Origin of the sequence: Hyphomicrobium sp. (assembly GCF_047600905.1) — a bacterium.
GTDB lineage: Bacteria > Pseudomonadota > Alphaproteobacteria > Rhizobiales > Hyphomicrobiaceae > Hyphomicrobium_B.
On sequence record NZ_JASGKD010000001.1, the window covers coordinates 3,557,590 to 3,615,002 of the forward strand.

Annotated in this window: 49 protein-coding genes and 1 tRNA gene (1 of these 50 running past the window's edge); 23 read left to right on the forward strand and 27 right to left on the reverse strand. The window is 61.5% G+C overall.

Translation table 11 applies throughout. The features are described from left to right. The first annotated feature begins 7 nt into the window (after positions 1 to 7). The 3 genes from QM780_RS17065 (at position 8) to QM780_RS17075 (ending at position 4,967) form a co-directional block, all read left to right on the forward strand. Positions 8 to 2,665: a TIGR02302 family protein gene (locus QM780_RS17065; protein ID WP_415071629.1), complete on the forward strand. Its 2,658-nt coding sequence runs from the start codon at positions 8 to 10 to the stop codon at positions 2,663 to 2,665. A gap of 167 nt (positions 2,666 to 2,832) precedes the next feature. After that, positions 2,833 to 3,930 (forward strand): poly(3-hydroxybutyrate) depolymerase, encoded by a 1,098-nt coding sequence (locus tag QM780_RS17070; RefSeq protein ID WP_415071630.1) that lies wholly within the window; start codon positions 2,833 to 2,835, stop codon positions 3,928 to 3,930. Positions 3,931 to 4,013: 83 nt separating this feature from the next. Beyond that, complete coding sequence (locus tag QM780_RS17075) at positions 4,014 to 4,967, forward strand: hypothetical protein (protein WP_415071631.1); 954 nt, start codon at positions 4,014 to 4,016, stop codon at positions 4,965 to 4,967. On the opposite strand, the gene gcvA is transcribed toward QM780_RS17075, so the two are convergent. Next, entirely contained in the window at positions 4,964 to 5,944 is a 981-nt protein-coding gene (gene gcvA / locus QM780_RS17080; RefSeq protein WP_415071632.1) for a transcriptional regulator GcvA, read from the reverse strand. The genes QM780_RS17075 and gcvA overlap by 4 nt on opposite strands. Between gcvA and QM780_RS17085 the strand changes: the two genes are divergently transcribed. Further along, positions 5,943 to 6,134 (forward strand): hypothetical protein, encoded by a 192-nt coding sequence (locus QM780_RS17085; RefSeq protein ID WP_415071633.1) that lies wholly within the window; start codon positions 5,943 to 5,945, stop codon positions 6,132 to 6,134. The genes gcvA and QM780_RS17085 overlap by 2 nt on opposite strands. A 9-nt stretch (positions 6,135 to 6,143) precedes the next feature. Here QM780_RS17085 and pbpC read toward each other — a convergent pair whose 3' ends face one another. The 8 genes from pbpC to QM780_RS17125 form a co-directional block, all read right to left on the reverse strand. Next, positions 6,144 to 8,330: a penicillin-binding protein 1C gene (gene pbpC, locus QM780_RS17090; RefSeq protein WP_415071634.1), complete on the reverse strand. Its 2,187-nt coding sequence runs from the start codon at positions 8,328 to 8,330 to the stop codon at positions 6,144 to 6,146. Between the two features lie 83 nt (positions 8,331 to 8,413). Continuing rightward, a complete protein-coding gene (locus QM780_RS17095; RefSeq protein ID WP_415071635.1) occupies positions 8,414 to 13,744 on the reverse strand; it encodes an alpha-2-macroglobulin family protein in 5,331 nt (1,776 codons plus the stop codon). 67 nt (positions 13,745 to 13,811) lie between these two features. Continuing rightward, the gene (locus QM780_RS17100) at positions 13,812 to 14,045 is read right to left on the reverse strand and encodes a hypothetical protein (RefSeq protein WP_415071636.1); all 234 of its coding nucleotides are present in this window, start codon (positions 14,043 to 14,045) and stop codon (positions 13,812 to 13,814) included. A gap of 200 nt (positions 14,046 to 14,245) precedes the next feature. Then, complete coding sequence (locus QM780_RS17105) at positions 14,246 to 14,788, reverse strand: hypothetical protein (RefSeq protein WP_415071637.1); 543 nt, start codon at positions 14,786 to 14,788, stop codon at positions 14,246 to 14,248. 194 nt (positions 14,789 to 14,982) lie between these two features. After that, positions 14,983 to 17,397 carry a hypothetical protein gene (locus QM780_RS17110; RefSeq protein ID WP_415071638.1) on the reverse strand — a complete coding sequence of 805 codons (2,415 nt, stop codon included), beginning with the start codon at positions 17,395 to 17,397 and terminating at the stop codon, positions 14,983 to 14,985. A gap of 171 nt (positions 17,398 to 17,568) precedes the next feature. Beyond that, positions 17,569 to 20,025 (reverse strand): transglycosylase domain-containing protein, encoded by a 2,457-nt coding sequence (locus QM780_RS17115; RefSeq protein WP_415071639.1) that lies wholly within the window; start codon positions 20,023 to 20,025, stop codon positions 17,569 to 17,571. A 746-nt stretch (positions 20,026 to 20,771) separates the two neighbouring features. Next, the gene (locus tag QM780_RS17120) at positions 20,772 to 24,110 is read right to left on the reverse strand and encodes a helicase HerA-like domain-containing protein (RefSeq protein WP_415071640.1); all 3,339 of its coding nucleotides are present in this window, start codon (positions 24,108 to 24,110) and stop codon (positions 20,772 to 20,774) included. A gap of 17 nt (positions 24,111 to 24,127) precedes the next feature. Further along, on the reverse strand, positions 24,128 to 25,288 hold the full coding sequence (locus QM780_RS17125) for a hypothetical protein (RefSeq protein WP_415071641.1): 1,161 nt from the start codon (positions 25,286 to 25,288) through the stop codon (positions 24,128 to 24,130). A 317-nt stretch (positions 25,289 to 25,605) separates the two neighbouring features. On the opposite strand from QM780_RS17125, the gene QM780_RS17130 reads away from it, so the two are divergent. Further along, a complete protein-coding gene (locus QM780_RS17130) occupies positions 25,606 to 26,310 on the forward strand; it encodes a CAP domain-containing protein (protein ID WP_415071642.1) in 705 nt (234 codons plus the stop codon). A gap of 47 nt (positions 26,311 to 26,357) precedes the next feature. Here QM780_RS17130 and QM780_RS17135 read toward each other — a convergent pair whose 3' ends face one another. Next, positions 26,358 to 26,594: a hypothetical protein gene (locus QM780_RS17135; protein ID WP_415071643.1), complete on the reverse strand. Its 237-nt coding sequence runs from the start codon at positions 26,592 to 26,594 to the stop codon at positions 26,358 to 26,360. Between the two features lie 169 nt (positions 26,595 to 26,763). On the opposite strand from QM780_RS17135, the gene QM780_RS17140 reads away from it, so the two are divergent. Next, positions 26,764 to 27,105: a hypothetical protein gene (locus tag QM780_RS17140; RefSeq protein ID WP_415071644.1), complete on the forward strand. Its 342-nt coding sequence runs from the start codon at positions 26,764 to 26,766 to the stop codon at positions 27,103 to 27,105. Positions 27,106 to 27,137: 32 nt separating this feature from the next. On the opposite strand, the gene QM780_RS17145 is transcribed toward QM780_RS17140, so the two are convergent. The 6 genes from QM780_RS17145 to QM780_RS17170 all read right to left on the reverse strand — a co-directional run bounded on the left by QM780_RS17145 (position 27,138) and on the right by QM780_RS17170 (position 31,359). After that, a complete protein-coding gene (locus QM780_RS17145) occupies positions 27,138 to 28,235 on the reverse strand; it encodes a D-alanyl-D-alanine carboxypeptidase family protein (RefSeq protein WP_415071645.1) in 1,098 nt (365 codons plus the stop codon). Positions 28,236 to 28,557: 322 nt separating this feature from the next. Further along, positions 28,558 to 29,433 (reverse strand): aldo/keto reductase, encoded by an 876-nt coding sequence (locus QM780_RS17150; RefSeq protein WP_415071646.1) that lies wholly within the window; start codon positions 29,431 to 29,433, stop codon positions 28,558 to 28,560. 147 nt (positions 29,434 to 29,580) lie between these two features. Then, positions 29,581 to 29,889, reverse strand: coding sequence for a hypothetical protein (locus QM780_RS17155; protein WP_415071647.1), 309 nt, complete (start codon positions 29,887 to 29,889; stop codon positions 29,581 to 29,583). Positions 29,890 to 29,975: 86 nt separating this feature from the next. Beyond that, on the reverse strand, positions 29,976 to 30,338 hold the full coding sequence (locus tag QM780_RS17160; RefSeq protein WP_415071648.1) for a lysozyme inhibitor LprI family protein: 363 nt from the start codon (positions 30,336 to 30,338) through the stop codon (positions 29,976 to 29,978). A gap of 21 nt (positions 30,339 to 30,359) precedes the next feature. Next, positions 30,360 to 30,629, reverse strand: a complete 270-nt coding sequence (locus QM780_RS17165; protein WP_415071649.1) for a hypothetical protein — start codon at positions 30,627 to 30,629, stop codon at positions 30,360 to 30,362. A gap of 4 nt (positions 30,630 to 30,633) precedes the next feature. Then, positions 30,634 to 31,359 (reverse strand): peptidoglycan-binding domain-containing protein, encoded by a 726-nt coding sequence (locus QM780_RS17170; protein ID WP_415071650.1) that lies wholly within the window; start codon positions 31,357 to 31,359, stop codon positions 30,634 to 30,636. 443 nt (positions 31,360 to 31,802) lie between these two features. Here QM780_RS17170 and fabF point away from each other — a divergent pair, with 443 nt between their 5' ends. Then, positions 31,803 to 33,086, forward strand: a complete 1,284-nt coding sequence (gene fabF / locus QM780_RS17175; RefSeq protein WP_415071651.1) for a beta-ketoacyl-ACP synthase II — start codon at positions 31,803 to 31,805, stop codon at positions 33,084 to 33,086. 9 nt (positions 33,087 to 33,095) lie between these two features. On the opposite strand, the gene QM780_RS17180 is transcribed toward fabF, so the two are convergent. Next, the gene (locus tag QM780_RS17180) at positions 33,096 to 33,938 is read right to left on the reverse strand and encodes a lytic murein transglycosylase (RefSeq protein WP_415071652.1); all 843 of its coding nucleotides are present in this window, start codon (positions 33,936 to 33,938) and stop codon (positions 33,096 to 33,098) included. Between the two features lie 231 nt (positions 33,939 to 34,169). On the opposite strand from QM780_RS17180, the gene QM780_RS17185 reads away from it, so the two are divergent. Further along, positions 34,170 to 34,349 (forward strand): hypothetical protein, encoded by a 180-nt coding sequence (locus QM780_RS17185; RefSeq protein ID WP_415071653.1) that lies wholly within the window; start codon positions 34,170 to 34,172, stop codon positions 34,347 to 34,349. Positions 34,350 to 34,431: 82 nt separating this feature from the next. Here the strand turns inward: QM780_RS17185 and QM780_RS17190 are convergent, their stop codons facing one another. Further along, positions 34,432 to 34,731 (reverse strand): hypothetical protein, encoded by a 300-nt coding sequence (locus QM780_RS17190; protein WP_415071654.1) that lies wholly within the window; start codon positions 34,729 to 34,731, stop codon positions 34,432 to 34,434. A gap of 382 nt (positions 34,732 to 35,113) precedes the next feature. Here QM780_RS17190 and QM780_RS17195 point away from each other — a divergent pair, with 382 nt between their 5' ends. Then, positions 35,114 to 35,770, forward strand: coding sequence for a phosphatase PAP2 family protein (locus tag QM780_RS17195; protein ID WP_415071655.1), 657 nt, complete (start codon positions 35,114 to 35,116; stop codon positions 35,768 to 35,770). Between the two features lie 56 nt (positions 35,771 to 35,826). On the opposite strand, the gene QM780_RS17200 is transcribed toward QM780_RS17195, so the two are convergent. Beyond that, a complete protein-coding gene (locus QM780_RS17200; RefSeq protein ID WP_415071656.1) occupies positions 35,827 to 36,294 on the reverse strand; it encodes a hypothetical protein in 468 nt (155 codons plus the stop codon). 267 nt (positions 36,295 to 36,561) lie between these two features. Here QM780_RS17200 and QM780_RS17205 point away from each other — a divergent pair, with 267 nt between their 5' ends. The 7 genes from QM780_RS17205 to QM780_RS17235 all read left to right on the forward strand — a co-directional run bounded on the left by QM780_RS17205 (position 36,562) and on the right by QM780_RS17235 (position 42,727). After that, positions 36,562 to 37,227: a Crp/Fnr family transcriptional regulator gene (locus QM780_RS17205; RefSeq protein ID WP_415071657.1), complete on the forward strand. Its 666-nt coding sequence runs from the start codon at positions 36,562 to 36,564 to the stop codon at positions 37,225 to 37,227. Between the two features lie 84 nt (positions 37,228 to 37,311). Further along, positions 37,312 to 37,524, forward strand: a complete 213-nt coding sequence (locus QM780_RS17210; RefSeq protein ID WP_415071658.1) for a DUF2892 domain-containing protein — start codon at positions 37,312 to 37,314, stop codon at positions 37,522 to 37,524. Between the two features lie 34 nt (positions 37,525 to 37,558). Beyond that, positions 37,559 to 38,452: an MBL fold metallo-hydrolase gene (locus QM780_RS17215; protein WP_415071659.1), complete on the forward strand. Its 894-nt coding sequence runs from the start codon at positions 37,559 to 37,561 to the stop codon at positions 38,450 to 38,452. 38 nt (positions 38,453 to 38,490) lie between these two features. Continuing rightward, the gene (locus tag QM780_RS17220) at positions 38,491 to 40,158 is read left to right on the forward strand and encodes a TIGR01244 family sulfur transferase (RefSeq protein ID WP_415071660.1); all 1,668 of its coding nucleotides are present in this window, start codon (positions 38,491 to 38,493) and stop codon (positions 40,156 to 40,158) included. Next, positions 40,158 to 40,946 (forward strand): sulfite exporter TauE/SafE family protein, encoded by a 789-nt coding sequence (locus QM780_RS17225; protein ID WP_415072073.1) that lies wholly within the window; start codon positions 40,158 to 40,160, stop codon positions 40,944 to 40,946. Before QM780_RS17220 ends, QM780_RS17225 begins: the two co-directional genes overlap by 1 nt. Before the next feature lie 109 nt (positions 40,947 to 41,055). After that, a complete protein-coding gene (locus QM780_RS17230; RefSeq protein ID WP_415071661.1) occupies positions 41,056 to 42,354 on the forward strand; it encodes a glycosyltransferase in 1,299 nt (432 codons plus the stop codon). A gap of 28 nt (positions 42,355 to 42,382) precedes the next feature. After that, positions 42,383 to 42,727, forward strand: a complete 345-nt coding sequence (locus QM780_RS17235) for a cupin domain-containing protein (RefSeq protein ID WP_415071662.1) — start codon at positions 42,383 to 42,385, stop codon at positions 42,725 to 42,727. A 4-nt stretch (positions 42,728 to 42,731) separates the two neighbouring features. On the opposite strand, the gene QM780_RS17240 is transcribed toward QM780_RS17235, so the two are convergent. Continuing rightward, positions 42,732 to 44,000 (reverse strand): cation:proton antiporter, encoded by a 1,269-nt coding sequence (locus QM780_RS17240; RefSeq protein WP_415071663.1) that lies wholly within the window; start codon positions 43,998 to 44,000, stop codon positions 42,732 to 42,734. Positions 44,001 to 44,222: 222 nt separating this feature from the next. On the opposite strand from QM780_RS17240, the gene QM780_RS17245 reads away from it, so the two are divergent. The 3 genes from QM780_RS17245 (at position 44,223) to QM780_RS17255 (ending at position 47,954) form a co-directional block, all read left to right on the forward strand. Beyond that, a complete protein-coding gene (locus QM780_RS17245) occupies positions 44,223 to 45,527 on the forward strand; it encodes an MFS transporter (protein WP_415071664.1) in 1,305 nt (434 codons plus the stop codon). A gap of 306 nt (positions 45,528 to 45,833) precedes the next feature. Then, the gene (locus tag QM780_RS17250) at positions 45,834 to 46,745 is read left to right on the forward strand and encodes an alanine racemase (RefSeq protein WP_415071665.1); all 912 of its coding nucleotides are present in this window, start codon (positions 45,834 to 45,836) and stop codon (positions 46,743 to 46,745) included. 27 nt (positions 46,746 to 46,772) lie between these two features. After that, positions 46,773 to 47,954, forward strand: coding sequence for a hypothetical protein (locus tag QM780_RS17255; RefSeq protein WP_415071666.1), 1,182 nt, complete (start codon positions 46,773 to 46,775; stop codon positions 47,952 to 47,954). A 95-nt stretch (positions 47,955 to 48,049) separates the two neighbouring features. On the opposite strand, the gene QM780_RS17260 is transcribed toward QM780_RS17255, so the two are convergent. The 6 genes from QM780_RS17260 to QM780_RS17285 all read right to left on the reverse strand — a co-directional run bounded on the left by QM780_RS17260 (position 48,050) and on the right by QM780_RS17285 (position 51,772). Continuing rightward, positions 48,050 to 48,135: transfer RNA gene (locus tag QM780_RS17260), tRNA-Leu, on the reverse strand. A gap of 70 nt (positions 48,136 to 48,205) precedes the next feature. Continuing rightward, entirely contained in the window at positions 48,206 to 48,550 is a 345-nt protein-coding gene (locus QM780_RS17265; protein WP_415071667.1) for a hypothetical protein, read from the reverse strand. Further along, positions 48,551 to 48,925 (reverse strand): hypothetical protein, encoded by a 375-nt coding sequence (locus QM780_RS17270; RefSeq protein ID WP_415071668.1) that lies wholly within the window; start codon positions 48,923 to 48,925, stop codon positions 48,551 to 48,553. A 10-nt stretch (positions 48,926 to 48,935) separates the two neighbouring features. Continuing rightward, positions 48,936 to 49,238: a hypothetical protein gene (locus tag QM780_RS17275; protein WP_415071669.1), complete on the reverse strand. Its 303-nt coding sequence runs from the start codon at positions 49,236 to 49,238 to the stop codon at positions 48,936 to 48,938. 53 nt (positions 49,239 to 49,291) lie between these two features. Continuing rightward, positions 49,292 to 51,268 (reverse strand): methylmalonyl-CoA mutase family protein, encoded by a 1,977-nt coding sequence (locus QM780_RS17280; RefSeq protein ID WP_415071670.1) that lies wholly within the window; start codon positions 51,266 to 51,268, stop codon positions 49,292 to 49,294. Between the two features lie 141 nt (positions 51,269 to 51,409). Next, positions 51,410 to 51,772 (reverse strand): hypothetical protein, encoded by a 363-nt coding sequence (locus QM780_RS17285; protein WP_415071671.1) that lies wholly within the window; start codon positions 51,770 to 51,772, stop codon positions 51,410 to 51,412. Positions 51,773 to 51,997: 225 nt separating this feature from the next. Between QM780_RS17285 and ccrA the strand changes: the two genes are divergently transcribed. After that, positions 51,998 to 53,314, forward strand: coding sequence for a crotonyl-CoA carboxylase/reductase (ccrA, locus tag QM780_RS17290; protein ID WP_415071672.1), 1,317 nt, complete (start codon positions 51,998 to 52,000; stop codon positions 53,312 to 53,314). Positions 53,315 to 53,384: 70 nt separating this feature from the next. Here ccrA and QM780_RS17295 read toward each other — a convergent pair whose 3' ends face one another. Then, entirely contained in the window at positions 53,385 to 54,290 is a 906-nt protein-coding gene (locus QM780_RS17295) for a YihY/virulence factor BrkB family protein (RefSeq protein ID WP_415071673.1), read from the reverse strand. Positions 54,291 to 54,631: 341 nt separating this feature from the next. On the opposite strand from QM780_RS17295, the gene QM780_RS17300 reads away from it, so the two are divergent. The 3 genes from QM780_RS17300 to QM780_RS17310 all read left to right on the forward strand — a co-directional run. Next, positions 54,632 to 56,311 (forward strand): acyl-CoA dehydrogenase family protein, encoded by a 1,680-nt coding sequence (locus QM780_RS17300; protein ID WP_415071674.1) that lies wholly within the window; start codon positions 54,632 to 54,634, stop codon positions 56,309 to 56,311. A 27-nt stretch (positions 56,312 to 56,338) separates the two neighbouring features. Further along, positions 56,339 to 56,734, forward strand: coding sequence for an META domain-containing protein (locus tag QM780_RS17305; protein WP_415071675.1), 396 nt, complete (start codon positions 56,339 to 56,341; stop codon positions 56,732 to 56,734). Between the two features lie 133 nt (positions 56,735 to 56,867). Further along, positions 56,868 to 57,413: the 5' portion of an SDR family NAD(P)-dependent oxidoreductase gene (locus QM780_RS17310; RefSeq protein WP_415071676.1), read on the forward strand. Its footprint extends 279 nt past the window's final position; the window shows 546 of its 825 coding nt (coding positions 1-546); its start codon is at positions 56,868 to 56,870; its stop codon lies off the right edge, out of view.

Here is a 57,413-nt window from a genome sequence, read left to right on the forward strand (position 1 = left end):
TCCCGAGATGACACGCGCGTTTGCGCGGAAAGTCCGTCTCAGCACGCTTGCGCTGTTCTTCGAACGCCTTTGGCCGCGGCTGTGGCTGGTTTTCGGCGTGGCGATCGTGTTCGCGATGCTGTCGTTCGTCGGGCTTTGGCCGAACCTCGAACCGCTGCCGCACCAGATTTTGCTCGGCGCGTTTGCTGCCGCGGCACTCGCCGCCATCGTCTATGCGGTCCGTATTCCCTGGCCGACGCGCGATGAAGCAATCCGGCGCATCGAGCGGCGCTCGGGCGTCCCGCACCGGCCGGCGACGTCTTATGAAGATACACTCACTTCGGGGGCGTCGAACGTAGAGACCTCGGCGCTGTGGCAAGCGCACCGGGAGCGGCTGGCGAAGGCGATCCAGCGGCTGAAGGTCGGAAGTCCGGCGCCGCGCACGGATCGTTTCGATCCCTGGGCCGTGCGTGGGCTTTTGCTGCTGCTGCTGATCCCGGTCGCACTGATGGCGACGGGCAACCTCGGCGACAGGCTGGCTGCCGCGTTTCGGTTCGGCAGTGCCGAGCAGGGGCCGCCTGCGCGCGTCGATGCCTGGGTGACGCCGCCGCCGTACACGGCGCTACCGCCGATCCTGCTGGCCGATGGTGCGAAGCAGAGTGCGGACACATCGCCCGAGCAGGGCAAGCTCTACGAGGTGCCTGATCACAGTCTGCTGACGCTGCGCGGAGCGGGCTTTGCGGCAAACGGCGTTTCGCTCGAAGTTCTGGCCGACGGTGCGAGCGAGCCGCAGTCGATCACGCCTGAAAAGCCCAAGGCGGGCGATACCGGCAACGTGTCCGAGGTTCGCTACGAAATCCGCAAATCGGCGCGCGTCAGGGCGCTTGCGGGCTCACGCGAACTCGGGCTGTGGACATTCGATGTCATCGTCGACAATCCGCCGACCATCGAGATGACGAAAGATATCAGCGGGACGCCGCGCGGCTCGATGCGCGTCACGTACAAGGCCGAGGACGACTACGGAATCCAGAGCGCGGAAGTTAAGCTGCGCAAGCTTCCGCCCAAGCCCGTCGATCCGGCGAAGGCCTGGGCGCAGCCGCCGGCGTTGCAGGGGCCGCGCTTGCCGCTCGAACGGCCCCCGGTCTTGAGCCTCAAAATTCCGCGTCCCGGCGCGAAGAAAGTCGATACATCGACGTTGCTTGACGTCGGCGAAAACCCGCTCGCTGGACAGCGCGTCGAATTGTGGCTCGAGGCAACCGACGTCGGCGGTCAGGTCGGACGGAGCAAGGCGATCGAGATCGTGCTGCCGTCACGACAATTCAAAAATCCGCTGGCGCGAGCCGTCGTCGAGCAGCGCCGGAAACTTGCCGAGGATTCCCGTAACCGGACGTCAGTGGTGCGGGCGCTCGATGCGCTGACGATGGAACCGGAAGGCTTCATCACCGACGATGGCGTCTTCCTGGGTCTGAGGTCGGTCTATCACCGGCTCGATCGTCTCGGCACACGTGAGGCGATCAACAATTCGATCGCCGAGCTTTGGCAGATCGCACTGAAGATCGAAGACGGTGACCTGTCGCAAGCGGAGCGGGCGTTGAAGGATGCGCAGGACCGGCTCTCGGATGCGATCCAAAAAGGCGACGACAAGGAAATCCAGGACGCGATGGCCGAGCTGAAGCAGCGGCTCAACGACTATCTCAATCAGATGCAGAAGAACGCGGAGAAGGACAATCCGTCTCCGAACGATCAGCAGAATGATCAGAGCCAGCAGCAGCTCGGGCAGCAAGATCTCGATCAGATGATGAAGGATCTTGAGAAGAGCGCGCGCGAAGGGTCGCGCGAAGATGCCGAGCGGATGCTGTCGGAATTGCGCGAGCTGATGGACCGCTTGCAAGCGGCCAATTCGCCCGAAGCCCGGGCGCAGCAGCAGCGCGCCGAACAGATGATGAAGAAGCTCAACGAGCTCAGCGATCTGACCGGCAAGCAGCAGCAGCTGATGGACGATACGTACGGCGAGCGGCGCCGGCAGGAAGGCGAAGGCGGCTCACAGGAAGATCAGCAGGCGGATGGTCAAAATCAGCCACGCGCCGGCAGCAAGGGCCGTCAAGGTCAAGGCCAGCAGCGCAGCGGCGGAAACGACATGCAGGCCGACCAGCAGGGTGGCGGCGAGCAGGGCGAAGGTCAGCAGGGCCAAGAGGGCAAATCCGGCGGCCAGCAGCGGCGCGGAAAAGGCAGCCTGCAAGACCGGCAGGCGCAGCTGCGCGAACAGCTCGACCAGCTGAAGAAAGATCTGCAGCAGATGGGTGCGGGCGACCCCGACAAGCTCGGCAACGCGCAGGATTCGATGGGCCGCGCGGAAGACGCGCTGAAGCAGGGCGATCTCGACGAGGCGGCCAATCAGCAGGGCGAAGCGCTGGAGCAGATGCGTCAAAGCGCTCAGCAGATGGCGCAGCAGATGCAGCAGAACGCGCAGCAACGACTGGGTCGCGGCGGCAATTCTCCGCGCGATCCGTTCGGGCGGCCGCAGCGTGCGCAAGGGCCGGATTTTGGCAACTCGGTCAAAGTTCCGGACGCCATCGATGCGCAGCGTGCGCGCGAAATTCTGGAAGAGCTACGCAGGCGGTCGGGCCAAAGCCTGAGGCCGCAGGACGAGCTTGAATATATCGACCGGCTGCTGAAGCGTTTCTAAGTCCGTCCGCGGACGCTGGGGGTTGCCCGTTGTCCGCATGATTAAGAAAAAGTCCTATTTGGAACCGTTGCGCCGATGAGGCAGAGTGCGGGCGGCGTTGTCGCGCGACCAGTCGAATTTTCCGCGCCGCGCTTACCGCTGACCGCCATATTGAATTCGGACCGACTATGAACCGTCCTTCCCTCCTGAGCTTCGCGTTTGCTGCCGTGATGTCCGCCCTGGCGCTGGCGAATGGCGGGTGCGACGACAGTGAGAAAAAGACGGCGTCGACACGGCCGCTTCCTGCGCTCGGGGCCAAAGTCGATGAAACTTCGGTTTCGGGCATTTCGTCGGGCGCCTACATGGCCGGTCAGTTCCAGATGGCGCACGCGAAACGCGTCGTCGGCGCCGCGATCATCGCGGGCGGTCCCTACGGCTGCTCGGAGAGCATTTTCGCGAACACGATGCCGGGCACGGGAACCGCATTTCTCAATCTCAGCAAGGCTGTCAACGGCTGCATGCTCGATCTTCTCGGCATCTGGGGCGTGTCGGATCCCGAAGAGCTGGCGAAGAAAGCCGAGGAGCGCGCCGTGAAAGGGGAGATCGACCCGATCGCTGACGTCGTTCGCGACCGCGTCTATCTTTTCACCGGAACGTCCGATCGTACGGTGGCGCCGTCGATCGTGAAACATGCGGCTCAGTTCTATGAAAAGCTCGGCGTACCCAAGACCAACATCGATCTCGTCGCCGATCTTCCGGCGGGACACGCGTTCGTGACCGACGATGAGGGAAGCGCGTGCAGCGTTTCGGGCGAGCCTTACGTCGTCAATTGCAGCTACGATCAGGCGGGCGCGCTTTTGAAGTTCATCTATGGCGATCTGCAGCCGCGCGCCGAAGCGCTGTCGGGGAGCTTCATTGACTTCGATCAACGCCCGTTCGTTTCCGGCGACGACAGTGCGGAGATGGCTGAAACGGGGGTCGTGTACGTTCCCAAATCATGCGCCGAGACAGCGGGCTGCCGGGTTCACGTCGCATTTCACGGTTGCGCGCAGAACCGAGAGGCAGTCGGCGACACGTTCATCAAGGAGTCCGGGTTTGCGCGCTGGGCCGATACCAACCGCATTGTCGTGCTTTTTCCACAAGTGGCGAATTCGCCGATCAACCCGCAAGGGTGCTGGGATTGGTGGGGCTACACCGGGCCGCAATACCTTACTCGTGACGCGCCGCAGATTGCCGCAGTGAATCGCATGCTCGATGCCTTGCAAGCCTCCGGCGGAGGCGCATAAAGCTCAACCGCAACCCAACGCCGGGCTGCGGGGAACGCATATAAGATCGCCGTCAGAGAGGCGCGCCAATGGGGGAAATTCGAATGCTCGCACGCGAACGTTTTTTTGCGCCGCTGTGGCCGTCGCCTGGAACGCTGTCGCTGCCGTCGCCGGGGATCGGTCGCGCGCTCGAAATCGCGACCGCCGCCGTTGCGATGGGATTGCTGGTGATGGCCGCGGCGCTGCCCAATGATTCCGACCGATCGTCGGCGGCATCGGCGAGTCCTCCGGCGTCGACGGCGCTGCATCCCGGCCGCGAAACGGACTTCGGCGCGTATCTCGGTGCGCCCTATCACTATCCAAGCGACTTTCATCTGGTGAAGCCCGGCGCGACCGATCTGACGATCAAGAAGATCGACTGGTTCACGCTGCCGTTCGAGAACCCGCTTTACTACGGCGTGCGGCTGCAGCGCTGGTTCGAAGGCGGCCGCTTCGGCACGATGCTCGACTTCACGCATTCGAAGGTGCACGCGCCGTTCGACGATCAGCAATTCGATATGGAAGGCACGGTCGACGGCAAGCCGGTTCCGCCGAAGGGAAAGGTCAAAGACTATTTCAGGAAGCTCGAGTGGACGCACGGCCACAACATGCTGACGCTCAACGGGCTGATGCGGTTGCCGTCGATCGGTATCGTCTCGCCCTATTTCGGCGCGGGTGCGGGTCTTTCGTTCCCGCATTCGGAAATCTTCAAGACGGGCGATGCGTCGCGGACCTACGAATATCAATACACCGGTCCGGTCGGACAGGCTCTGTTCGGTCTTGAGTTCCGGTTGAAGACCGGCTCGGTGTTCGTCGAATACAAGTTCACGATGGCCGACTACTGGGGTCCGCTGACAGGGCGCGATGGAACATGGTTCCCGATCGACATGTGGCGGCAGTTCTCGCGCTGGTGGTCGGGTGAGCCGCCGCGCGACGGCTGGGCGGGCGCGCGGCTGACGAGCCATCAGGTCGTCGGCGGTTTCCTGACGCGGTTCGTGCCGAAGACGGCAACGCGTTAAGAGGCTCGCGCCGGGCGTTTGCGGGAAGCCGCGCTCGGCTTTCCGACTTTTTTCGGTTTCGCCGAAGCCAGAGCCCGAGCCGCGGATAGGTGCGCCGAAAAGGCTTTGAGTTCCGCGGTCAGCCATGCCTCGAATGCCTGCGCCGCGTCGGAGATTTTCGCGCCGAGAGGGCGAACGAGGTAATAGCCGAAGCGTTTCGCAGCGACATCGAGCGGACGGACGAGCCGCCCGGCAACGAGCGCGTCTCCCGCCTGGATCTGATCGACCAGCGCCAGGCCCTGACCGGCTTCGGCGGCTGCGATCGCCAAATCGCCGTTGAGCGTCGGTCCTGCGGGCGCGATGCGATCGCGAACGCCCGCGGCGGTGAGCCACGCCTCCCAGCACTCCTTCGCCGTTTCCTGGATCAATAGGCTGCTGTCGAGATCAGAGGCTGAGGCGAGAGGATTTTCACGCAGGAACTTCGGGCTGCAGACGAGCATCAACTCGGCGTCGGCGAGCTTGGTCGACTGCACGCCGTTCCACGTTCCGCCGCCCCAACGAATGCCGACATCGACATCCTCTTTGGTGAAATTGACGAGCCGTGGCGTCGCGTCGAGAAAGAGATCGATGCCGGGATGGAGCGTCGTGAAGGCGCCGAGGCGGGGCACGAGCCACAGTGCCGCGAAGGATGGGTCCGACGTCACCATCAAGCGTTTCCGCCGCCGCGACGGCCGCGCGAAACGGTTCGTGGCGGAGGCGATGAGGTCGAAGCCTTTCGTCAGTTCAAGCGCCAGCGAACGCCCGGCTTCCGTCAACTCGACGCCGCGACCGGTGCGATCGAACAGCGGCGTGCGGAATTCGGCTTCGAGCGCGCGAATGTGCCGGCTGATGGCGGCATGCGTGACGTTCAATTCGGACGCGGCGCGCGTGAAGCTCGAAAGCCGGGCGGCGGCTTCGAAGGCTTTCAAGGCGTTTAGCGGCGGAAGTTTGCGAGCCATGCAGCATGTAACAAAAACTTACACGTCGTGTAAAGCAATGCCGTTTGTGCTCGGCTCGCGCGAGGCGCACCGTTCTTGCAGCGAAATTCGAGACTGGAGAATTCAAATGCTGCTCGTGATCGAACATCTGGTCGAAGTGATCGAAGGTCTGTTCTATCCGTCGCGCCGGCGGTTTGGCGGCAAGCGTTGAGGCCGTGCTCTACCGCACGCGGATCGAGGAGCGATCGGTTCGGCCGTCGGCGTCGATCACGGTGAGCTTGGCGAAGCCTTCGGTCGGCTGCCAAGTCACCTCGCGAGTGTGCGCGTCGGACGGAATGGGTTTGCCATCGATCAGCCATGTCAGCGGCAGGGCGCCGCCGTCGGCCTTCAGAACGAGCGGTTCGCCGTCGAGATCGGACTCGGCGATTTCAGATTGATCGGGCGGGAAAGAGATCAGCACGGGCGGATTGAGGAATTTCCCCGATACAGGATCATCGCCGGGATCGCGCCAACGTTTGAGCGGGGCGGGAAGTTCGGCGTTGGTGGCGCGAATGACATTCGCAGGCGCGCCCTGGAGCGGGGCGCGCGGGCCTGGCACGCGTTCGAAGGCGTCGAATAGCATCGGAGCGGCGGCACTGCGGCCGACGAGGCCCGGAATGCTCGAATTGTCCGGTCGGCCGACCCATGCGGCAATGACGTATTTGCCGTCGTAGCCGATGGCCCAGGCATCGCGGTAGCCGTAGGACGTCCCGGTTTTGTAGGCGAAGCGACCGCCCTTGGCGTTGAGCGGGGGTGGGGCGTCCTTCAGAATATCCGTCACGTACCACGCGGCAAGCGGCGACATCAGCCGATGCGCATTGACGAGCGGTTTCAGATGCGTCGTCGCCCAGACCTTGCCGCGCTCGTTCCAGCGATGGGTCAGCATGATGCTGTCGCCGCCGCGCGCGAGGGAGGCGTAAAGCTGCGTCATCTCTTCGAGCGTCAAGCCTGTGCCGCCGAGCGCCATCGCGAGCGTCGGTTCGGATTTGTCGGGGAAGCGCGCTTCGACACCGGCGCGGCGGAAGCGGCCGACGAGCTTGCCCGGTCCGACGCGCGCCAGCACGCGGACGGCTGGAACGTTGAACGATTGCTCAAGCGCTTCGCGGATCGAGACGGTGCCATGATAGCCTTCGTCGAAGTTCTTCGGCGCGTAGGTGCCGAAGCGCACGGGGCGGTCTTCGATCAGCGTTTCGGGATGGGCAAGTCCGGCTTCGAATGCGAGGCCGTAGATGAAAGGTTTCAACGTCGAGCCCGGTGAGCGGACGGCGGACGTCATATCGACGGCGCCCTGGCGGGACTTGTCCATGTAGCCGGCGGAGCCGACCTGAGCCAGAATTTCGCCGGTCTGATGATTGGCGACGATGATCGCGGTCGAGACGTTGTCGCCGATCATGCGGGCGTGATCTTGCGCGAGTTGTTCGAGGCTTGCCTGCAGATTGCGGTCGAGGGTCAGTTTGATGACGCTTTCGGCCGGGTGGGCCGCGACTTCGCCTTCCGAAAGATGTGGCGCAAGCAACGGGAATGCGTAGCGCGCCGCAGGAATGCGCTCCGACTTGGCGCGTTCGGCTTCGGCGGCGGTGATGACGTGAGCGGCGACGGCGCGATTTAAAACGCGGTTGCGGGCGCGCAAGGCGGCTTCAGGGTTGCGGTCGAGGCGTCGGCTTTCCGGTGATTGCGGCAGCGCGACCAGCAACGCGCATTCGCCGAGCGAGAGATGTTTCGGTTCCTTGCCGAAGTAGGCGAGAGAGGCGGCGCGTACGCCTTCGAGATTGCCGCCGAACGGGGCGAGGCGAAGATAAAGCTTCAGGATTTCGGTTTTCGACAGCGTGCGTTCGAGTTCGATGGCGCGGGCCATCTGGCGGAGCTTGCCGTTCGCGGTGCGCTCATGGCGGCCATCGAGCAGGCGCGCAACCTGCATCGTCAGTGTCGAGCCGCCGGAGACGACGCGGCCGTGACGCGCCATTTGAAGTACGGCGCGGAGAACCGCTTTGGTATCGACGCCGTGGTGGGAATAGAAACGCTTGTCCTCGAAGGCGAAGAGCATTCTCAGGTAATGTGGATCGACGTCTTTCGGGTCGAGCGGCAGGCGCCACATGCCGTCGGTCGTCGTGAAGGCGCGGAGCAGGCGGTCGTCGCGATCGACGACGGTCGTCGAGACGGCGCGGGCGTTCTCGAGCGGAAGCGGGCCGGCATCGGCGAAGGCTTTGAGATAGAGGCCGTAGGTTCCGCCGCTCGCCAGGATTAGCGCTACGCTCGCGGCGAGGGCGATGCGCCGGAGGTTGAAGGTGCGTCTCCCTCTCCCCGCTGGCGGGGAGAGGGCTGGGGTGAGGGGCGAAAGCCATCGACGGAGCGGGCCGCTGCCCCTCACCCTAACCCTCTCCCCATTCAAGAAATGGGGAGAGGGAACCTTATCTCGAAGCCGTTTCAAAGGAAGCCCCAGCCGCACGCGCGTCACTCCTTCGTCGAAACCATGAGCGTGCCGGCGCCTGAGCGCGCGTAGCGTTCGGGCCGGTACATGTCTTCGACCGTCGCAGCCGGGTGGATGAACGTGCCGGGCGTGACAGCGCGAACGATATAAGCCAGCGTCGCCGTGACGGCCGCGGGCTTTGCCTGCGTGGTGCCGTCAGGCAGTATCACTTCGCTATTCGTCGCATTGTTATCCGCGTCGGTATTTTCGCTGTCCGACGAGGTCGCTACGTTCGCGAAGTTGAAGGCGGCGACGAAGCGGTCATCGCGGAACTCAGTGTGCTCGGGTTCTGCGGTCGACTTGAGCCACGACAGGTTTGCAATCGCGCCGCTGTCGACGAGGTGCGGGTTTTCGATCTCGAAGCCCGCGGGCAGGCGATCGACGACCATGACGCGCCCGGCCGGATCATCGGATGTGACTTTTACCACCATGACGAAGCGATCGTTCTGCTTCACCTTGGCCTTGCCGCCGGTAAGGCTTGCGAGATCGACCTTTTTGCCATCGACCGTGTAGGCCTGGCGCTCGATCTTGAAGCCTTTCGAGACGGGCGGCTCCGGCGTCAGCGCGGCGCCGATGACCGAGATGACGGCATCGACGGCGGTATCGCCGTTGTTGGTGATCGTCAGGGCGCCGTTCTTCAACTCGGCGGGTGTCAGACCTTTCAGCAGCGGGCCATTGACGGGCTTACCATCGATGGCGAGGGCTGTCGCCTTCACTTCATCGTTCAATGCCTTCGCGGCGAGCAGCATCCAGGCCTGCTCTTGTGTGGACGTATAGTTACGCGTCTCGTAGGCATTGGCGATAACGGTCGCGAGCCTCGGCTGCTCGTCGCGCGCAATGCCGGTTTCGGCGGCGAGCGTGACGAGGGCGGCGCCGTCGCGCAGCGTCGAGCCGTAGTCGCTGCGATAGCCAGAGTCCGGCGTATCGGGCATGGCGGCGAGAGCGGCGGAGAACGTGCGCTCGGCGCGTTCCTTGTCGCCCATCATTGCCAGCGCGGCGCCGATTTGGGCTTTTGCCAGCGGCGTCGAGAAGCGGCCAATGCGTTCGTCGGCGTAGTAACGCAGATCACCGATCGGCGCACGGCCGTTGCGGGCCAGAACGTAGAGTGCGTATGCGCGGTCTTCGCCGCCTTTCTCGAAGTCCGAGGCGTAGGCGATGAAGTTCTGCAGGCGGTCGAGCGCGCGATTGAAGTTCTCGCGCGGCACATCATAGTTTGCTTCCTTGGCCCGCGTCAGGAAGTCGGTGACGTAGGCCGTCAGCCACAGGTCGGTGCTGTAGGGACCCCACACACCGAACGCGCCGGTCGAATCCTGCATTTCGAAGACGCGGGCTATTGCCTTTTGCACGCGGTCCTTCAGCTCCTTGTCCTGCGCGACACCCACTTGCGCCGCGACGGCATTGGCGACCACGAGCGGCATCGCGCGCGACACCGTCTGCTCGGCGCAGCCGTAGGGATAGCGATCAAGTTGGGCGAGCAGCGTCGGCACGTCGAGACGCGCGGCCGGTCCGACCGACATGTTGATCCGCGTGCGTGACGGGATCAGGTCGTAAGCGATGTCGGATGAGACGACGAGCTTACCGCCGGGCTTCAACGACGAGATCGTCGTGCGCTTGATGTCGCCCGCGGGCGGGAAGACGTTGAACGTCATCTCGCGCTTGACGGCGATATCGTTCGGGCCGGTGACGACGGCCTTCAACGTGATTTCGCCCAGTTCCGACGGCTTGAAGACGATGCGCTGCATCGTGCGCTCGCCTTGCTTCAAGTCGGCGGTCTTATCGGCGATGGGAGTCAGCGTCTCGTTGCGGTCATCGCCGGTTTTTTGCGAAAGCGCGAGCTTGTACGGCGCTGCCGGGCCATCGACGTTGTGGATCGAGAAGCCGAGATCGACTTCATCGCCAAGCGTCATGAAGCGCGGCACGGCGGCGGTCAACGCAACCGCGTCGCGAACGATCAGATCGCCCGAGCCGTGGCCGACCTTATCGTTGCTCCAAGCGACCGCCATGAAGCGCACGGTGCCGTTGAAGTCGGGGAGATCGAACGAAACGCTCGCGGTGCCGTCGTCCTTCACCTGGACGATGCCGGAGTAGAGCGATACGACGGTTTCGACTGTCGGATTGCCCTGCAGCGCGGCGCTGCCGTCGCCGCCGGAGCGGAGCTTGCCACGGTCGGCGCGCATGCCGTCGATCAGCTTGCCGTAGAAATCGCGGATCTCGAACGATAGCTTCTGCTGCTGACCGAACCACTTTTCCGGCGCGGGCGTTTCGAAGCGAGTGAGGTTGAGGATGCCGAGATCTACTGCGGCGACGACGATGCGTGCATCCTCGCCGTGTGCCAGGCCTTCGACTTTCAGCGGCACATCGATGTGGGCGCCAGACTTCACCTTTTCGGGAAGTGTCACAGCAACTTTCAGCTGCTTGCTCGACTGGTCGATCGGCAGCCAGCGGACGCCAATGGCGCGGCTCGGCATGCGCTTTGCCGCTTCGTCCATCGGGCGATAGAGGATGGCGGTGGCGTAAGCGCCCGGACCCCAATCGGCGTTGACCGGGATTTCGACTTCGCCGCCACCCTTGGCGATATCGACCTCTTTCATCAGGTCGAGGCCGGCGCCGAGAACGGCGATGAGCGCCTTGCCGCCGAGCTTTGAGGCGATGCGCAGTTTTGCAGTGTCGCCTGATTTGTAGCTGTCCTTGTCGAGTGCGACGTCGAGCTGCTCCGGTGAATCGACCGTGTCGCCGGACGTGTACCAGCCGGCGTTGAAGATGACGCTCGAAGCCGGGCCGTCGGCGTCGTTGGAGGCGACGTCGAGGCGGTAGCGGCCCCACTCGATCGGCTGCGAGATCTTGGCGGCGCCGTCGGCGGTGACAGAAAGCTGTCCGCTGCCGATCTTGCGCTTCACAGTGACGGCGTCATAGGTCCATGAGCCGTCGCGGCGATACCATTGCCACGTCGTGTCGAGGCGGGTCAGCGTCCAGGTGAGATTGCTCGACGCTTCGGCTTTGCCATCGGCGCCCAGCAGCACGACGTTGAATTCGGCGGCCTGGTCTTCCGGCGCGGTGAAGTTGTCGAACAGCGGTTTGATGCCGATGCGTTCGAGCTTCAGATCGACGGGAAGCGTGATGTTTCGTTCAATCGTGCGGCCGCCATCCTCGCGCAGCTTGACGGTGATTGCGGCTTCGAGCGGTTTTGGCGTTTTCGGCATCTGCGGCAACGCGATCGGGACCTGGGCCTTGCCGTTCTGGTCCATTGCCAGATTGGCTGCGAGCGGCTGGCGCGCGGGATTTACGAGCTCGTCGGATTGGCCGAAGACATAGCCGGCGAAGCCTGAGACATCTTTGTTCGACGCGCGCACCACGACCTCGCCTTCGAGGCCGAGGCCTGCTGCGGGCGGACCGTAGAGATAGCGGCCGTCGGCGTCGATCGACTGGTTCTCATCGGGCGACAGCGCCTTGATGTTCGACGACAGCGTCATGTCAAGGCGTTCCGGGACGAAGTCCTCGACGAGGAAGGAGCGCTCGGCAATCGGCTCGGATTTCGGGTCGGTGTAAAGTTTCACGCGCCAGGTGCCGGTCATCGCGGATTTGGCGAGATGGGCAACGTGCGAACGACCGCCGAGGCCCTGGTCATTCATCAGGAAGCGCGACTGCTCGACGCCGTCGGGGCGGAAGAGGATCAGTGTCGCCGGCACGGAGGAGGCCTTGCCGAGTTGGTCGCGGACGAGGGCGGTGACGTTCACGTCCTCGCCGCCGCGATATACGCCGCGCTCGGTATAGACATAGGCATCGACTGGGCCAGCGGGGTCGCGGCCTTGCACGCCACGGTCGGACAAGTCGAAGGCGTTGAGCGTCAGGTCAAGGAAGGCATATTCGCCTTCACCTTTTTCGGCGACGAGAATGGCAGGCGCGGCGCCGCCTTCGCCTTTGGTGATGGCGGCGTCGAACTTGGCGTAGCCGCGATCATCGGTCGTAGCGGTCGCGAGCACTTCGTTGTTCTTGGCGATGAGCTTCACCTTAGCGGCGCCGACGGCCGTTGCATCGCTCAGCGAGCGCACGAGCGCGTGAACGCCGTCGTTGCCGGAAAACGCGGTGAGGCCCAGGTCGGAAACGATGAACCACTGCGTGGCGCGTTCGTAGCTTTCCTCTTTCTGCTTTTCGGACGGCTTCGCGACCATGACGTAGACGCCGGGTTCGAGCTTGCCGGTTGCATCCGTCACGGGCACGGCGGTCGTCACGTCCTCGTTGAGCTTGGACGCAATGTCCATCTGGCCTTCGTAGACCTTGATGCCGGAGCGATCGCGGATGTTGTCGACATCGTAGCTCGACAGTTGGCGGGCCATGTCGCCGTTCTGCAGCGTGGTCGCGAGATTGCGGTCGCCGATGCGGTAGACTTCGACGTCGATCTTGCTGGTGTTCGTCGTCGTGACCGGGATGCCCTGCTGACCGCGCGACGGCAGTACATAGGCTTTGCCGCCGAAGCGGACGTAGGCTGTGCGGTCGGGGATGTAGACAGCGATGTCGGAGGTTTTCAAAAGTTTCTCGCCGATGTCGGAGGGAAGACCGGCGCGGATCTGGACCTGATAGCGCTCGCCGTACTTCAAGCCCTCGAGGCAAAGCTGCTTGCCGTCCTGCACGAGGTTCTGCGGATCCTTGCCGCCGACGGAAATGAATTTCGCGACATCGGTCTGCGTGCGCGACAGATCTTCGGAGAACTGGAGGCAGAGACGCGGCGGCGTCGCGTCATTGTCAGTCTTGTAGTCGGTCATGCGGAAGCCGTACTGGCCACGCAGCTTGTCGTAGAGTTCGCGCGTCGCCTGATCGTCGGCGAGCACGAGGCTCAAGCTCAACGCGTCGATGGCGGGTCGCCAATAGGAGCGGGCTTCGAGAGTGCGGCCAAGAACGAAAAGCGCGTGCGCCTTGTCAGCGTTGCCGCTCGCAAGCTGATAGCCGCGATAGGCGGCGCCTGACGCATAGATCGGTAGGTCATAGCGCTCGCTCGAATTGTTCGGGTCGGGCGGGATTGCGAGCAGCGCTTCGGCGAGGCGGCTCCAAGCTGCCCAATCCTGGCCGTTGGCGGCGACGGCATTAGCGAGTGATCGCGATGCGGCGCGCGGATCGCTTGTGAAATCCTTTTCGGCCTGGGCTTTGAGGGCGGCCGGTGTTTTGCCGTCGGGTTTCCAGTTGGCCTTGAGGTAGGCTTCGTAGCGCTTGGCGTCGGCGGCGACGCCCTGATGTATGAAAGGTTTCGGGTCGGCGCTGGCGGTTGCGAAGGTCGCCAGCATGAGCGTGAAGACGACGGCAAGGCGCGCGAGGAAAATCATAGGTGGCGTCCTGTGTGAGTGCCTCGATAAAGTTCGCGAGAGCGGGCGCGCGGATGGCGGCCTCGGCTCATAGCGGGCGGATTATCGCGAGGCGGCGCTTCACCGTGAAGACCAACAGGGTCCAACGGCCGAAGCGCGGCGGTAATTTAGGAAATTCCGATGCTTGCTCGTTCTTGCGGCCTTTTTCCAATCCGTCGACGAGGCGCAATTTATCACGGCCCCAAGGGGCGGGGATAAGTTTCGGATTGGTGAATTTTGAAGGATGTTTTTCTAAATTGTTTGCGCCGGATCTGATGCGCATATTCCGTCGTGCCGACGCAGGTCGGCAGACCGACAGACATTCCACAAACGATTGCTCGTTGGCTGGATCCCGGCCTGCGCTGGGATGACGTTCATAAATGTCATCCTCGGCGTTAGGCCGAGGGTCTAAAGTCTCGATTGCGCGGTTGCCATGTGGATCCTCGGGACAAGCCCCGAGGATGACAGCCGGAAATTTCCGCTTCAGTGACGCGGGTTGCGCGGCAGAGCGTTGGGATCGTCGGAGCGCGCGGCGATGATTTCCGGCGACAGCTGACCCGTGGCCGAATGCTTCAGCGGCCGGCTGCGATCCCAAAGCTTCTTGAATGAGGCAATGGCGAAAACGCAGATCGAAGCGTCGTTCGGATGGTAGAGTTCGAAGGCATCGCGCTTGGTCGGATCGCGGCGCAAGCAATCGCCGATCCAGACGCGCGAATGCGAGAGTGTCAGCTGCTCGTGCGCCGGGCCGAAGCTCGAGTCGCCGAGAACGCGGCATTCAATGCCCGGAATACCGAAGACGGACGGCGCCGAAGGTTCTTCGACAGTCGTGTCGCCGGCGACAACAAGAATCTGCGCCCCTTCGATCAGACCTTCCGACCAGGCGGCGTAAAGCGCGCGCGCGGCGGGGCTGTCTGGGCTGCGAACGAAAAGCGTCAGGCAAACTTCTCGCGCGGGCTCTTCGCCGCGGGGGACGAAGGCCTCACTGATGAAGTCCTTGAGCCTTGCTTCCTTATCCGTTCGAGACATTGTCATTGGCCGCGAAGGTGAAGCGATGCGCATTTATAATTTCCCATTTCGTGCCGATCATGTTCGGAAATTCGAACTACCCCCCGCAGGGCATTCGGCGTCCCCAATTAATCCAAGAAGAATGTTAAACAAGCGTTGCGGCCCGGTTCTATTTAAGGCGAAGCGGGTTATTCCATTTTCTTTCCAAGCCTTTTTCATTCGGCGGCCGGTGGCGCGATCCGCCGGATGAAGGCGCGATCGTCATCCGACAGCGAATCCTCCGGTAACGCGGACAGTCCTTGTTCGTGCTGCGAAATTTCGGCGGATTGGCGAGAATCGGTCGGCTCGACATTCCGCCAGCGGCCGTCAAAACGGCTTATCGCCGCTTTGAGCGAATCCGGCATAACGGCCTCGCTGACCGGAACGGAAAATGTCGCTGTCTCACGCTGGAGGACGATGTTGGTGCGTGCCTCTGACTGCAACGAGGTCTGAGCATCGGCGCGTGGCGGGGCATTGCGTGGAATCGTGACGACCGTTGCCGGTCGCGGCTCGGGCAGAGGCGGCGGGGCTGGCGGCGTCGCATCGATCGTATTGCTGTTTGCCGCCATGACGGTGACGTCGGCCTCGGGATCGGGCTTCGGGGCGGCGCGCTTCACGCGCGGAGCTTGCGGCGGCGCAAACGCCGGCTCCGGGCGATAGGCATTCGCATAAGGGCCAAAGCGAGCGGCGTGCTCGGGATCGATCGCGGCGTTGGGACGGGCGGGTCGAATGCGCGGCTCGAAATTCGCCGGGAACGGCGGATCGATGCGGCGGTCGACATCGGCGTCCACGGCCGGGCTTTCCGGGGCACCTTTCGACGGCGGCGTGGGTTGCTGCGGTGCCGGGCTCGCGGGAACTGCATCCTCCTCGCTCGTGCGTCCGCCGATCTCGTTTCTTTCGGCGCGGCGCGCGGCGCCCATGACGGCACCAAGGATGATGTCGGACCAGGCGCCGTTCACGAACTTGTAGACGCGAAAAGATTCGGAGCCTGCGAATTTCGAACCTTGGCGGGCGAGGCGCTTCTGAATGCTGCCCGTCGTCGGCAGCATCGTACGTTTGAAAATCTTTTCGCGTTCGAAGCTTGCGAACAGGTTGGCAAGAAGTTGTGCTTCGACACGCAGGTTCTCGCGCTCGGTCGGATTCATGCGCGGTGGGGCGTCGAGGGGCACGGCGACGTAGTAGTCGCCGTTCATGTCGAAGACGACATGGCGGAAGAGCTCGAAATTCTCGCGGACCTGCTTGTCGCGGTGGATGTCGTTGAAGCGTGACAGGATCTCGATGACGGGCCCACGCTCGGCGGCCTGCATTTTCGGTACGAGTCCGTCGAGGCGGCTGCCGGGGCGCTTACCCATCGACACCAGAAACAGGCAGAGATCGACGAACAGCGCCACGGCGAGCGGGACATAGTCGCGCTTCGACAGGCCGGAGGCTTGCGTATCGTCGGTAGCGCGCACTTCCGCTGGGTTCTCGACCGACTGGATGGCTTTCTTCTGCAATTCGCGCAGTTCGTCGGCCGAGGGCGGCATCTTGAAGGCGAGAAGACCATAGAAGGTCGTCGTCAGGCGGCGGAAAGCTTCGATCGTCGCCTCCGGGCCTTCGACGGTCGCGATTTCCGGCTTCTGCAACTCAGGCAACTGGTCGATGGCTTTGACGACGCCGCGCAGCGCCATCTGCAACTGCGGGTCGGGGCAGGAGATCGGGCCGTTCTTGCCGCCGCCGAAGGTCGTCCGCTCGGCGCGGTCGGCGAGATCGGAGCGAATCTGGCGGAGCTGCGGATCGGTGCGGAAAGCGTTGAAGCCGGTGGCGGTCAGGTCGAGCTTGCGGCCGAGGGCGCGCATGAACTCATTGCGCGTTCCCGTCTTCGGATCGAACGTCGAGGCGTCCGCCGACACGATTTTCGTCAGGTCGCCGTTCAGCGCCTCCATGTCGGTCTTCACCGCACCGATCCGGCCCTTCACGAACTGCGAGGCGAAGGAGAAACGCTGCGCATCGTCTTCGCGCATCTTCCGGCGTGGTCCGTCGCCGGGCTTCGAGTTCGGACATGAGGTTCCCTTCGTTTGCTCGAGTTGTGCCTTGTCGGTCGAGACCTGTGTAAGCTGGGTGAGTGTCGCCTGAAGCTGCTCGAGTCGTGTTTCAGCGCCGTGAAGGGCGTTCTGCACTTCCGAGACGGCGCTTTCGGCCGAACGGGAAGCTTCGCCGCGGCTTTCGAGGACTTTCCAATAGAAGCCGAAGCCGAAACCGATCGAGATCAGCGACAGGAAGACATAGCCGCCGGCGTAGGACAGCTTGGTGAGAAAGGGGTGCGGACGAAAGAGCTGGTCGAGCAACCAGACGATCATCGTCATCAGCATCGCGACCGAGAAGCCGACGATGACGCGGTGAACGATCGGAAGATCGCCCATGTTGGCTTCGATCAATTCGAGCATGCCGACGTAGGTCGCGACCCACGAGAGCGTGCCCAGTCCGAAGATCAGGATCGCGCGCTTCCAGTCGCGTGGCGGCTTCTGCGGCGCGGCGGCATCGTCGCGCACATCGGCGTAAAGGCGCAGCGAGCCCGCCCCGCGCCCGAGTTCAGCACCTTCCCGGTTCATGACCGCCAACCCTACCCAAGAGAGATTTGCAAAGTCGGCGGCCAGTCGGCGTTTTTGATGGTTAAACTGCGGCTGAGCAATGTCGGAGTGTCGACGAATTTCCAGCGGCGCGATGAATGGATGTTGTCCCCTCTCCCCGCTTGCGGTGAGGGGGAAAGATCCAATTCGTCGTCAGCGGGTTGCTTCGGCGATTTCTTTCGAGCGGGTATGAACCGCGGCAACCGGTATGGCACGGCGTTGCGGAAGGAAGTCGCGACGCGGGTTTTGTTTGGCGTGATCGGCGAGGTCGTGCAGCAGGACGTCGAGGAGAGGCGCCGCTATTTGCGCTGCGTGGAGATCGCGCGCCCACGGACGCGATGCGTTGCCGGTTCCAACAAGCACCACGTAGGAATATGCAGCGCCGTTCGCGAACTGGATGCCGCCAGACGCCCAGGTATCGACGGTGGCGTTCGGATCAAGCGTGACGGAGGTTCCGGTCTTGGCGAAATGGAGCCGAAGGTCGCCGCGGCGGCGGGCGCACCATTGGCTCAAGCTTTTCAGAGTTCCATAGGACTGGCCACCCGCCTGATAGCAGAGGGGCGCTTCGAGCAATGTGCGAATCAGGCCGGTCGCGCTCGGCCGGATCAGCGATTTCGGGATGACCGCCGGACGGGCTTCGGCTGCGATGCCGGCGCCGCCTTGGCCCTTCTGCGTATAGTCGTAGGCCGCGACCAGCGTCGGCGGGTGCATCGGCTTGGTGCCGCGGCCGATCAAGGATGCGAGAATGATGCTCGACATGAAATGGACGCGGCGCGGCGCGCCGGCGATCTGGCCAAGGACGACGGCGGTCGAGGGAGGCGTTCCACCGAGCGCGGCGGCGGGCGGCATCGTGAAGCCGAAGCCGTCGATCAGGCGCTTGATCGGTACCTGCCCGAGTTGGGCGCCGCGATTGATGAGCGGTGCGTTGAGCGAGCAGGCGAACGCGACGATGGCGCGGCGGCTTGCGGTGCTCGATCCTTTGGCGCAGGTGTCGATGCCCCCGGAGGGGGCCTGCGGATCGGAATAAAGGCTGTCCGGTCCGTCGCGGCCTTGGTTCCCAAGCGCGACCGCGAGGATCATCTTGCCGGTAGAGGCGACCTGTCTGCTTTCGAGTCCTGGATCATAGAGGCCGGTGTCAGGCCGTCGCGCGGGAAGCGAACCGAAATAGGCGGCGGTCTCACCCAATTCATAGTAGCGGACGATGTTGCCGTTTGCGTCGGCGGCGACGGCGATGACATTGGGCAGCGACTTGTCGGCCGTCACCTTCTTGGGATCGAGCGTGAAGGCCGGATCGATACGGGACGCCCATTTGGTGTCGAGGGCGGCGAGTGCGCCATCGATCTTGTCGCGGAATGCGAGGTTCTCGCCGATGTCGAACGTCGTGGTGACGCCGCGGACGTAATCGCGCCAGGCAAAACCGTAGCTCTGCTTCATTTCCTCGCGAATGCCGAAGCGGGCGGCGGGCAGCAGCAGATTGGCCCGGATCATCGGGTTGGCTTCTGCGCGCTTCATCTCGGTCGGCGCGAAGCGTTCCAGCGCGGCTTCGAGCTTCGGCTTGACCTTCGGATCGGGCGGCCCGCCGGCGAGCGCCATCAGCTCGAAGACAACTTTTTTCTGCTCGGCTTCGTCCGTGATGAGCTTTTCAGCGCAGGTGCGGGCGCGCACTTCCGTGATGTAGCGCCAGCGGTCGAGACGGACAGCGTTGAGGCGATCATTGCCTTCGAGCAGGATGATCGGCTTGTTGACGGCGGAGGCGAGTACGAACTGCTCGGCGGTCGAAAGGTCCTTGGCTTCCTTGCCGAACACGACCTGGCTCGTGACTTCAACGCCGTGCAGCGGTTGGCCGCCTGTGCGCTGTGCGAGCCAGATGTGGTTCGCCGCCCACTGCTTCAGAAGCGTGTCGTCGCCGCCGCGCGTCAGCTCGCGATAGATGACGGGGGCGAGCCACCATTCGCCGACCTTACGTTTCAATTTGTCGATGCCGCTTTCGCCGGCGCTCGGCGGCGTCTTGTAGATGACGCGGGCGAACTGCATCGGCAGGGTCGAGCCGCCGACGCCAAGCGAGGGGCGACGTGACGCGATCGATCGCGTGACGGTAGAGAGCGGGATTTTCAGAACGCCGACGAGATCGATGCCGAAGGGATTGAGCGGGCCGCCGAGATAGCGATCCTCGTGATAGGAGAGGCAGCGCCAGTATTGCTCCGGCACCTCGCGCACCGGGATCGACTTGTGATCGGGGTTGGCGACGTAATCGCCGAGCGCTATGGCGCTGTCGGTGTAGTTGACGTCTCGCAAGCTATCGAGGCGCGGGTCAAACGTGCCGACGAAGCTACCTTTCGGGTCGTAGATCGCGGTCGCGAGCCAGCGTTCGGCGTCGTAGCCCAATTTGTCGTGCATGGAGAGATCGCCGATGTAGCCCCGGATGGGCGCGGCGATGTAGACTAGGACCAAGGCAAAGAGGACATAGAGGATCGCGGCGGTGAAGACGTGGCGCAGCGGTCCGAGCTTCGGATTGAACGCGACGGCCAGCATGAGCCAACGTGCGATCCGCCGCGGTGCCCAGAGGCAGAAGTCCGCGATGGCGGTCAGATGCCGCAGGAGACGTAACATCGATGTCGCAAAGCCGCGCTAATGCCGACGCCGAAACGGACGGCGGCTTAACGCGGGACGCTAGTTGACTTTTGCGGCGTCAACTCAGCGAACTCGGGGCGGTTTCCGATCCCAGAGACGGCAAATATGTGGCTTGCTCCGGCAGCAAATGCGGCCGGAGAAGCGCAGACGATGAAGGGCGCGTCCTTGGCGACCGCCGATCAGAAGTTATTCATTAGAATAAAAAGACCAACGCCAATAGCCGGTCCGATGAGGGCCGCAACGACCATCATGACGAAAGGTTTCGCCACCATAACACCTTACCCCGCACTGAACTCGTAAGTTCACTCCACTGTTACGCGCGGCCCTACGCGATGTTTCGACCGGTTTGCCCCCTCGATCGCCTCATCACCTTTTCACTGAAAGGAGCCGCCCCCCGTCAGCGCGCCGAGTGTACATCCCTTACGGCTCAGCTTTGATCAGACTACAGCGTTGCGAAAAAACTTGACAGGGGATGTTCGGATTTTGCAGCCCAGGCCGTCGAAACGCGGTCACAACAACCCCAACAGTTAACCTATGCGGAAACCCAGCGTTTCCTGATCACTATAATCTATATATTTTATAATCATTCCAGATGGTTGCGGTATTGTGGTGCGCTGACGATCGCGTTCGCGGCGGCAACTTCCGGCCATGCACCATCACGGATTATGTCAAAGTTTGAAACGCGAATTGAATTTTAGCGCAGATCGAACAGACGCAACTGGCGTTCATCCGTACCCCTCGTTTCGGCAGCCAACTGCTCGATGCGGTCGAAGGGAACCTGTTCGGCGCCGATCAACGATCGCTGCGCCTTCATCGGCCTTACCAAACCTTCCTGCACAAGATGGAACTCGCCGACCGTCTGGCCGGGGAGGGCGGTCGCGGGATCCAGACCAGAACTCCGATTGGAATGCCGCCTTGAGCTTGCGCAGCGCAGTGTCTTCGCGGACGCGGCCGATGAACCAGCTGGTGATCTGATCGCGGCTTTTATAGTCGAGGTCGCCTGGCGACTGGGTCGCGAGCATCATACCGAGGCCGGCGGAGCGGGCGCGCTTCAAAAGGCTTTGCAGCGGCTCTGCGGTCGCCGGCTTCGAGTTCGCCGGAATGTAGAGATCAGCTTCGTCGAACATGACGACGGCCTGCAGTTCATCATTGGGGTTGCGCTGACAGAAACGCAGCGCTTCCGACAGGAACTGCGAGACCCAGAACAGGATGTTTTCGTTGTCGCCGAGGAAGCCCGTGTAGATGACGGACAAGCGCGTGCGGTTCGGACGCTGGTAACGGCCGAGACCAAGCAGGCTTTCCATGCGCAGGCTTTCGCCGCCACCTTCGAACAGTGCAGCGTTGCGCAGGCGGAGCGAATCCAACTGAGCGACGAGATCGCGGCGCAGCTTGCCCGACGGGTCCATGCGCTGGGTCTGGTCGGTGAGCTCGGGGTGCTCATCCTCGAGCAGATGGATCAGATCGGCGAGCGTCACTTCGTTGGTCGAGAGCGAGCCGAGAATGCGCAGAGCGACGGCGAGGACGCCGGATTGCTTCTGGTGCGTCGCGGAATTCTTCAGATGCAGCATTTCGCCGAGAGCGGCGGCGGACAGGTTGGCGAGCAGCTGCTGCTCATGGTCCGGCAACTCGTTGATGCCGTTCGGCAGCAGCGTGATCGAGATCGGGCGTCCGGAGGCGCGACCGGGCGTATAGACGGCGACGTCGATCGCGTCCGCGAGTTTTTCGCGCTCAGCGCGACGATCGGGCGTCTCGTTGTCGTTGGCGCGCCAGACTTCCGGGTTGGCGTAGCTCGCGAGATCGCCCTTGCGGTCGATCAAGACGGCGGGCACGCCGCGGAGCAGGAGCTGCTCGATGAGCGAAAGTGCGAGCGTCGTCTTACCGGAGCCGGAGCCGCCCAAGAACGCCGCGTGACGCTTCAGAACGCTCTTGTTGAGGGTCACAGGGCGTGCGCGGTGAGCGTTCTCTCGGCCCGCAAGGATGCTCGCGCCGTAGCTGCCGTTTTCGTCCAGAATGACCGACATCGGCAGATCGTCGTCGTTGGCCGGCAGGCATGAGTCTCGGCCGTTCGGGTTTGCGGCGCGCGCCTGCTCCGCGGAGAGCGTATCGAAGCCGTCGAGCGAGGACTGCGGGTCATCCATTTCTTTCGCGACGAGGCGCGGCACCGGACGGCCGAGCAGATCGAGGCGCAAGAGGTGCGTGATCGAGATCAGGCTTGACAGCGGCTTGGCGCCTTCGAGCCACTGCGTCATGCCGGCGTCACCGCGATGATGGGCGGCGAACTCGCGCACCGTCATCATGCGTTCCCATTCGGGGATCGGCACGAGAAGCTGACGGCCGCCGTTCTCGCGGAATTTCCTGAGGGCCTGCGCCGTCTGGTTTTTCGAATTCGGCGGGAAGTCGCTGGCGCGCAGCATGAAGCAGGGTTTCCCCTGCATCGACGTCAGCACCTTGTCGAGCTGGCGCTTCAAGGCGCCGCCTTGGGTCTTGCCGTTGCAGATGAAAATGCGCACGTCGTTGGCAAAGCCCGTCCGGTGGCGAACGGTGAGATCGAGCGCGGGAAGTTCGTCTCCGAGTTCCAGCCTCTTGGTGGTAATCTCGATCGCGCGGGCCCATTCGTCGCGCGCGAGTTGCAGAGCGCCGGACAAAATATCGACCAGCTCGCCTTCGTCGGCGGGCATTTCGGCTTCGCTTTCATTGGCGAAGCGCTCCCACATTTCGCGAAATTGCACGGCCGACAGCGAGCCAGGGGCGTCATCCTCGGCGCTGCCGAAGCCGATGGCCTGGCCGAGCGCCTGGGCGAGCGTAGAAATGAACGATGGCCGCTCCGGTTCGGCGTCGCGATCGTCGCCTTCGGTCGAGGTTGCTTCGCGCAGGCGCGATTGCGCGTGCTCGAGCAGGCGCCGGGTCGACAGACCTCCGAACTCTTCGAAGAACTGCGGTCCGAAGAATTGCGAGGCATCCGGAAAGCTCAACCCGCTACCGTTCAATTCCGACTGGTAGGCGAGGCGCTTCGAGATGATGAGGCGCGCTTCCTCAGGCGTCCGGCTTTCGCGGAGCAGAACGGGTCCCGATTTCTCGATGCGGTCGATGTAGGATTGCGCGACGAGGCTGCGGACCTGGCCGTAAAAATCTTCCAGGCACGAGATAATGATGATTGCGTTGGTCAGGCGGTTGGCGATCTGGATCAAGTCGCGGACGGCGCGCTGAAAGCGGTCCTCGGCGTTGTCAAAGAAGCGCAGGTCTTCGACCTGGTCGATGCAGAACACCAACGCGGCGCGATCGACTGTCCACACGAGCGCGCCGAGCGCGGCGATGATTTCGAAGGCGCGGTCTTCGCCGTCGTTGGGATCGAGGGCGCTGACGGCTTCGTGTGCGATCGGCGTGAGGTTGCGGCCGTTCAAGTATTGGCGGACGCGCTGATCGATGCGCGGGTCGCGGCGCTGAAGGTAGAGAAGCGCGCGCACGATGTTGATGTCGAGTTCGCGTGTCTGGAATTTCTCGCAGGCGACGATCTGGTCGGCGAGGCGCAGGATCAACTTCGCGAGTTGTTTATCGTCGAGCGTGTCGTCGCGAAGCTTTTCGAGATCAGCGGACGAGATCACCTCGGAATCGAGCACCATCCGGTTGGTCAGGCGCTGGAGCGCGGACTCACCGAAGCGGTCGGGATCGTAGGGCTTTTCGAGCGAATGGACGAGGCGGCGCAGATAGAAGTCGGCGTAGTTCTGCACGTCGGGCGTCATCTGCGCGTAGCCGAAATAGGTTTGGCCGGTGCGATGCGAGTCGGTGCGCAGCGCGCGCAGAAGATGGGTTTTGCCGGCGCCCGACTGGCCGTGGAACAGCAGGATGCGATCCTGCATGTGATAGCCGCGGCCCGACGTTACCGCCGTCAGCAGGTCGTTGAATTTCTGGCGCGCCTTGGCGTGGATCTCGGGCACGTCGACCGGGTCGGCGCGCCAGAGATCATCTTCCCAGGTGATCGAATGCTCGAACGCCTCGCTCAGCTTGTCGGGCGAGAGCGAGGGAGCAAACGACGACTGTTTGAGGGAGGCGCCTTCAACACCCATTTCGAATCGAAATGCCTTCAATCTTGAACGCGCACAAAGTGCCAGACGGTATTTTTGTAGAGGATTTTGGAATCCTCGAGCGACTTCAGATCGCGGCCGTCCTTGAGATCAGCGGTCGCCAGTTCGAGCCGCCCGGAGCGATGGGCTTCCGCGAGCATTCCCTTGAACGCAATCTCGGATAAACCCCAGTCGGGCCGCGCGTTGCGAATCGCCTTCCATACCAAAGAGATAAACGCCTTCCTGTTGCCTGGCCAGCCCTCAGCGACAGGTCGTGCCGCATCGACAACAGCGCGACAGAATTCCGGCATGTCGGGTGGCGAGACAACTCGCGGCGGGGGAACGCTCGTTCCGTCGAGCGGCAGTCGGTCGTTGGCAGGCCTTGGCGTCGGCGAACGAGGCGGGCGCTTCTGGGGCTCGGCGCGCTGCGACGGCCGCTGAGCGTGAGCGTTTTCGCTTTCCTCCCGCGGTTCAAGCAGCGAGCGCAGAAGTGCAAGCTCGAGGGCGGCAACGCTTGCCTCGCGGGCTCCGGCAATTTCACAGGCGAGCTGGATGATGAGCTTGCCGTCGCTCGAAATCTCGCGCGGGGAACGGAACAGCTGGCCGGCGAGGAGGCGGCCGGCTTTTGCGGGGAGTCCTGAACCTTTGCCAAGGCCGGTCTTGATCTTGTTTCCGAATGCGCGTTCGAGTGCGACGATGGCGAGTTCGGATCTGAGATCGGCGGGGGAGAGCACGCGCGCGGTCGTCTTGCCGTAGCGATGCTGTAGGATCAGCGCCGCAAGGCCTTCGGGACGCGTGAGCGCCTTGCGGATCGACGGCGTATCGCTCGCCGACAGGGCGCCGAGGATGAGCGAAGTTTTGGCCTCGCCCCAGGAGGTCGGGAAGGCGCGGACCGCGGCGAAGCGTTCCTCGGCGGGCTGTCGGCCTTTTTCGGTGACGGCGAGACGGCCTTTCGCCTCGGTAATCAGACCGGCGCCGATCAGCGAGCTGATGGCAAGCTCCGCCGAGCGACGGAACTCCAGGCCGGACATACGGGATGTCAGCAGCGGGGCGACGTCGCGCTGCAGATCGGCGCGTGTCGCACCACCCACGGCGATGCGCAGAAGCAAAAGCTCGCGGACCGTCAGCAGAGGCGACGCGCTGCCCTCGGTCCTGCCGGAATGTTCGACGGCTGCACTCATCGAATGGTCTCCCCGCGCGAATCAAATGCGCTGTCGCGACAACTTCGATGATTGGTTGAGCACTTCCAAGGGCTCCACCGCACTGGCCCACAGCGTGGAGGCCCGTCCCAAATGCTCGTAAAAGCCCGTCGTGCCAGCCTTTTGCCAATCCCGCGTCAAAATCGCGACACCTTGTTGGCGCGATCATAGAGGCGGTGGGGTTACGAGTTTCGTTGAGGGTTCCGAGTCATGGTTGGCTCTCAGAGGCCGCAGGGGCGCGCGAAAGGCGGCGAGTCGCAATTTGTTAGCGTTAACGTCCAGTTAACGGATTTCCGGCAATGCTGACCGCAGCCGCACGTCTCGTGCCGGGAGTTGCCAAAATGTATCGCGTTGCGCTCACAGCCGGGCTCGTCACCGCTTTAGCCGGTTGCAGCCTCGGTTCCACCTCCATCACGTCCGGATTTAGCGAAAACGAAACGACGGCGTCGGTGACGCCATCTTCGTATTTGTCTTCGAAGAGCAGCGCCGGGCTTGGCGGCGATCCGTCGGCTTCGCGCGGAACGCAGGTCGCGATGCTCGACAAGGCACCGTCGGGTACATACGAGAAGGCAGCGCCGGGCGTACTGGCCGATCGTGACTATTCCAGAACGTCGCTCAACGCGGAAATGGCGCGCGACGTCATCAACGCCTATCGCAAGAAGTTCGGCTTGAAGCCGTTAAAGCTCAACGCCGAATTGACGGAAGCTGCTAAGTCGCATTCGCGCGATCTCGCCAAGTGGGACCGCATCTCGCACTATGGTTCGGATGGCTCCAATCCGTGGGATCGGGTGAAGCGCACCGGCTACAAAGCGCGGTTGACGGCCGAGAACGTCGGCACGGGGCAGATCAACTTCAACGAAGTGATGAAGGGTTGGGAAGAGAGCCCGGGTCACAACAAAAACCTGCTGACCCCTGACGCCACCAACATGGGCATCGCGCTGGTCCAGGATCCGCACACCGAATTCAAGTCGTTCTGGACGCTCGTGATCGCATCGCCGATGTAGGACTTCTATTTCCCTGTTTCCTTCGGCCCAAGGGGAGAGGCAAATTCTCACATCTCGTCGATGCGTTCGCGCTCGCGAGTGCGGACGAGTTCGGCGACGCTTGTCCACGCCCATGCTCTACCCGCATCGCCCTTCTGGCCATGATAGAGAGCGAAGAACTCGGCGACACCGGCCGCAAACGTACCGTGCCTGCCTTCAAGTACTTCCGCCATCGCGCCCAGGTCCTGAGGCGGCGGCGTAATGTCAACGTCGGTATCCAAGGGCGCACGGCGCGGCCAAGTCATCGTTCAGTCCCACTCAAGGCTTAATGAAAGCTTCCCGTGTCTGTGCCAAAGCAAGTTTGACGCCATGACGCGTGCTGATGGTTTCAACGCACTTGGAATTTAGGTTAAGCTTGGGGTTGTTTGGTTTGCATCGCGCCTGTGGACTGCGAAAAGCGAGGAATGCAGCAGTATGAAATGGGTTTCGGGCGCGTTGGTATCGGTCGCTGCAGCGGTTTCGCTTTTTGGCATGACCGGAAATGGCGCAGCGCGCGCGTGTGCTTTAGCGCATGGCTGTGCCGGAATGATACTCGCGCAAAACGCCGATCCGGATGACTCGGCACCTGACGGCAATTCCGCCGAACCGCCATCCAACACCGATCCCGACAATGGCTCATCGGACGATAACGATCAGGCGCCGAACGATGGAGCCGGAGACGACGACGGCGCGGGTTCGGAGCAGGCGTCGCCGCCTGAGCCCGCACAACCGCCCGGATGCATTTTCGATAAACGGCCGCTGGAGTTGCTGGTTTAGACGGGCCGCACGAAAGAGTTGGCGCGTTAGGGCTAATCCGCCGTCGTCTGCGATGCGGCTTTCGTGGTGACGGGCCCGGTCGTGGTGTTGTCAGGTGCGCCTTCCGTCTGCGGACCCTTCAGAGCCGAGCGGGCATCGTCGGGGGCACTGGCGGATTTTTTGGCGTCTTTTTGCTTGGAAGCGGCGAGCTTGCGCTTCGATTTATGCTTGGCGCCGGCGGTATGGCGGAGATGACCGCCGCAGCCCCATGCCGCGACGGTGTCGCGCACCGAGATCACCGGCTTGAAGTTGGCGTCCATCGGATAGCTGTCGATGGTGTTGGTGTTGAAGAGCTGCTTCCAATCGTAATTCTGGAAGCCATATTCGAGAAGACTCGCGGCACGGATCGCGCGTTCGTTGCCGGATGACTCGCCGAGAACGACCGCCATCAACCGGCGATCGTCGCGCGTCGCGCTGGCGATGACGTTGTAGCCGGAATCACATGTGAAACCGGTCTTCATTCCGTCGGCGCCCGGAAATGTCTTGAGAAGGGCGTTGTGGCTGCCAAGGCGACGCTTGCCGATGCGCATGTCGGGCATTGCCCAATAGCTTGCATACTGTGGGTATTCGCTGGTGATGATGCGCGCGAGCCTGGCAAGGTCGCGGGCGCTTGTCAGCTGGCCTGGATCGGGCAGGCCGTTGGTGTTGACGTAATTCGTATGCGTCATGCCGAGGCGCTTGGCGGTGGTGTTCATGCGCTCGATGAACTTGGCTTCGCTGCCCGAGATGGCTTCCGCGAGCATGACGGTGACGTCGTTGGCGGATTTCACGATGACGGCCTGCAGAGCCTGCTGCACCGTCAGAGTTTGGCCGACCTGCAGACCGACTTTGCTCGGCGGCTGGAGCGTCGCCGGCAACGAGCAGGGAATTTTGTCGTCGAGGTGGATTTCGCCGTTCTTGATGGCTTCGAATGCGATGTACGCCGTCATCAGCTTCGTCAGCGACGCGGGATGCCAAATGTCGTCGATGTCTTCGGCGTAGAGGATTTTTCCCGTTGACGGCTCAAACAGCAGCGTCGGGCTGGCTGCGGCGGGTGAAACCGCCAACCACATCAGCACTCCCGCAATGATGGCCGACGTCGTTAAGCGCATACAGTCCTCAAAAATCCTCAGGGTTCGGCTAGCATATTCGCGGCAATGGGCCAACCGAGCGCCGGCGGGCGCGAACCTTATGACAAGTTGTGTTGCTAATGCGGCGCTACTTTACGGAAGCCTGCCGTGCGTAATCGGGATTCAGAAATCAACTCGCGTGATTCTATTACGACCGCGGTTTAGATACCAGCAGGATGTCGTCGGGTTCCGTTGTTCACAGGGGATGACATGGGGAATTGGGCGGTTGCGCCGACCGCATGGATACCCGGCAGAAAAGAGCCGGCGCGATGTTTGCCGGCTCCTCCGCCTTAAGGCTTTATCGTCACGCCTTGGGCTTCGACAACGCGCTGAGTTCAGCGAATTCCTTGTCGGTCAGCTTGATGTTGGCGCCGGCGATGTTTTCCTCGAGATGCTTGACCTTCGAGGTGCCGGGGATCGGCAACATCACAGGGCTGCGCTTCAAGAGCCAAGCGAGCGCGATTTGGCTTGGGCCGGCATCGTGATTTTTCGCGATGGCTTCCAGACGTGAACCTGGTTTGGCGAGATCGCCGGCAGCGAGCGGGAACCAGGGAATGAAGCCGATGCCATGCTTTTCGCAGAAATCGAGAACGCCTTCGCTCGACCGATCGGCGAGATTGTAGCGGTTCTGAACCGTCGCAACTTTAAAGAACTTTTGCGCGGCCTCGATTTCCTTGACGCCGACCTCGCTCAAGCCGACGTGGCGGATCAGACCTTCGGACTGCATCGACTTGATCGCGTCGAACTGTTCGTTCTGCGGCACCTTCGGATCGACGCGGTGCAATTGCCAAAGATCCAGGCGCTCAACACCGAGCCTGCGAATGCTGAGCAGAACCTCCTGGCGGAGATATTCGGGCCTTCCGAGCGGGATCCAAACGTCGGGGCCGGTGCGGGCGAGTCCTGCCTTGGTCGCGATGGTCAGACCCTTGTAGGGATAAAGCGCTTCGTGGATCAGGCGCTCGCTGACTTCGGGTCCATAGCTGTCGGCGGTGTCGATGAAGTTGATGTCGAGTTCGGGGAGTTTGCGAAGCGTGCGTAGCGCTTCCGCCTTGTCGGCGGGTTCGCCCCAAATGCCAGGTCCGGTGATGCGCATGGCGCCAAAGCCCAACCGGTTGACGGGCATATCGCCGCCGATCTTGAAGACTCCAGAATGATTTTTCGCAATCGTGGTCGCTGTCATGGCTCGTGCCTTTCGTTTCGTTTGCTTGGGGGCGAGAACTGCAAATGACGGTTCGGATTCTTGCGTGCGAGGTTTCGTGCGGATCGGTGAATAAAAGGTCGCGACGACCGGCGGTATTCGATTTAAACGATTTTCGCGGTGCGTGTATCAGTGCGAGTCGTGTGGAAGCGGCGTCACTTCCGAACATGCGGTCTGGACGCGAATGTCGTCGCCGATGAAGCGGCAGATCTCTTCCTTGCGCGATGGATTGTTGCGCATCGTCTCGGCGGAGATCTTATAGCCGTATTGGCGCGCAACCTCGGCAAGATAGCCGTCGCGGCAGTAAGGTGTCGATATCGGGCGGCCCTGAACGATCTGATAGTCTTCCCTACATTCGATCGCGCCGGCGTTCGTGGCAGCCGCCAGAACGAACGCGCCGGTCATAAAGCAGAGCCTTGCGGCATCGGAACTCAGCATGGCCGTTCCTCCAGTCTGCATGAATTTACCCGCGGCGGGCCGCGAGGGATTTCAGCAAGACGATATGGGGGCGGTTTCGGCCGGGCTCAATACGGCCCGCGAGAGGCGATACCTGCTATCACTTTATCGAGGGCCGCTATCCGTTTGTCATAAGCCTCGGTCAAACAGCCGACGTTGTCGCCGCAGGCATCGCGGGATGCGAGCCAGCTGCGCTGGGCGTCCTGGATGTCACCGCGCTGGCCCATGGCGACGAGAGAGGTGGCGACGGCGTACAGCGTGGCCATGCGAGCTTCGCTCTGGCCGAGCGCATAAGAGCCGCAGATGGTTTTCTCGGACGGCGAGCCGGCCTTGCGACAATTGAGGGGGGCGTATTCGCCGGCAACGGCTGCGTACGAGGTGCACGCGAGGGCCAGGGCCGTCGCGATCACGGCTGCGGTTCGCCTCGGCATGATTTCAATCTCCGGGACTTCTCAGAACATCGACGAGATCGAGCGCTGGAGCGTGTCGAAGCCCCGGCTAATCGTCGTTGTGACATCCTCATTGTTGGCAGGCCGCCGTTTGGCTGTCTTCCCTTTTTTCGCTTTCGCGGAGGATTTTGGCGGCTCGGCTGCCGCACTCGGAGGCGCGGGCATCGGATCGGCGGTCTGAACCGCGGGGAGAGGCGAGCCGCCCTCGAAGCGAATGGTCGATGTTGTCGGCGAAGGTTCTTTGACGTCGGCCGCGGCGTCGTTGCTCGCCATGACTTCATGTTGGTCGGCGCGCTGCAGTTCGACGGCTGGAGCCGGTGCCGGCGGTGGTGCTGAGTTCGGACGGGTTGCCCTTTGAGGGCGTCAGCATTTCGGCCGGCGCCCACGCGCGGCGAAGGAGGGCCGAATCTTCTGCTTGGGAACTATTGCTGCTGTCGGCAGCCGGAGACGGCGCCGATTTCGATGCCATGAACTCGACGTGCGCCTGCTCGGCTGCGATCTGCAATGAAGATCCGAGCGATCCGGTTTCGATGGTGCGGCCGCGCTCGCACATCACGGCGTCGTTCGATTCGATGAGGGCGACGAGGGCTTCGTCCGGTCCGTCGACCGGCAGCTCTGCGTTCGTGGAATGGACGAAACTGCGCATGGCTTCCTTTGACGCAGCGCTCCAGACGCCGTTGATCGGGCCGTCATAGCATTCTGCGCGCGCGAGGGCTTTTTGAAGCTGGCGGACTCGGGCCCGTTCCGACGATTTGCTAGAAATGTCGAACGGTATTTCCGACGATGCCGAGGCCAAGCGGATCAGCTTGGAATTGGATGAGATCGATGCCTGGGGCTTAAATAGCGGTGTCGACGGCACGGTTTGCGCTTCGGCGGTCGAGGTGACGCTGTCCGGCGCGGCCGTGACGTAGAGGGCGAAGCCAACCCCCGCGGTCATCGCGAGAAGGAAAAACCCGCCAAGAGCCGTAAACAGGCTCGCCAGAATTGTCCGAACGCTACCCACCGCTACAACACTCTGCTTACGAACTAACGCGACAAAAATACCGAAACCCGCCGCCGATGCGATAGGACGATTTTCAGCAAATCGTCTTTCCGATCAGAGGCATGAGCGGCTTCCGAAGAAAATTTGCAATCGTTGCCGCCCGCGGCTTTTTCATAGGCCCTGGCGGCCTCCCCGCCTAGTGCGGAAGCAGCGAAGTCGGTGCAAATTTCAGATGTTCAGCGCGCCTTTGCGCTCAGCGCTGCAAGTATGCAACAGGGGCGGGGTGCGTTAGCGGGTCCGTTTCGGCTGTGGTAGCCGTGTCCGGGAAATTTCGGCATGACGGGCCGCGTCAGGATCGCGAGCTTGTTATTTTAAATGACATATATCATTTATCAGTCGGATTTTGCCGGTGCCGGCAAGTGACGCATGATGCGGGTCTGAAAGATCTCAGGGAAGGGGTTCACGTGGCCGAACGTCGAGGAAGTCCGCGCATTGTCGTCACCGGATTGGGCGTCGTGTCGCCGCTCGGCGGGACGGTTGAAGCAACCTGGACGCGTCTTATCGCGGGGCAATCGGGCATCCGGCGACTGGATGATGCGATCGTGCCCGATGTCGATTGCAAAGTCGGCGGTGTCGTTCCGGACATCGGCGAAGATCCCGACGGTTTCGATCCGGCGAAAGCCATTCCGGTCAAGGACCGTAAGAAAATGGATCGCTTCATCCAGTTTGCGGTGGAAGCCTCGCGCCAGGCATTGGCGCAGTCGGGGTGGGCGCCTGTGGATGAGATTGCGCGCGAACGGACGGCGACTGTTATCGGATCGGGCATCGGCGGATTTCTGACGATTACCGATGCGGTCCAGACGGTCGATAGCCGCGGCGCGAAGAAGCTTTCGCCTTTCACGGTTCCGGCGTTTCTCGTTAATCTCGCGGCGGGCAACGTATCGATCATCAACGGCTTCAAGGGGCCGCTCGGGGCGCCGGTGACGGCGTGTGCCGCAAGCGTGCAGGCGATCGGCGACGGCATGCGCATGATCCGTAGCGGTGAAGCCGATATCGCGCTGTGCGGGGGCGCGGAAGCCTGCATCAATCGGGTCGCGCTCGGAGCCTTCGCGGCAGCGCGGGCATTATCGACTGGATTTAATGATCAGCCAACGAAGGCGTCGCGACCGTTCGATATGGCGCGCGATGGTTTCGTGATGGGCGAAGGCTCAGGCATGCTTGTGATCGAGACGGAAGAGCACGCCCTGGCGCGCGGCGCCAAGCCACTCGCGGAATTGGTCGGCTACGGGACGAGCGCCGATGCCTATCATCTGACGTCGGGTCCGCCGGACGGCAACGGCGCGCTGCGTGCGATGAGGGCTGCGCTTGCGATGGCCGGCATCGGACCGGACGCGATCGGGTATCTCAATGCGCACGCGACGTCGACGCAGGTGGGCGACGGCGGCGAGCTGGCGGCGATGCGGACACTTTTCGGGAACGGACCTGGTGCCGCAATTTCATCGACCAAATCGGCGACCGGCCATCTTCTTGGGGCGGCGGGTGGTCTTGAAGCGGTGTTTTCCGTTCTGGCGCTCCGTAACGGCATCTTGCCGCCGACACTCAATCTGACCGATCCGGATCCGGAAGCGGAAGGTCTCGACCTGATCGGACCTGAGGCCCGCAAGAGTGAGGTCGAATACGTGCTGTCGAACGGCTTCGGATTTGGCGGCGTCAACGCGTCGGTGATTTTCCGGCGCTGGGCTGATTGAGCCGCAGCGTCAATTGCCGGCAAGCCGATCAGCCATGGCGGCGATTGTGCGATCGTAGACTTCGGCTTTATTCCATTCGGCGATAACGCTGTAGTTCGGCGATCCGGGCTGCCAGCCGGCGCCGCGCTGCCAGCCATGTCCGGCAAGGAAGTTAGCGGTGGAGGCCAGAACGTCGGGCACGCTGTTGATCAGGTCTTTTCGGCCGTCACCGTCGAAATCGACGGCGAAGCGAATGTAGGGCGTCGGCAGGAATTGGGTTTGCCCGATCTCGCCTGCCCAGCCGCCGCGCAATTGCGATGGTGTCAGGTCGCCCTCCTGGACAATCCGGAGGGCGTCGAGAAGTTGTCCGGTGAAAAATTCAGACCGGCGGCAATCATAAGCGAGCGTGGAGAGCGAACGGATGATGGAATAGCGCGCGCCCAAGTTGGCGCCGTAGTTCGTTTCCAATCCCCAGATCGCGACGATGATGGGTGCCGGCACGCCGAAGCGTTGTTCGATACGATTGAGAAGCGCGCCATGGCTTCGCATCAGCGCGCGACCGTGGCGGATCATGCCCTCACTGACGCGGCGCGCATAGAATTGCGTGAAACTCAATTTAAACGAGCGCTGCGAGCGATCGAGGCGGACGACGGTCGGATCGTAGGTCACGCTCGACAAGGCTGAGACGACAGTGCTCGACTTGATGCCTTGAGCGCCGGCCTGAAGGCGAAAGCGTTGCAGCCAGACGTCAAAGCCCGCCGACCCGTTGCCGCACTGAGCAACGGCGTCGGCAGCGTTGCCAGCGAGAAGAAGGCACGCAAGAGCCAACGCACGAAACTTGATTTTCAAAGGCGCGACAGATGCGGACGGCATGGTTTCTTTCGAACAGGATTGCCTCAACACAGGGTTAATCGGATAGGGCGGTGAGAGGCATAAGTCCTTACTGTCACAATTTGACGGCGAGGCCAAATGCGTTCTCTGCGGCTCAATTAGCGCCGCAATTGTCGGATTGCATTTGGCTGCGGCTGTTACGTGGGGAACAGCAAGTCGCGCATAGACGGAGCACCGTAGCGCTGCTCTTGGGGGCAATGGCGGACTTTAGCGATGACGGCAGATATTATTTCGTTCGCTGGCGTTGGCGGCATCCTGATCGGATTGGTCGCAGTCGGTGCCCTGATCTTCTTCGTATCGGCGAGTGCGGAAGATCCATCGGACTTGTCGGATTTCCTGCGTCACAAGCAGGTCAAAGCCGACGACATCCGGCAGGCCAAGAAGCCGCGCTGAGAGGCGGTGCGATTGGTCCGTTGCAAGTGATTGCGAAGGGGCGGCTCGCTTACCGTCGCCTTCGCTTGTTGGTGTCGGCGGCTTAGAGCTTGCAGAACGTTGCCTGCGCGTGGCAGGTCCACGTCATGCCGTCTTCCGAGCAGTGATACTTGCGCGGGCTGAAGGAGTAGCCCGGCGTGCCGGCTCCGGTCATCCATACGGCCCAGACGCCCCAGTCGGTCGCCTGCAGAAGTGCTTCGTCGGCTTGGAACTTGGCGGTGTCCTCGGTGAGCGACTGGCCCATCGAATACTTCTTGAAACATGAGGAATGGGCACTTGCCGGAGCAGCGGCGAAGGTCGCGGCGGCGAGGGCCGAAAACATCAACACGGTCATCTTGCGCATTGGCTTCACTCCTGGATGTGAAAAGCAATGGGAGGGTGCCATAACAGAAGAAACACTGTTCATAACAAATCGCGGACAGCTGTCGATTTCGGTGGAATCGCGGCGCGCTTGCATCACCTCGACGGGGGTCGCTCGGGGCTTCAACGAGCATTTCCTGATGTTCGTGCGGAAATTTCGGTGCCAGGTTTGTGTCATAGAGCTGCAAACCTCCGGGCTCATTGGGACGTCGTGATCGGCCAGGTGGCCATAGCGAGCGGGAAGGATTTTCAAAACGATGCTTCGAAGAACGATAATTTGCTGCGCGATGGTATTTGCCGGGTGTGCTGCGTCGATTGCCGCCTCGGCGGAAGGTCTCAGCTGCCAAGCGCCTCCGCCGGATCCGTTGATCAAGCTTTTGTCGCCGCCGCCGTGCGACAGCTGCGAGCAGACGAAGTCGGAAATTGAGGAGCTTCGGACCCTGCAGCGCGATCGCACCGAGGCGCAGGTGCAGCACGCGCTCGCCGACTATACGATTTCGGTCGCGCAGTTCATCGAAGGTGCCGGCATGAAGTTCGACGCTGCGGCGCTCGGCAAATGCCAGGCGATCTTCGACCGGCTGAGCGCCCGAACGAAATCGGCGGCTGAGCACACTAAAAACGCGTTTTGCCGGATGCGGCCTTACAACCTGCCCGATAGCGGTTTGAAGCCGTTGGATGCGGGAAAGATGAGTCCTTCTTATCCCTCGGGTCACACGACCTACGGCACCGCGGTCGGAGCGGTACTTGCGCAGATGATTCCGGAAAAGCGCGCCGAATTCTACGCGCGCGCCGCCGACTATGGGCACAGCCGGATGATTGCCGGCGTGCACTACCGCAGCGATGTGGAAGCGGGAAAATTGCTCGGGATGGCGGTCGCGGAAGAAGAGTTCGCCGAAGACGATCAGTTCAAGAGTATGTTTCCCGAAGCGGCCAAATGCGTACGCAGCGCTCTTGGACTATCGCCGGCGGAGCAGGCGTCTTCGACACCAGGCGCCGGTTCGGATGCCGTGAAGCCGCAGTAATGCGAAAGAGCCCGCCTTTGCGGGCGGGCTCTCCACTGTTCAAATTGTCCAGCGTGTTATGGATTGGTCGACGCTGGGTTGCTGCTATTCGACGGCGCGGGCGATGCAGGGGCCGGACCATTCTTGTTGCCTTCCGCACCCTTTACGCCGGTCGAGTCCTGCGCAGGAACCGTCGAGCGATCGATGTTCGTATTATCACCGCCGACGCCCGTATTGCCGGATGAGGCTCCCGTAGACGAGCCGGAGTTCTCGGTATTGGCTGCCGGGCCATTCTTGCCGCCGACGTCACCTTGGACGCCAGGACCCGAACTCTGCGGTGACATGGTCGAATTGTTTTGCGCGGTGGAAGACGTTGTCGGCTGTGCTGCCGTCTCTGTCGGTCCGGATCTTGAATAAAGATACCAGCCGCCGAAAAGGACGGCTGCGAGAATAAGAACGCCGATGATCGAGGAAGCGGAAGCGCCGTGGACTTCCTCCTGACCGAGATTGCGTTCACGACCGCTGCGTGGATCTTCATATGTCATTTTCTTTTCCTCCGAATACCTAGCGGCCAAACGTCGAGCACGCCGTTCCGGTTCCTGCCTCTTTGGCGCGGCCGAGGGCATGGAAGCGCCTAGGTGATTGGCGCCGATTTGCTGTTTTTTAGAATTTCGTTGGCTTTTTGCGCGTCGATGCACAATAGGAGTGCGTGAAAATCCGAGTATCTAGCAATTCCGAATTGTCGGGCGAGGAGAGCTTGGAATTTTTTCCGGATTTCCTTTGAAGGCAATGCGAAAGACAGAAGGCTCGCGATGACTGATCGGCAATGGATTGGCAATTTTACGGGTCTTGAAGCGCTCGAGCGAGAAATCGTGGAGTTGCTGCTTGCGTCAAGCAACGTCCTTAAGCTGCCGGCGGGAACTCGGATTTTCGGGCCGGGACAATCACCGGAAAGTTATCTGTTGCTGCTCGACGGGACGGTACGTGTGCAACAAGTCTCGGAGTCGGGTCGCGAAATTGTGCTCTATCGGATTGCTGCCGGGCAGAGCTGTGTGCTCACGACCGCATGCCTCATGGGATACGATGAATACCAGGCGGAAGGCATTGCGGAGACCGACATCACTGCCGTGGCGATCCCGAGGGCGACGTTCGATGAAGCGATCGCCCGATCGGCGGTATTTCGCAAATTCGTTTTCACGGCGTTTAGCGTGAACGTCACGACGCTGTTCAAGCTGATCGAAGAGGTTGCCTTCTCCCGGATCGATGTTCGGCTGGCGCAGCGACTGTTGGAGCTTGCCGACGAGCGCGGCCACATTGCGCTGACGCATCAGCAGCTTGCGGCCGAGCTCGGATCGGCGCGTGAAGTTATCGGGCGGCAATTGAACGAGTTCCAACGTCGCGGCTGGCTATCGGCATCTCGCGGCACCATCGATCTGACGAAGCCGGATGCGCTGCGTCAGCTTGCCGCCGGACGCTAGTTTTTTCCTATGTGACTTGATCACATACGTGATTTATTTTTGTATTTAATGAGTTCTCTGGAATTACATTCCGGAGGTGCTAATATGTTGAACGTCGGGACGCTTGACCGGACATTGCGCATTGTCGTGGGTCTGGCCCTCTTGAGCCTCGTTTTCGTCGGTCCCAAAACGCTTTGGGGGTTGGTTGGATTGGTGCCACTGCTGACGGGCCTCGCACGTTTTTGTCCGGCTTATCAGATCGCCGGTATCAGCACGTGCGGCGGCAGCTGCGGCAAGCACCCCTCAAATCGCGAATGACGACGCGCCGCTCGATGCGGCTCAGGAGAGAGCTATGGAGTCTATTCCTCATCCCGTTGACCTGTCGGTGAAGCCGGAGGTCACCGCCTTTTTCGATGAAGCCACCAATACGGTGAGCTACGTCGTGAAAGATCCCAAGTCCGACGCCTGCGCGATCATCGACAGCGTCATGGATATCGACTACGCGGCCGGACGCATCAGCTATAACTCGGCCGACAAGATCATCGCCTTTGTCCAGGATCATCACCTGAAGGTCGAATGGCTGATCGAAACGCATGCCCATGCCGATCACCTTTCCGCGGCTCCCTACATTCAGGGCAAGGTCGGCGGCAAACTCGGCATCGGCGCGAACATCAAGATCGTGCAGGAAGTATTCGGCAAGATCTTCAATGAAGGCACCGAGTTTCAGCGCGACGGCAGTCAGTTCGACCGGCTGTTCGAAGACGGCGACACTTATACGATCGGCGGAATAACGGCTTTCGCGATGCTGACGCCGGGGCATACGCCGGCGTGCATGACGCACGTCATCGGCGACGCGGCGTTCGTCGGCGATACGCTTTTCATGCCGGACGGCGGTACTGCGCGTGCGGACTTTCCGGGCGGCGACGCACGGGTCCTTTATCACTCCATCAAGCGCGTGCTGGCGTTGCCGCCGAAAGAGCGTCTCTTCATGTGCCACGACTATGGTCCGAACGGTCGTGCGGTCAAATGGGAGACGACGGTCGCCGAAGAGCGCGAGCACAACATTCACGTTCGCGATGGGATCGACGAGGACGAGTTCGTCGGGATGCGCACCACGCGCGATGCGACGCTAGCGCTGCCGAAGCTCATCATTCCGTCCATTCAGGTCAATATTCGCGGCGGCAACCTTCCGGACCCCGACGCGAGCGGAAAGAGGCATCTCAAAGTGCCGATCAATGAGCTTTGACCGTTTTTTGCTTCCCGGTTTCTGCATAGGATTTCGTAATGAAGGTTAGCAAACTTACCGACGATCTCTCGGTTTCACCTCAGATACTGCCGAGCGAAGTCGCCGAGCTGGCGGCGTTGGGATTCAAGTCGATCATCTCGAACCGGCCCGACGGAGAAGGAGCGGATCAACCTGCATTTTCGGAGATCGAACGCGAGGCGAAGGCCAATGGACTTGTCTCGCGCTACGTTCCGGTTGAAACCGGAAAGGTCAGCGACGCCGATGCCGTTGCGTTTGGAGCGACGCTCGCGGAATTGCCGAAACCGGTTCTCGCCTATTGCCGTTCCGGGACACGCAGCACGACGCTTTGGGCGCTATCGCAAGCGAGCAAGGTGCCGATTGCCGATATCCTGTCGAAGGCGAAGACAGCGGGATACGACATGTCCGGCGTCGTGAGCCGGATTGCCGCCAACGGCAATGTCGGCGCAGGAGGTCCGGTCGAGAAATTCGACATCGTCATCGTCGGCGGAGGTGCGGCTGGGACTGCCGTCGCCAGCAGCCTTTACGCACGCCAAGGCAACCTCAACATCGGGATCATCGAACCGGCCGATGTTCACTATTACCAGCCCGGATGGACACTGGTTGGGGGCGGCGTATTTCTGCCCGAGCAAACGGCGCGGCCGATGGGTTCGGTGCTGCCGCGGAAAACGACATGGATCAAAGCTGCCGTTGCGGCGTTCGATCCGGACAACAATACGGTTGTCATCGAAGGCTGCCGGACCATTCGCTACCAGCATCTCATCGTCTGCCCCGGGCTCAAGCTCAACTGGGGCGGCGTGGAAGGGCTGACGGAAACGATCGGGAAGAACGGCGTTACGTCGAACTATCGCTACGATCTGGCGCCTTACACGTGGGAGTTGGTGAAGGGGTTGAAATCCGGCCGCGCGATCTTCACGCAACCGCCGATGCCGATCAAATGCGCAGGCGCTCCGCAGAAGGCGATGTATCTTTCGGCCGATCATTGGCTGCGCACCGGCTGTCTCAAAAACATCAATGTCGAATTTAACAACGCGGGTGCCGTGCTGTTCGGCGTGGCCGATTACGTGCCGGCGCTGATGGACTACATCAAGCGCTATCATGTGAAGCTCAATTTCGGCTGCAACCTGGTCGCGGTCGACGGTCCGGCGAAGCGTGCGCGGTTTGCAAAGGCAATGCCCGACGGTTCGAAAGAATTCTTCGAGACGGATTTCGACATGATGCATGTCTGTCCGCCGCAGACAGCACCCGATTTCATTCGCGCAAGTTCGCTTGCGGACGCTGCCGGGTGGATGGATGTCGATCCCGCAACGCTGCGCCATAAGAAATACGCGAACATCTATGGGCTCGGCGACGTCACCAACACGCCGAACGCGAAGACGGCAGCCGCCGCGCGCAAACAGGCACCGGTCGTCGCAGAAAACGTGCTGTACGACATGGGGTATCGCCAGAGCATGTGCGTCTACGACGGATACGGGTCGTGCCCGCTGACTGTCGAGCGCGGAAAGATCGTGCTCGCCGAGTTCACATACGGCGGCAAGCTGGCGCCGACGTTCCCGCTGGCGCTGCTCGATGGAACAAAGCCGTCGCGCGCAGCGTGGCTTCTCAAAGAGCGCATTCTGCCGCCGATTTACTGGCAGGCGATGCTGAAGGGGCGCGAGTGGATGGCCAAGCCAAAAGTCATGGCGTGATGGAACACAATCTCCTTGCGATATTTTCGGGATCGCTGGTCGGCTTCGTTCTCGGATTGATCGGCGGAGGCGGATCGATCCTAGCGGTGCCGCTGCTCGTGTATGTCGTCGGCGTCAAATCTCCGCACGTCGCGATCGGCACAAGCGCCGTCGCGGTGGCGCTGAGCTCGGTTGCGAGCCTGATCGATCATGCCCGGCATGATCACGTCAAATGGCGGTGTGCGATGGTATTCGCGGCTGCCGGAATAGTCGGCGCGGCGCTCGGATCGCAGGTTGGAAAGCAAGTTGACGGGCAAAAACTTCTGCTGTTCTTCGGCGTGCTAATGCTCGTCATCGCCGGGCTTATGTTCGTCAAGAAGCGTTCGGGCGGCGATGCGTTCGTGCAGCTTACCTCTTTCAGTGCGCCGAGCTTGTTACCTTATCTGCTTGTGTACGGCGTAGCCGTCGGAGCGGTTTCGGGCTTCTTCGGTATCGGCGGTGGATTTCTGATCGTGCCGGGACTGATGGCGGCGACCAACATGCCGATGATTTTCGCAATCGGCTCGTCGCTGCTTTGTGTCGCGGCGTTCGGGTTTACGACCGCGATCAACTATGCGACGTCGAATCTCGTCGATTGGTCGCTCGTTGGGCTTTTCATTGTCGGCGGTGTCGTCGGCGGCGTCGTCGGGCGCTATGCCAGCACGGTGCTGGCGACCAAGAAGCACCTGCTCTCGCAGAGTTTCGCCGGGATTGTCGCGGCCGTCGGAATTTACGTCGTGGCGCGGGGCCTTCCCGCACTTGCCGGCTGACAGCAGGCGTCGTCTGCGCTTCTTCCCTCTTGCCGAAGTTCGATTTGCCTGATGAAGATGGCCGGCGCCATCTGTGGCGAAATCGTGCGTCATATAAGGTGAGGGGCGGATGGGTGAGCAGAAGACTGTGGCCTTCTTTCCGGAGGCCGCATATGGGCCGGCGCTCAATTCGGTCGGTATCGCGCAGGCCGTTGAAGCCCGCGGACACAAGGCGGTTTTTCTCTCCGATCCTGGCTTCGTCGACGTCTACCGATCATACGGCTTCGAAGCGCATCCGGTAAATCTCTCCGAGCCGATGCCGCCTGAACAGATGGCGAAGTTCTGGGTGGACTTCATCAACGGTCACATCCCGAACTTTCGAAAATCGCCTTACGACCAGATCGACAACTATGTGAAGGACTGCTGGACCGCGATCGTCGACAGCGCGAAATGGGCGCAGAAGGACCTGCCCGGCGTGTTGAACGCAGTGAAGCCGGATTTGATCGCGGTCGATAATGTCATTCTGTTTCCGGCCATCAAACAGTTCGGAAAGCCGTGGGTGCGGATCATCTCCTGTTCGGAAAACGAGATCGAAGATCCGGCCATTCCGCCGCATTTGTCGGGCTGTGCGGAAAACGATCGCGAAGGCCATCGGCGCTACCGCGATCATTTCAATGAGGTGATCCAGCCGATCCACGATGATTTCAATGCCTTCCTTCAAAGCTGTAACGAGGCGGCCTATCCGCTCGGACAATTCTTCGAAGCCTCGCCTTATATGAATCTTCTGCTTTATCCGGAGTCGGCGAAATTCAATCGGCAGGAGCCGCTGGCGCCATCGCGGTTTCAGTATCTCGAGGGCTGCGTGCGGAAGGAAAAGCCGTTCGAGGTACCGACCTTCGCCGCCAACAACGACAAGCCGCTGATTTATGTGTCGTTCGGGAGCCTCGGGTCCGGCGATACTGATCTTTTGAAGCGGATCATCGCTACGATCGGAAAGCTTCCCTATCGGGCGCTGATCAACGTCGGCGAATATATCGACGAATACGACGATATCCCGCCGAATGTGATCATCGACAAGTGGTTCCCGCAGCCGTCCGTCATTCCGCTCGTCGATGCCGTGATCCATCACGGCGGCAACAACTCGTTCACGGAATGCCTCTATTTCGGAAAACCGGCGATCATCATGCCTTACGTCTGGGACGGGCACGACAACGCGACGCGTGTCGAGGAAACGGGCCACGGCTTCAAGATGCCTCGCTATGACTGGAGCGATGCCGATCTTTCAGCCAAGCTCGACGCCTGTCTCAACGATCCCGCGATGCAAGCGAAGCTCGCGGCGACGAGCGCTCACATGCAAGCCCAGAACGGTCCAGTGAAAGCCGCGGCCATCATCGAGGCTCTGCTTCAAGCCGGGCGATCGGTTCCATGATCACATTCAAAGCAACGAGGAATTCTCATTGACGACGCCGATCATTCGCAATCCGCTCGATGTTGCCGATCTCGCCGACTGGGGCGCCGTTCCGACGATGATCGAAGGGACGTCGCATACGTCGGGAAAGCTCCTGCACAAGAATGCCAACGGCGAATCCGAGTGCGGCATCTGGGTTTGCACGCCGGGCAAATGGGAATGCCACGTCACGCGAGACGAATTCTGCCATTTCCTGTCCGGTCGCTGCACCTATGTCCGCGACGACGGCGAGGTCATCGAAATCACGCCGGGAACGGCCGCCTTCTTCCCGCAGGATTGGAAGGGCGTTTGCACGGTCCACGAGACTGTCCGCAAGGTCTACATGATCCGTTAGAGCATCAGGATGCGGCGTTCGCGGGTGGCTCGGTTCCGTAGAGCGCGGCGATGACGCGAGGTGCGAGCAGTCCCTGAACGACGATGGTGAAGATTACGACGGCGTAGCAGGCAGCCGCCAAGGCGTCGCTGTACTCGGATTTCGGCACCACCTGCACCAGGGCAACCGAAATAGCCCCGCGCAGCCCGATCCAAGTCAAGAGAAAAGGTCTGTTGAAGCTGTCATCGGTCCACGGGCGTCCGATCCATGACGGCAGCCCGACGCTCAGGAAACGTGAGGCGAACGCCAGCGGGATGGCGGCCGCAGCCGAAACGATCGCGAGTTCGGAGATATTCATCGCAAGGACTTCAAAACCCAGAAGCACAAACAGAAGAATATTGAGGACGCTGTCGACGAGAGACCAGAATACGCGAATTTTTCGAGGTCTTTCGTCGTCGTCGGCTTTTGACATTGGCCGGTTCGACAGGACGATGCCCGCGACGACGACGGCCAAGGGGCCAGAGAGCCCAAGGATTGCCGCCATCCGGTAGGTTCCCAATGCCAGCGCCAGGGATGCGATAATGGCGATCTCGTCATCGGTGATCAGCCGCATGAGCCAGGCGACAAAAAATCCTGTGATCAGGCCGAGCGCTATTCCGCCGCCGCCCTCGACGATCATTGTCGAGAGAAATCGGCCGTGGCCGAAAACACCGTGCTCGCCCGTGATCAGCGCGAGCGCCGACAGAAAGAGGACGATTGCCGTTCCGTCATTGAACAGGCTTTCGCCGACAATGGTCGACTTCAACGATCTGGGAAGAGGGGCCGTCTTCAATAGCCCCTCTACGGCCACCGCATCAGTGGGGGCGAGGATCGCTCCGAGAAGAAAGCACCAGGCGAGCGGCATCAGCATGCCGCAAATGTGCAAAACGCCCCAGAACAGGAACGTGAATATCGTCGTCGAAAGAATGACTCCCAGAGTCGCAAGACTGAATACGGATATGGCATTGATGCGCAGGTCGCGGAGATTTGCGTGCAGGCTGCCGGCGAAAAGCAGCAGCGCAAGGATGCCGTCGAGCAGGATTCTCGGCAGGTGAGCGCCGTCGACGCGCTTTTCGATCAGGGTTGCGAAGTGGAATTCTCCGGTGGCGTAACTCAGCACGATCACGACCAGCGAAAGGAGAAGTGAGCCGAGGAGCTGGGCGATCACGCCCGGAATATGAAAGAAGCGTTCGTTTATGATGCCGACTACGGTCGCGAGAATAAGAATGATGGCGCCGATGTCGAATGCGGACACTGCTTGACCCTCGCTGTTCCGTGCCCCGGCCGTTGACGGAAGATCGACGTTCTGGCGGCCATGCCGTTGTTAAGCGCCAATTCCTCACCGTTCCATCGGTTATTATCCGCTTATGGTTTATTTGCTCAAGGGCGCCTGTCTCACCGGCTTGCGGACCTCGCGTGCGGCTGAAATAGTCCCCCGGTCGAATCGCGTTTCCGCCAACATCGTCAGGTGAATCCATTGACCGGATCGAACCCCGCCTCCACGCGCCGTGTGCTGTTTGCGAGTCTTGCCGGAACCGCGATCGAATTCTTTGATTTCTACATCTACGCGACTGCCGCCGTTCTGGTGTTTCCGCATCTCTTCTTCCCGAACGAAGACCCGACGACGGCGACGTTGCAATCGTTCGCAACGTTTTCGATCGCTTTCTTCGCGCGTCCGATCGGCGCCATTCTCTTCGGCCACTTCGGCGACCGCATCGGCCGAAAAGCGACGCTCGTTGCGGCGCTTCTGACGATGGGGTTGTCGACGGTTGCAGTCGGCCTGTTGCCGACCTACGCATCGGCGGGCATTTGGGCGCCGCTGCTGTTGGCGCTTTGCCGTCTCTTCCAAGGGTTGGGGCTTGGCGGCGAATGGGGAGGCGCGGTTTTGCTCGCGACCGAGAACGCGCCGAATTCGAAAAAGGCGTGGTTCGGCATGTTTCCGCAGCTCGGAGCGCCGATCGGCTTCCTGTGCTCGACCGGCATTTTTCTTCTAATATCGGAGACTTTGACGAACGAGCAGTTCGTGGCGTTCGGCTGGCGTATTCCGTTCATCGCCAGCGCCGCTCTTGTGCTCGTCGGACTTTACGTGCGACTGCGCATTTCCGAAACGCCGGCGTTCAGACAGGCGCTCGAAAGGGACGAGCGCGTGCGCGTGCCGTTGATGACGGTGTTCGGGCAACATTTTCGGCTGCTGATACTCGGCACGTTCGGAGCGCTGGCAACGTTCGTGCTGTTTTACCTAATGACTGTCTTTGCGCTGAGCTGGGGCATCAACGCGCTTCACTTCACGCGCGAGCAGTTCATGCCGATCCAGATGCTTGGCGTGGTGTTCTTCGGGCTGACCATTCCGGTATCGGCGTGGCTTGCCGACCGGTTCGGGCGCCGGACGGTGTTGCTTTGGGCAACCGCGCTGATCGGCGGGTTCGGGCTTCTGTTCGCGCCGCTGTTCGGATCGGGTCAGACCGTCAGCGTCGTCGTGTTCATGATCCTCGGCTTGGGCTTGATGGGGTTGACCTACGGCCCGCTCGGGACTGCGCTTTCAGAGCCGTTTCCGGTCGGCGTCCGCTATACGGGTTCGTCGCTGGCGTTCAATCTTGCCGGGATTTTCGGTGCATCGCTTGCGCCCTATATCGCGACGACACTTGCAACGACGTACGGCATTCATGCCGTCGGGCTCTATCTGACAGGAGCAGCCGCGTTGACGTTCCTCGCACTGTTGGGGCTCGGCCGTTTTTCAGAGCATGCGGAAGCGCCACTGCGATCGGAAGAGCCGGCCGTCTAGAACGGAGGAGCGGCGGACGGGACGGCGGATCACGTCTCGCAAATCCGTCACACGCAACGGAAGTTATCAACGTTCGGTAATATTCCCTGGATAGCTTCCCGATTTGGCGTAGCGGGAGAGTTTGTCCACACGTTCGCCTGAGCCATGTGCTGGCGATTTTAATGCCTCGCAAGCTAACGTGACGCTGCGTGCGTGCGTCGATTCTTCATGCCGTGGCCTATGACAGATCTCGCAATCCTCTCGCGACACTCTACCGGGACGATGTCCGCTCCAACGCGCAATGACGACCGTGCGAGAAATCCGCACTTGGATCTGGAGGTCAACCTCGGCGTGGTCCGGCGCAACGTCGAAGCCATCGCCAAGGTGACAGGCGTCGCCGTGCTGCCGGTGGTCAAGGCCGACGCTTATGGCTTGGGCATCGATGCAATATGTGACGCGGTTGCCGATTTGGCCTCGGGCTTCTGCGTCTTCCAAGCTAGTGAGGCGATCGCGGCCAATCTCGCTTTGCGCTTCGGCAAGCGCGTGATCGCGCTCGGGCCGCCGGAAAGCCTTGATGCCTCCGACTATATTGCGCGCGGCATCACGCCGTCCGTCCGCAATCCCGAGCAGGCGCGGCAACTTCGGAGCGCGAACCCGGCGCTTTGCGTCGATACAGGTATGCAGCGCTTCGCGTGTCCGTTGGCGGATTGCCGCGCGGCGATCGTCGCCGGCGATTGCCACGAAGCGTTTACGCATGCGACGCGGATCGACCACGTCGAGATGCTCAAAGACGCGACTTCGGGCTTCGATCTGTTCCGGCATGCGGCCGGCAGCAGCCTGCTTCATGACGGGCAAGCGGTACTCGACGCCGTGCGGCCGGGTCTGGCGATGTATCGCGGCGCCGTCCGGCTGTCGTCTCGCCTTGTCGAGGTTCATCAATCGGCCGGACCGGCAGGATATTCCGGATTTATCGCGGCACGTCACGGGCTCATTCTTGCCGGCTATTCGCACGGCCTGCGCGCCGGGCCGTGCCTCATCAATGGAAGACGGTCTCGTTTGCTCGAGGTCGGCATGCAATCGGCGTTCGTTGAGCTTTCCGTCGATGACAGTGTGGGCGACAGCGTCGTTCTGCTGGGGGACGACCTGACGGAATTGGAACTTGCCGAGTACTGGAAATGCAGTCCTCACGAGGTCCTCACGTCAATGTCGGGGGCGGCGACGCGGCGGTACATCTATTGAACCCGTGGCGGATTGCGAGGGTCGCGAATGGCATGTCTTGAACTGCGCATTTCAGATGATGGGCTTCGCCGCGAAGTTCACAGCGGCGGAAAGTTGCCAGACCTCTTCTATGAGATCCGGCCGAGGGCTGGCGCAGCTCCGCCCGAATTCGATGGCGGCGATTTTGCGCTGATTGCGATGCTGCCCATCGCCATGAACGCGATGACGGACTTGCACGCGGAATTTGCCGTCGACTCGACACTTCTCGATGGGCTCGATCATTACCAGGAGATCTGGCATTCGTGGCGGCCCGATCTCTTCAAGAAAAAAATCAAAATCACGACTGCGGGAGAGACATCACGGCCGCCATCCAGTCATCAAGCCGCGGTGGCGGCATTTTCATCAGGCCTCGACAGCACGTTCACTCTGAGCCGGCATGTGAACAACGACGCGGGCCGAGCAACGCGGAATGTCCGCACGGCAGTGATGGTGCATGGCTTCGATATGCCTCTCGAGGCAGAAAGCGGATTTGAAACGCTGGCACGGAATGGATCGGCCATTTGCTCCGAACTCGGCGTCGATCTCGTTACGGTCAAAACCAATTGGCGGCGCATCATTCCGAACTGGGAAATGACTTTCGGCGCTGGCCTCTCCTCGGTCCTGCAACAATTTTCGAAAAGGCACGATGTTGCGTTGGTCGCGACTGAAGAAAGCTATCAGAACTGTTTTCCGGTATGGGGAAACAGTTTCTGGACCGATCGGTTCTTTTCCTCATCGCGCTTGAAAATTGAATCAGACGGTGGCGCATATGACCGCATCGAGCGGGCACGTTATGTCGGCCGTCATCGGGCGCTCATTCCGCACCTTCGCGTTTGCTGGGTGGGGCCGCGGACGGGAGAGAATTGCGGGGTCTGTCCGAAGTGTGTGCTGACCAAGCTCAATTTCGTCGCGGCCGGAGTTTCGCGGCCATGGCCGTTTCCGCAGGAGCTCACGGCCGAACTGGTCAGAGCCATGCCGTTGCGGACACGCTGGCAGAGGCAGTTTCTCGAACTCATTCTTTCGAAGATGAAGGATAACCCCGAAGTCGATCCGGAGATTGTCGAAGCGGTTGCCGAAAGGCTCGACATAGACCGGGCAGGGCAATCGTCGGCGGCGGGGATCACGTCGATCGTCCGCGCGTCGGTCGCCCGCGTCAAAGGCCAACTGCGGGAGCGGCTTACGCTATCGTGAAATGGCGGCTGCCGTAGGTCTCGTTGTTACGCTCGGACACGAGAAACGGCGCGAGGCTTTATAGTAGATAATTGATTTTATTTACGAAAGCACGCTGGTGCCCCAGGAGGGACTCGAACCCCCACACCCTTGCGGATAGCAGATTTTGAGTCTGCCGCGTCTACCGTTCCGCCACTGAGGCAAGCCGCCCGGAAGGGGCGAAGCGGCGACTTATAATGGCTATCGGGGGCGCGTCAACGCGGGGCGGACGATTATCTGAGGGTGTGCGTCACCCGGCCCGTCGCGTGGTGGTGCTCGACGACCTGGATTTTGTCGCCGACCTTGATGCCGCGGGATTTATAGGCCAGCACGCGCACGAGCTGTCCATCGTCCAGACGGACGATCACATTCTCGCCGTCGGCGGAATCGGTTTTGGAGACGAGGGGCTCGATATCGGTGACCGTACCGCCGACATCCTTGTTGTCGACCTTGAGGTCGAACTCCTCATAAGCGAAGGCCAGGCCGATGGCGCCGATGATCGCCAAGCCGATGCCCGCCATTTTGGCGCGGTCGATCCAGAGTGCTCTTTCGAGCCTTTTTCGAGTTTCTTCGCGCATTCACGGCTTCCCTGTCTGGCCGGTCTGGCGATCCCACCGGTATGTTACCGGCCCCCAGGCCCAAATTCTCTCTTTCAATTCCACGTTCGAGCCGACCGCTGGAAGATCATGTTCATAGGTCGTCGCGCGAACAAGGCGACCGTCGGTCAGTAAGACCTGGATATCCGGATAGCGCTCGCCCGTATCGTGCTCGTACTTCCAAACCGCCCAGCGGACTTCACCCGAAACGCGGGGTTCACTCAACGGATAGCTATTGCCCAGGCAGTAGATTCCCACGAGTGCGACGAGCCCCGCGCCCACTGCCAGCGCGAGCCTTTCGCGCGACCGCTCGGACTGTGCGACGGCGTCGAGTTTCTGGCGGGTGTCCTCGCGCAAGCGCCCCTCCCTAGTCGCGCTGCGTGTACCAGACCTGTCCCCACGGTGTCATCCATTCCGTGATGGAAATGCTGCCGCCGACGGGGACGCTGACGGGGTTTTTCGCCGCGACGTCGACCAGACTGGCATTTGGCAGGCGCACTTTATAGCGCGGCGGCGTAGCGGGGAACCATTTGGGGGCCGGATTGCCCCGGTCCACGCCGACGACCGTGCCGGTCAGCTCTGCCGTTTTTCGTGAAAGGAGATCGCGCGCCAAGCCCCAGGCGACGCCGGCCGCGAGAAGGACGAGAAAGAGGACGACCCAGGTTTTCATTGTGAAACTGGATGCTCCCTCTCACCCTGCCCTCTCTCTAAGGGGAGAGGGAGTCACGCCGCCTTGGCGTAACGATCCACGAGCTTGACGATGTCCGCCATGATGTCGTTGAGCTGGAAATCCTTCGGCGTGTAGACGGCGGCGACACCGAAAGCTTTCAGCGTCTTCTCGTCCTCGGGCGGAATGATGCCGCCAACGACGACCGGCACGTCGTCCAGGCATTCCTTGCGCATGCGCTCCATCACGTCCTTGACGAGAGGAACATGCGAGCCGGAGAGGATCGACAGGCCGACGACGTGAACGGATTCATCGACCGCCGCACGTACGATCTGGCTCGGCGTCAGGCGTATGCCCTCGTAGACGACTTCCATGCCGACGTCGCGGGCGCGCACGGCAATCTGTTCGGCGCCGTTCGAGTGGCCATCGAGGCCGGGCTTGCCGACGAGAAACTTCAAACGGCGGCCGAGTTTCTCTGAGGCCGCATCGACGGACTTTCGAACTTCGTCCAAGGCGGCGCTGTCGCGCGCGACCGCGGCTTGCGACACGCCCGTCGGAGCGCGGTATTCGCCGAAGATCTTGCGCAGAAGGCCGCCCCATTCTCCCGTCGTAACGCCGGCCTTGGCGGCGGCGATCGAGGGCTCCATGATGTTGCGCCCTTCTTTCGCGGCCGCTTCGAGATCCGAAAGGGCTTTCGCCACGGCCTTGTCGTCGCGGGCGGCGCGCCAAGCCTTGAGGCGCTCGACCTGGTCGGTCTCGACGGCGGGGTCGACGACGAGGATCGCTCCCTCACCGGCGCCAAGCGGCGAAGGCTCCGTTTCGGTCCACTTGTTGACGCCGACCAAGGTCTGATCGCCCGACTCGATGGCAGAAAGCCGCGCCGTGTTGCTCTCGACGAGCTTGCGCTTCATGTAGTCGATGGAGGCGATCGCGCCGCCCATGCGCTCGATCGTTGCCAGCTCGCTCTTTGCCTCTGCTTTCAGGGCTTCCACTTTGCGCGTGATCTCGGCCGAGCCGTCGAAGATGTCACCGAACTCCAGCAGATCGGTTTCGTAAGCGAGCACCTGCTGCATGCGCAGCGACCATTGCTGGTCCCACGGACGCGGAAGGCCGAGCGCTTCGTTCCAAGCCGGAAGCTGGAGCGCGCGGCAGCGGGCATTTTTCGACAGCGTAACGCCGAGTGCCGCGATCAAGATGCGGTAAACGTTATTCTCGGCCTGCGGTTCGGTGAGGCCGAGCGAGTTCACCTGCACGCCGTAGCGGAACATCCGGTTCTTGGGATCGGTGACGCCATAGCGGTCGCGCGTGATCTCGTCCCATAGTTCGTTGAACGCGCGCATTTTGCAGACCTCGGTAATGAACTTGAGGCCGGCGTTGACGAAAAAGGAGACGCGCCCGACGACTGTGCCGAAATCCTTCTCGGGCACCTCGCCGGAATTCTTCACCGTGTCGAGAACCGCGATGCCGGTTGCCAACGCGTAGGCGAGTTCCTGCACCGGCGTCGCCCCCGCTTCCTGCAGATGGTAGGAGCAGACGTTCGTCGGGTTCCACTTGGGCACGTGCTGGTAGGAATAGACGATGGTGTCCTTGATCAGACGCAGCGAGGGCTCGGGCGGGAACACGTACGTGCCGCGCGACAGGTATTCCTTGATGATGTCGTTCTGGATTGTGCCCTGCAGCTTCCTGCGGTCGGCACCCTGCTCGTCGGCGGTGGCGATGTAGAGCGACAGCAGCCACGCTGCCGTAGCGTTGATCGTCATCGAGGTGTTCATCTGCTCGATGGGAATATCGGCGAACAAGGTCCGCATATCGCCAAGGTGCGATACCGGCACGCCGACCTTGCCGACCTCGCCGCGGGCGAGTTCATGGTCTGAATCATAGCCCGTCTGTGTCGGCAGGTCGAAAGCGATCGAGAGCCCCGTCTGGCCCTTCGCAAGGTTCATCTTATAGAGCGCGTTCGACTTCGCCGCGGTGGAGTGTCCGGCATAGGTCCGGAACAGCCACGGCTTGTCGCGCACGATTTTGTCCGACATCGAAAGGGCGCCCCTTAGGCTCGGGTCAATGACACTGGGAGTGGCTTTAAGATAACCGAATGCTTCAAAACAGCAAAACCGGCAGTTCGCCGCGCTCTGAGGTCGAAGCGTGCTGGAGCTTTCGGGTAGGCAGGCGCCTCTCTAGCCGCGAATTCGGCGCGGGCGGGTCGGGATGGCGGCGAGCTTGGTGCGGCTAACGCGGAATTCGACCAAAAGCGCCCACAGCCAGGTCGTGAGGAGGATCAAAAGGAGCATCGCGAGCGTCCCTACGGCGGTTGCCATTACGGTATTGACGGTCTTATCGTACGAAAGGGTGATCATCCGCCGGGCCAAAAGGGTGGGGGCGACGATGCCGCCAGCGGCTAAGAAGGGCGTCGAGACCCAGGCGAGCATCGGCGATCGGACGATCTCGTGAATAAACCAGCAAACGACGGCCGCAAAACCAAGCGCGACATAGACGGTGAAGGAATCGACGTCCTTGATCTGCCACCAAAGGTCTTGCATTGCGCGCGTCCCAATGGCCCCTTCCCGGGGCGAAACAGGGAGTTAAGATAGCGCCGGGGCGTTAAAGAGAAATTGAGCGGATATTAACCGCCGACTAACCCTCTTCATTGCAGCGCAAAAACATGCTTCATACTGCGGTCCCCGCCGAAGAGCAGGGGTGAAACGCGAAGTAGACGAGCCACAACGGCCCTTGTCGCGGAAATAAGGTCGGGAGACGCAATACCAATGTCGAGCCAGAACCTGGCAGCTAAAACCGATGTACCCGATGCCCAATCGGGGACGACGGGAATCAAAAAAGATCTCTACGAAATCGGGGAAATTCCGCCGCTCGGGCATGTTCCCAAGAACATGTACGCTTGGTGCATCCGCAAGGAACGCCAGGGGGAGCCCGATAAGGCCATGCAAGTCGAAGTCGTCCCGACCTGGGAACTCGATAGCCACGACGTGCTCGTTCTCGTGATGGCCGCCGGCGTCAACTACAACGGCGTCTGGGCGTCGCTCGGCGTGCCGATCTCGATGTTCGACGTGCACAAACAGCCTTATCACATCGCCGGATCCGACGCTTCCGGCATCGTCTGGGCCGTCGGCTCGAAGGTTAAGCGTTGGAAGGTCGGCGACGAGGTGGTCATCCATTGCAACCAGGATGATGGTGACGACGAAGAGTGCAATGGCGGCGATCCGATGTTTTCGACCAGCCAGCGCATTTGGGGATATGAGACGCCGGACGGTTCATTCGCGCAGTTCTGTCGCGTGCAAGATCGTCAGCTCCTTGAGCGGCCAAAGCACCTGACCTGGGAAGAGGCAGCCTGCTACACGCTGACGCTCGCCACCGCGTACCGCATGCTGTTCGGCCATCGTCCGCATGTTCTTCGGCCCGGACACAACGTGCTGGTCTGGGGCGCGGCCGGTGGGCTCGGTGCGTTCGCGGTCCAGCTTTGCGCGACCTCGGGCGCCAACGCGATCGGCGTCGTATCGGACGAAGACAAACGCGATTTCGTCATGCAGCTCGGCGCTAAAGGCGTGATCAACCGCAAAAACTTCAAGTGCTGGGGTCAGCTGCCAAAGGTCAATTCGCCTGAGTACAATGTCTGGCTCAAGGAGATGCGCAACTTCGGTAAAGCGATCTGGGACATCACCGGCAAGGGCGTGAACGTCGATTGCGTTTTCGAACACCCCGGCGAGACGACCATTCCAGTGTCGGTGCAGGTTGTGAAGCGCGGCGGCATGGTTGTGATCTGTGCCGGCACGACGGGATATAATCTCACTATGGATGCCCGCTATCTCTGGATGCATCAGAAGCGCGTGCAGGGTTCGCACTTCGCCAATCTGATGCAGGCGAGCCAGGCAAACCGCCTCGTCATCGAGCGGCGGATCGATCCGTGCATGTCGGAAGTGTTTTCGTGGGAGCAGATTCCAAAAGCACACATGCGCATGATGAACAACGAGCACAAGCCAGGCAACATGGCCGTTCTTGTGTCTGCGCCGACGACCGGGTTGCGCACGATCGAGGACGTCATAGAGGCGGGTCCCAAGCCGCGCTGACGCAAGCACAAGGCTGAGCACTCAAGATCAGAGCTTCCTCCGGCAGTCCGGAGGAAGCTCTTTTTTTGTCTCAGGACTGGTGGGCGGATGACTGACGCAGCGCGTCGGCGCGGAAAGCGGCGCGCTCGGCGGCTTCCCTGCGCATGCGCTTCATCTCCATGATGCCGCGGTTGAATTCAGCTCCGAGCAGGATGGTGATGGCCGTGAATTGGAAAAAGATCAGGGCGATCATCAGTTGCGACAGGCCGGCGTAGAACAGTGAATAGTTGGTGATTTCGAGATAGTGCGACCAGAGGCCGGCCAGGGCCAGCCATAGAAGAATCGTCAAGGCAATGCCGGGCCAGACGTCGGCGATGCGGCGGTGGCCCGCGGCGAGCAACAGATGAAGTGCGAACAGCTGTGCGGCCATCACCGCGCCGGACAGACCGTAGCGGATGCCGGGGCCGATGCTGGTCGAGTCGAAAATCAGGCGAACCCAGTTGTCGGGAAGATGCGAAGCGATCGTCGGGCCGACGACGCTCGGGCCGACAACGACCGCCCACGTCAGCACCAGCGTCGAGATGCCGTTGACGAAGACGAAGAGCATGCTGATCAGCAGGCACAACGGATAAGGCCGCTTTTCGCGCACGCGGTAGGCGCCGTTCAAGGCGGCGCGAAGGGTCTCGACGGCGCTCGTCGCGAAGAAGAGGGCGAGGAAGCCGCTGACGGTCGCGAGATCAATGCGCCTCGTGCCCATGACGGCCTCGATCTGCGGGGCGATACCTTGGGCGACGGGTGCGGGCAGAATCGCGAACAGCTGATTGATGGCGTCCTGCGCAAGTTCCCGGCCGCCAAAATATCCGGAAAGAGCGCCGAGAAAGATGCAGAAAGGAAAGATCGAGACGACGAACGAAAACGCCACCGCGCCTGCCATTGCGAAGCCCGAATGTTCGTAAACCCGGTAAAGGGCTTCGACCAATCTGCGCATGCGCTTCATGTGGTGCCTTGTCTCCCGGCATGTTGGCGATTTATCGCGCGGAACCTAGTGTTTCGGGTGATCGGGGTCCACTGCGAGATTGTACGGGTATTGGAAAGGCGGCATTTTGGTCACAGATCAAAAGACGCATTTCAGCACGGTAAACGCTTCCGGCTTAGCCTCTTGTCCCGAAGGGTGTTTCTGCCCCCGTCTTGGCCGTTCTCGCGCGAATACGTCGCGTGAGCGTTTGTTGCGGTCCATAACCAGTTGACTAAACATTCCTAGCGGTGAATTGGTCGCGCAGCGCATCAGATTTCGCCCGGAGTTCGTCCGGGCATATTCGTATTCCTCAGGAGAATCGCATGTCCGTTACGCCCATGAAGGCAGGAGCCAACCTTCTCGTTGCGGGTCCCGAGAAGCTCTTGGAGCGGTGCGGAGAAGCCGTGACGGCTGCCGACAAGATCCTGCAGGCGGCGAAGGCGGGCGTCAGGATAAAAATTCAGGAAGAGGGCGGCATCGACGAGGCGCAGCACGTCGCCCATGGCCTTGCTTGGCTGGCGACGACGGTCGAGGGGCTGCGGCAACTGCACGACTGGGCGAGCCGTCTTCAGACCGAAGGTCGCTTCGGAGAGTTCGAGCAGCTTCTGCTGATCGCGGGTTTCGGCGAATACGCGGCGCAGGTCGCCAACGGCATCCCGATGAGCCAGCTCGAGATTGCGCGCGCCGACGCGCTGGGCGTTCCGAAAGCGGAAATCCGCCGGTACGAAGATTCAGTCGCGGATCTCGTTGCGGAAGGCGGATCGGAGACGGTCAAGGCTCGTCTCGCGGAGTTGATTGCAGCGCAGCCCGGCGCCATGACGTTCGGTGATACCGGTCTCGACGAGACGCACGCGCAGATCCAAGATCTGATGCGGAGCTTCTGTCTTGATGAGGTCATTCCGTATGCCCACGAATGGCATCTGAAGAACGAATATATTCCGCTCGAAGTGATCGCGAAGCTGGCCGAGCTCGGCGTTTTCGGGCTGGCGCTGCCGGAAGAGTTCGGCGGCATGGCGCTCGGCAAGGAATCGATGTGCGTTGCCTCGGAAGAACTGTCGCGCGGCTACATCGGCGTCGGTTCGCTCGGCACGCGGGCCGAGATCGCGGGCGAGCTTATTCACAACAACGGCACGCCGGAGCAGAAAGAGAAGTATCTGCCGAAGATCGCCTCGGGCGAGTGGCTGCCGACGGCCGTTTTCACGGAGCCGAACACCGGTTCGGATCTTGCGTCGCTCAAAACGCGGGCGGTCAAGGACGGCGACGTCTATAAGATCACGGGCCAGAAGACGTGGATCACGCATCCCGTTCGCGCCGATATCATGACGGTTCTGACGCGCACGAACCCGAACGAGCCGGGCTATAAGGGCCTGTCGATGTTCATTGCCGAGAAGCCGCGCGGCAGCGATGAAGATCCGTTTCCGGCAAAGGGCATGACAGGCGGCGAGATCGAAGTGCTCGGCTATCGCGGCATGAAGGAATATGACATTTCCTTCGATAACTTCGAGGTTCCGGCAGAAAATCTGCTTGGCGGCGTCGAGGGTCAGGGCTTCAAGCAGCTGATGAATACGTTCGAAGGCGCGCGTATCCAGACGGCGGCACGCGCGGTCGGCGTGGCCCAGTGTGCGATGGATCTCGGGCTCAAGTACGCGCTCGAGCGCGTGCAGTTCGGCAAGCCGATCTATTCGTTCCCGCGCGTACGCAACAAGGTCGTGATGATGGCGGTCGAGACGATGATCGCGCGTCAGTTGACCTATTTCTCCGCTCGGCAGAAGGACGCTGGACGCCGCTGCGATCTCGAAGCCGGCATGGCGAAGCTGCTCGGCGCGCGGGTCGCGTGGGCAAACGCCGACAACGCGCTGCAGATCCATGGCGGCAACGGCTTCGCGCTCGAATACCCGATCAGCCGCGTACTGTGCGATGCGCGCATCCTGAACATCTTCGAGGGCGCAGCGGAGATCCAGGCGCAGGTGATCGCGCGCCGTCTGCTCGAAGGCGCAAATTAAGCGGCGGAATCAGGAACCAGGTGGCTCATGCGGAATCTGAAAGCGATCATCGCAAGCGTCGTCGTCGTCTTGGCGCCAACCATTTCCGTATTGGCGCAGGAAGACGGCGACGGACCGCTGACCGCGAGTTGGAATGCAGTCGAGCTAAACGGCAAACCCGTCGAGGGGCTGACACTCGACTACACGACCGACAAGGTTTCGGGCACCGGCGGCTGCAATCGTTTCAATGGCCCGATTTCGATCGAGGATGACGCCATCCAGATCGGACCGCTGGCTTCGACGCGGATGATGTGCGAAGGCAAATCCGATGTCGAGGCGCAGTATTTCGCAGCGCTCGAAGCGGCGCGGTCGTTCGTCATCCAGGATGACGTCCTGACGCTCAAGGCCGAAGACGGGCATGATCTGATAAAATTCAAAAAGTGAATTGCCGAGCGCCAAAATCGGGTGTTCATTTCGATATCCCGAACATTTCGAGCGTTCCGACGCCGTGGGGAAGACGAAGCGGTTTGGCCCGTGGTAAGGCAAGCTCCCGAATGGGCTCTATCGCTGGATATCCATGGCGCGAACGATTCTGATTACGGGATGCTCGTCCGGCATAGGCCTCGACGCCGCGAGGACCATGAGCGAACGAGGCTGGCGGGTGATCGCGACCGCGCGCAAGCCCGAGGATCTGGCGCGGCTCAAAAATTTCCTGAACGTCGAAGCACTCCCGCTGGAGTTGGCTGATCCGCAGTCGATCGCGACGTGCGCCATTCGCGCGCTTGAGATGACGCGGGGTAAGCTCGATGCGCTGTTCAACAATGCTGCTTTCGGTCAGCCGGGTGCGGTCGAAGATCTGACGCCCGCACTTTTGCGCGAACAACTTGAGGTCAATCTCGTCGGCACTCACGATCTGACGCGCCGCCTGATCCCGGCGATGCGGAAGAACGGCGCCGGGCGGATCGTCAATTGCTCGTCGGTTCTGGGAATGCTGGTGGCGCCTTATCGCGGTGCCTATTGCGCATCGAAATTCGCGCTTGAAGCGCTGACGACTTCGCTGCGTCTTGAACTCGAAGGTTCAGGTATTCACGTCTCGTTGATCGAGCCCGGACCGATCCGGTCG

What these genes read in the sequence shown, in the direction of transcription:
- QM780_RS17065 (WP_415071629.1), top strand. Translation starts at nt 8, where the DNA reads ATGACACGCGCGTTTGCGCGGAAAGTCCGTCTCAGCACGCTTGCGCTG.
- QM780_RS17070 (WP_415071630.1), top strand. Translation starts at nt 2,833, where the DNA reads ATGAACCGTCCTTCCCTCCTGAGCTTCGCGTTTGCTGCCGTGATGTCC.
- QM780_RS17075 (WP_415071631.1), top strand. Translation starts at nt 4,014, where the DNA reads ATGCTCGCACGCGAACGTTTTTTTGCGCCGCTGTGGCCGTCGCCTGGA.
- QM780_RS17085 (WP_415071633.1), top strand. Translation starts at nt 5,943, where the DNA reads ATGCAGCATGTAACAAAAACTTACACGTCGTGTAAAGCAATGCCGTTT.
- gcvA (WP_415071632.1), bottom strand. Translation starts at nt 5,944, where the DNA reads ATGGCTCGCAAACTTCCGCCGCTAAACGCCTTGAAAGCCTTCGAAGCC.
- QM780_RS17095 (WP_415071635.1), bottom strand. Translation starts at nt 13,744, where the DNA reads ATGATTTTCCTCGCGCGCCTTGCCGTCGTCTTCACGCTCATGCTGGCG.
- QM780_RS17100 (WP_415071636.1), bottom strand. Translation starts at nt 14,045, where the DNA reads ATGCGCATCAGATCCGGCGCAAACAATTTAGAAAAACATCCTTCAAAA.
- QM780_RS17105 (WP_415071637.1), bottom strand. Translation starts at nt 14,788, where the DNA reads ATGTCTCGAACGGATAAGGAAGCAAGGCTCAAGGACTTCATCAGTGAG.
- QM780_RS17110 (WP_415071638.1), bottom strand. Translation starts at nt 17,397, where the DNA reads ATGAACCGGGAAGGTGCTGAACTCGGGCGCGGGGCGGGCTCGCTGCGC.
- QM780_RS17115 (WP_415071639.1), bottom strand. Translation starts at nt 20,025, where the DNA reads ATGTTACGTCTCCTGCGGCATCTGACCGCCATCGCGGACTTCTGCCTC.
- QM780_RS17120 (WP_415071640.1), bottom strand. Translation starts at nt 24,110, where the DNA reads ATGGGTGTTGAAGGCGCCTCCCTCAAACAGTCGTCGTTTGCTCCCTCG.
- QM780_RS17125 (WP_415071641.1), bottom strand. Translation starts at nt 25,288, where the DNA reads ATGAGTGCAGCCGTCGAACATTCCGGCAGGACCGAGGGCAGCGCGTCG.
- QM780_RS17130 (WP_415071642.1), top strand. Translation starts at nt 25,606, where the DNA reads ATGCTGACCGCAGCCGCACGTCTCGTGCCGGGAGTTGCCAAAATGTAT.
- QM780_RS17135 (WP_415071643.1), bottom strand. Translation starts at nt 26,594, where the DNA reads ATGACTTGGCCGCGCCGTGCGCCCTTGGATACCGACGTTGACATTACG.
- QM780_RS17140 (WP_415071644.1), top strand. Translation starts at nt 26,764, where the DNA reads ATGAAATGGGTTTCGGGCGCGTTGGTATCGGTCGCTGCAGCGGTTTCG.
- QM780_RS17145 (WP_415071645.1), bottom strand. Translation starts at nt 28,235, where the DNA reads ATGCGCTTAACGACGTCGGCCATCATTGCGGGAGTGCTGATGTGGTTG.
- QM780_RS17150 (WP_415071646.1), bottom strand. Translation starts at nt 29,433, where the DNA reads ATGACAGCGACCACGATTGCGAAAAATCATTCTGGAGTCTTCAAGATC.
- QM780_RS17155 (WP_415071647.1), bottom strand. Translation starts at nt 29,889, where the DNA reads ATGCTGAGTTCCGATGCCGCAAGGCTCTGCTTTATGACCGGCGCGTTC.
- QM780_RS17160 (WP_415071648.1), bottom strand. Translation starts at nt 30,338, where the DNA reads ATGCCGAGGCGAACCGCAGCCGTGATCGCGACGGCCCTGGCCCTCGCG.
- QM780_RS17165 (WP_415071649.1), bottom strand. Translation starts at nt 30,629, where the DNA reads ATGGCGAGCAACGACGCCGCGGCCGACGTCAAAGAACCTTCGCCGACA.
- QM780_RS17180 (WP_415071652.1), bottom strand. Translation starts at nt 33,938, where the DNA reads ATGCCGTCCGCATCTGTCGCGCCTTTGAAAATCAAGTTTCGTGCGTTG.
- QM780_RS17185 (WP_415071653.1), top strand. Translation starts at nt 34,170, where the DNA reads ATGACGGCAGATATTATTTCGTTCGCTGGCGTTGGCGGCATCCTGATC.
- QM780_RS17190 (WP_415071654.1), bottom strand. Translation starts at nt 34,731, where the DNA reads ATGCGCAAGATGACCGTGTTGATGTTTTCGGCCCTCGCCGCCGCGACC.
- QM780_RS17200 (WP_415071656.1), bottom strand. Translation starts at nt 36,294, where the DNA reads ATGACATATGAAGATCCACGCAGCGGTCGTGAACGCAATCTCGGTCAG.
- QM780_RS17205 (WP_415071657.1), top strand. Translation starts at nt 36,562, where the DNA reads ATGACTGATCGGCAATGGATTGGCAATTTTACGGGTCTTGAAGCGCTC.
- QM780_RS17210 (WP_415071658.1), top strand. Translation starts at nt 37,312, where the DNA reads ATGTTGAACGTCGGGACGCTTGACCGGACATTGCGCATTGTCGTGGGT.
- QM780_RS17215 (WP_415071659.1), top strand. Translation starts at nt 37,559, where the DNA reads ATGGAGTCTATTCCTCATCCCGTTGACCTGTCGGTGAAGCCGGAGGTC.
- QM780_RS17220 (WP_415071660.1), top strand. Translation starts at nt 38,491, where the DNA reads ATGAAGGTTAGCAAACTTACCGACGATCTCTCGGTTTCACCTCAGATA.
- QM780_RS17225 (WP_415072073.1), top strand. Translation starts at nt 40,158, where the DNA reads ATGGAACACAATCTCCTTGCGATATTTTCGGGATCGCTGGTCGGCTTC.
- QM780_RS17230 (WP_415071661.1), top strand. Translation starts at nt 41,056, where the DNA reads ATGGGTGAGCAGAAGACTGTGGCCTTCTTTCCGGAGGCCGCATATGGG.
- QM780_RS17255 (WP_415071666.1), top strand. Translation starts at nt 46,773, where the DNA reads ATGGCATGTCTTGAACTGCGCATTTCAGATGATGGGCTTCGCCGCGAA.
- QM780_RS17265 (WP_415071667.1), bottom strand. Translation starts at nt 48,550, where the DNA reads ATGCGCGAAGAAACTCGAAAAAGGCTCGAAAGAGCACTCTGGATCGAC.
- QM780_RS17275 (WP_415071669.1), bottom strand. Translation starts at nt 49,238, where the DNA reads ATGAAAACCTGGGTCGTCCTCTTTCTCGTCCTTCTCGCGGCCGGCGTC.
- QM780_RS17280 (WP_415071670.1), bottom strand. Translation starts at nt 51,268, where the DNA reads ATGTCGGACAAAATCGTGCGCGACAAGCCGTGGCTGTTCCGGACCTAT.
- QM780_RS17285 (WP_415071671.1), bottom strand. Translation starts at nt 51,772, where the DNA reads ATGCAAGACCTTTGGTGGCAGATCAAGGACGTCGATTCCTTCACCGTC.
- ccrA (WP_415071672.1), top strand. Translation starts at nt 51,998, where the DNA reads ATGTCGAGCCAGAACCTGGCAGCTAAAACCGATGTACCCGATGCCCAA.
- QM780_RS17295 (WP_415071673.1), bottom strand. Translation starts at nt 54,290, where the DNA reads ATGAAGCGCATGCGCAGATTGGTCGAAGCCCTTTACCGGGTTTACGAA.
- QM780_RS17300 (WP_415071674.1), top strand. Translation starts at nt 54,632, where the DNA reads ATGTCCGTTACGCCCATGAAGGCAGGAGCCAACCTTCTCGTTGCGGGT.
- QM780_RS17305 (WP_415071675.1), top strand. Translation starts at nt 56,339, where the DNA reads ATGCGGAATCTGAAAGCGATCATCGCAAGCGTCGTCGTCGTCTTGGCG.